Raw genomic sequence first — 40,667 nt, 5'->3', positions numbered from 1 at the left:
TGAGTACCATGACACTCGCCGCATAAGCACACAAACCAGTGTCTACCATTCGGGGGGAAGCCCCACTCGCTCATCTTCCCGTATGCCTTCCGGCACTTTGTACGTCACCCACCTGACCGAAGACGGAGTGGACCGGCGGTTCATCCAGCAGCAGGTCGGCCACGAGTGCGACAGCTCAACGGCGATCTACACCCACGTCAGCGACGACTTCATGAACACTGCCCTGCACAAGGCACTGGCCCCGGCGTTCTCCGGGGTCTGACGGAAGGACCTGACGATGACTGCCAAGCTCGACTACCGCTGGCACCTGCGCAAGGTGATGGCGGACCGCGGGATGTTCTCCACCACCGACCTCATCCCGCCGCTCGCCGAACGGGGCATCACCTTGTCCACGAGCCAGGTCTACCGGCTCACCGTCGAGCGCCCCGAGCGGCTGAGCCTGAAGATCCTCATGGCCCTGCTCGACATCCTGGACTGCAGCATGGACGACCTCATCGAGCCGATCGCCTCGGCCACCGCGGTGAAGAGGCCGAAGAAGGCCGCCGCCGCCGGCGCCGCGCCGCCGGCAGCGGACGGGCTCGGTGACCTGCGGCCCAAGCGAGCCCGGATCAGGGGCGTCGACCTGCCGTGACCACCACCGACCAGCCGGCCCGCGCGGTCACAGACCCTGTCGGCCTGATCACGGACCTGATCAGCCACGTCGAGAAGGACCTCGACCCTGCAGCCGTCCGGGCCGTGGTCATCGGCGTCGCCGGTGGCCGCGCGAAGTCGCGCCGGCTCGCCGAAGCCCTGGCAGCCGGGCCCAAGGTCCTGTCCGACGGCCGGTCTCCGGCGCCCCGGGCTATCGGTGACCTGCTGATCGCGCTCCGCAAGGCCGGAGCCACGACGATCTCGCCGCCGGTCTGCCGCGACTGCGGCAAGCACCTGCGGACCTTCCAGCGCCGAGGCCAGGACTGGTACTGCGGGGTCTGCGGCCAGGAGAGCGCCGAGTGCGCTGGCTGCGGAGCCACCCGTCGCCTCCACTCGCGTGACCGGGCCGGCCGACCGCGCTGTTCGATGTGTCCGGACGTCGACCCACGTGATCCGCTCGACGTCATCCACGAGGTGATCACCGCGATCAGTCCGGCCGCCGATCGGGAGGTCGTCGCCGGCGCGGTCCGCCGGTCCGCTCCCCGCCCCTCTTACCAGCAGAAACTGGCCTGGGCCCTGGAGGACAACCCCCGTCTGCTGACCGGCGAGGGGCACCTGGCTCCCCTTCGCGCGATCCCACAGTTCATCGACCTGCTGCACGCCGCCGATGTCGCCGGCATCATCCAGCCGGCCTGCCCTCGCTGCCAGCGCGTGGTCCGGATCGACAAGCCCCTCGAAGGACAGCGGGTCTGCCGCAACTGCATCGCCAAGTCCCGCATCGAGGAGTGCTCACGCTGCGGCGCCCGGCGCGAACCCGCCACGCGCGACGCCAAAGGCCAGCCGCTGTGTCCGAAGTGCCTGATCACGGACCCCGCCAACCTGGAGTCTTGCATCCTCTGCGGCAAGCGGCGCATGGTCAGCACCCGGACTCCCGACGGGCCGATCTGCCCCAACTGCCGCCCCCTACCCACACTGGTCTGCTCGATCTGCGGCCGCACCGCACCCTGCATGCTCTCGAAGCTGACCGGGCAGCCCCGCTGCGGCCGTTGCGACCAGCGAGAAGTGCACTGCACCGTCTGCGGACGCTTCCGGGACATCCACTCCGGCACCGTCGACGCCCCCGTCTGCGGCCCCTGCACGAAGCCGGACGCCGAACTCTGGCGCCCCTGCCCGACCTGCGGTGAGGCCGAACGGCTGACGACCCCCGGCCCCTGCCGCCGCTGCACGCTCAAGCAACGGCTCAACGACCTCCTCACCGACAAAACGGGCACCGTCCCGCCCAAGCTGCAGGCCCTCCACGACGCCCTGGCCAGCACCCAGCGGACGGCGACGCCATGAGCTGGCTCTCGAAGGGCATCGTCTCCACCGTCCTGTCCGACCTGGCCTCCGCCCGACGTCCCCTGACCCACGAGGCCCTGGACGAACTCCCCGACAGCAAGGTCGTCGAGCACATCCGCACCGTCCTCGTGGCCGCCGGCGCCCTTCCGGCCAGGGACGAGCAGATGGTCCGCCTCGAACGGCACGTGAAGGACCTCGTCGCCTCCCACACCACCCCCGAGGGGCGGCAGATCCTGCACCGCTACGCGACCTGGCACCTGATCCGCCGGCTTCGCCGCCGAAGCCGCGGCAACGACATCACACACACCCAGCTCAACGTCGTCCGTGTCCACCTGCGAGCCGCTGTCTATCTCCTGGACTGGCTCACGGACCAGGACCTGACCCTGGCCAGCTGCCGCCAGAGTGACCTCGACCGCTGGATGACCCGCGACGAGACCCAACTCCGAAGAGAAGCAGGCCACTTCGTGCGCTGGGCCCTCGCTCAGAAGATCGCCCGCGACCTGAGCTTCCCCGCTGTGAAGTGGAACGGCCCATCCCAGGCCATGGACGACGACGCCCGCTGGGCCACCGCCCGCCGTCTGCTGCACGATGACACTATCCGGACCGAAGACCGCCTGGCCGGCCTGTTGTTGCTCCTCTATGCCCAGTGGCCAGCGGCGATCTCCCGGCTGACCACCGGTCACATCGAGGAGACGGACGGGATCGTCCGCATCCGACTCGGCGACATCGCGGTCACCTTGCCCGGACCCATCGCCGATCTGGCCCTGAAGCAGGTCTCCGCTCGTCGCAGCCACGCGGTCCTCGCCCAGACCGGCTCCCCCTGGCTCTTCCCCGGCGGCCAGCCCGGCCGCCCGATCAGCGCCTGGGCCATGGGCGAGCGACTCCGCAAGCTCGGCATCCGGCTCGCTGAAACCCGCTCCACCGCCCTCTTCCAGCTCGCCACCGAGCTGCCCGCCGCGATCCTCGCCCGCACTCTCGGCATCCACATCAGCGTCGCCGTCAAGTGGCAGCGGGCCGCTGCCGGGGACTGGGGTGCTTACGCGGCCGAGGTCAGCCGCCGCCAGCCATGACGTCCATATCCAAGGCAAGGGAGCAACACAGATGCTGCTACGTAATGTTGAGCACGTCGACGTCGACGCCTACGTCCGGATGCGATGCGACCCTGTCATGATGGCCGAGCTGGGCGGCCCGCTGCCTCGCGAAGGCATGGAGGCGAAGGTCCACCGTGATGTTCAACGGGCGGCGGCAGGCACCGACTGGACCAAGATGATCGTGCCCGATGAGGCCGAGCCGGATGTGGTCGCGGGAACCGTGACCTTGTGGCCCCACGACGCAGACGGCGAGCGCATCTCCGAGATCGGCTGGATGGTACTGCCGGAGTTCCAGGGACGGGGACTCGGCAAGCAGGGCGTCCGCACGCTGCTGGAGCTGGCCCGCGACGACAGCAGGTGGGGGCTGATACACGCATTTCCGGCAACAACGAACGCCCCGTCCAACGGCATCTGCCGAACCCTCGGTTTCCGGCTCCTGGGCGAGCAAGACGTGACCTTCGCCGGTCGAGTCCTGCGAACCAACCACTGGGCTATCGACCCCCGCGTTGACCTGATCTAATAGCGGTCCGCAGCACCCACACGAAGCCCGAGGGCAGGGCATTCAGAGAGTTCCAATACCCGACTCCACCATTAAAGGTCTCACTGGAGAGGAAGCGGGAGGCCATCAAGACGATCCGCCTTCAAGTGGTGGACCGCAACGGTCGGCCCGCCCCGATGTCCTCCGCCACGGCCTACGAAGCCCGGTCGGTGGCCGTGCCGTTCGGCAACTGCACCGAGCCGAGCAACGTCAAAGCCGGCGGCAAGAGTTGTGCACTGCGATTCCAGTGCGCCGGGTGTGGATTCTACCGTCCCGACCCGTCCTACCTTCCCGCAATCGAGGAACACCTGCACGCACTGCGGTCCGACCGCGAGACCGCCCAGGCGATGGACGCCGCCCCGTTCGTCCTGCGCAACCTCGCCGATCAGATCAACGCCTTCACCGACGTCGCCGACACCATGCGCAACCGGCTGGAGGAGCTGCCAGTGGACCAGCGCGCCGAGATCGAGGAGGCCGGCAAGATCCTGCGCAAGGCCCGCCTTTCGGAAGGCCGGACGCTGCTGCCGCTCAGCGTGGTCCAACGCCGTGGCGATGCCCGGTGAGTCCGGGTCGAACCCCAGGGGATGTCCTGCGCGAGGCTCGACGCAGGGACAGTCGGGACAAGCGCGGGAAGGTTCTCTCCGCACTCAATGCCATGGTCGAGCGCGGTGAGTGCGTCACATTCACCGCGGTGGCCAAGGCCGCCGGGGTGTCGACATGGCTGGTCTATGCCGAGGGCGTCCGCGAGCACATCGAACGAGCCCGCAGCCGGCAAGCCGCCCGGAGCCACCGCGACAACCAGGCTGGGCTGACGGCCAGTCAGTCAAGCATGGCCACCGACCTGGAGCTCACGAGAGCCGACAACCAGCGACTGCGTGCCGAACTCGAAACGCTCCGAGAGACGGTCCGGCGCCAGCTCGGACAACAGCTCGACCAGCTGGGTGCCGCCGACCTTGCCGAGCGAATCGAGGACCTGACGCGGCAGAACCGTTCCCTGCGCGGCGAACTTGACGAGCTGAAGGGCTTGTACGCGGGGAGCCAGCGCCAGCTGGCCGAGACGGAGGACGATCTCAGCGCAGCCCGCGCCAGCCTTCGCCGCATGATCCGCAACGAGAACCGGCCGCTCTTTTGACGTTATGTCAGGGATGGGGAAGGGCGACGGCCGCCTGGCGGTGGGACCACCAGCCCCTGCCGCAGCAGCGTCCCGGGTGAGGGCGATGGGCCACCTCTGACGCCGACCGTCGGTACCGCAGGGCCTCCAGCGACTCCATGCTTCATGATGACCTGACAGCGTCAGAACAGGAGCATGATCATACTGTTGCTCCGATCGAGGGTTCCATGGTCTCTTTTGCGCAAGCCCTTCGATCGCCATGACTTCTCGGGGTATTTTCGCGGGTTCACCTTCCGGAATTTCCCCCTCCATAAAATTGGACCGCAAGAGAAATCTCAGATTCCCCTCAGATTTTCACACGAAGCATCGAACGTGCGTGTCTTGAGAGATAGGTTCCTTGTCACGGGCCGCCGCTCGATGGGAGGGGCGGCCGGGAGGGGAAGGAAATCGAGTTGCGCACTATAGCCGTAGGCGTGGCAGCCCTCGGGCTGATCCTCACGCCGCTGGCGGGCACTGCGTCCGCCGCGAGCGGTGAGGACCTGGCCGGCGAGCAGGCCGTGGTCCTGAAGGTGGATGCCGCGCAGGACAAGGCCGCAGCCATCAAGGCGCTGTCGGTCCACGAGCGGGACCTGCTGCAGCAGTCCGTGAAGCACATGACGCACAACACCGGCACCAAGGTGGTTCGTACGGGACAGGCCACCCGAGTGGGTGGCGCCGCAGGCGCCGCCTCTCCGAACGTGGTCCACCCCGACAGCGGTGGCTGCTGGAGCCAGTACTGGTACGACGACTGGTACGACTTCACGGTCAAGACCGGTTCGACCTGGATGGAGGCCGACTGGTGCAGCAACGGCTCCTCGATCACCAGCTACTACACGACCAACGTCGGTGCCCAGGGGGCGGGCACCAACTCGTACGAGGGCCTCAGCAACTCCGGCTCCCGCAACGTCGGCTGGGAGGTGCGCCAGTACCAGTCGTTCCACTTCAACTTCTGGGGGGTTGACGCGTACCCCTGCATGCAGATCCGCGGTGGGGCGACCGGCCTCTACTCCGAGCAGGAGAGCTGCAACGTCGGCTAGTACCGATCTCGCGGACGCAGTGCCATGATGGCTTGGAGAAGAGGATAGGAAAGGGGAGGACGTGTTCAGTACCGCGCAGTGGCCCGTTGTCTGGGTCGGTGTCCTGTTGATTTTCGCGAGCATTGGACTTGTCCTGAATCTGCGGATGCGCAGGAGTTCGCGTTCTGACCACACGCGCCGTCGCACCTACCTGGAATGGCTTCCGGGGCTGGTCGGCCTGCTTGCGGTCGTGGGAGAACCTCCCCGGATCCTGGGTGCGAGCCGCGGTGTCCTCACTGTTACTGACAATATCGGCCGCGTGATCATCGTGGGCATTCTCGTACTGCTTCTCTACGGGGGGATTGTCCTGATCCGTCGTGTCCTCAGGGCAGTTTCCAGGCTGCGGCGGACACCCCCCGCCTCGTGACCTGTTGATGCGTCACCAGGAAGGTCCCCGCCGGCGCGCAGGCGGGGACCTTCCGCGTTCCCTGGACAGCAACTCTCGAGACCGGGTTCGTCCTGTTCGGGTGGCGGGAGTGGACACGGAAACCAGTCCCGCTCCCCTCCCGACCACCCGCCCCCTCAGCGAGGGGCCGATCAGGTCCATGCGACCCATGCGCAGACTCACGATGCGCACGCGCCGGACACTACGAATGAGGTACGAGTGCAGGCTGGGTCGACGCCACGGTGGATCCTGCACTGTCAGCGGCGATGATCTTCGTAGGGTCAGCAGCAGACGGCCACCACGCGAAGTAGTAGCCGTCACGCACACTCGCGGTGACGTGCCGCCCATCGGACGTCTCAACCGTGACTGCGGCTCCCGAAGGCGACAGCCGGCCGTAGACGTACCGCGCCGCATCTGATCCTGAGGTCTTCCCCCCGTTTCCGGTCACCGCGAGCACCTGACCAGGATCAAGGGTCGGCGAATCGGTGTACCCCGCGATCCAGCTGTGCTTGCCGCTGACGCACACCGCGATGCGATCGGGCGAGCCGAGCAGAACGGCGGAGAAGGCTCCGCGTTGCTCGGCGAGAACCGGGGCCATGGCCGGCGGCTGCTCTGCCGGCGGATGCGGCAGCCGCTGGTTGCATGTCTGGCCCAACTCCTCCACCTGCGCGGCGGCGACAGCACTCGGGCTGGGGGTCCACGAAGCGTAGGCGGGGTCCGCGCCTGACAGCGTTCCGACGGCGACCCACCCGCACACGCCACTGGCGACCACCGCGGTCGCCGTGACCAAACGCCAGGAACGGCGCGTCGACCGAGCCCCGCTGAGGGAGGGCACCTGCTGGATCTCTCCCAGCAGGGCGCGCAGGCGAAGTTCCTTGCGGGCGTCGGAGAGCGCCCGGGCAGTCGGCAGTTGGTCTTGGATCATGACAACTCCTCAAGAGAAGGCTGGGCCAGCAGGGCAACGGGCGAGGGTGCGGCATCCTGGTCAAGTTGCCGTAGCCGCGCACGCGCGCGCGACAGGCGGGACCGCACCGTGCCCACCGCAACTCCGAGCGCGGCCGCCGCCGCCCCGTAGTCCAACTCGCCCAGCACGCACAGTTCCAGGACGTCCCGCTCCCTGCGAGGAAGCGCCCGCAGGTTCTCGCGCAGCCGGCGCATCCGGTGCTCGTCGTCCATCCGCTGGGCGACATCATCGGCAGGGTCCGGAACCTGCAGTAGGGCGGGAAGGCGCCGCAGCGCAGCTTGATGGCGGGTCAGCGACCGGTGATGCTTCTGCGTGCTGCGATGGGCGATGCCGAACAGCAGAGGCAGGGCGGAGCCGCTCTCCACGGACAGCCTCTGACGGCACCGCCAGGTCTCCATGAAGACGACGGAGACCAAGTCCTCAGCCGCCGACCAGGAGGCTGTCCGCCGAAAGCAGTACGTGTAGACCGCATCGGCGTGCCGGGTGAACAGGACACCGAAGGCATCGGCATCCCCATCGCGGGCTCGCGCCCAGAGCGTGTCGTCCGTCAACGAGTCGTCCTGCGTACCGTCCATGCCCTTATATACCCGCAGTCTCGAACGAGTTCCCGCTCTGGCGGTGTCTCTTGGCCCGATCCGCTCAGGTCGATATGCCTTACGTACCTAGCTGCGAGAGTAGCCACCTACCTGCAGGAGGAGTTGACAACCCTAGATAACGATGGATCCGCGCGCCGAGCACCGCATCTTCGCCAACCTGCGCGCCGTGGCCCGGGACCGCGCGGTGGTGCTGGTCACCCACCGGCTGAGCAACGTGGAGATCGCCGACCGGATCGTGGTGCTCGACCACGGCCGGGTGATCCAGCAGGGCAGCTTCGCCGAGCTGGTCGCCGACCGCGCAGGCAGGTTCCACGAGTTGTGGGAACTCCAGCACGACCGCAGCGGCCTGCCGGCGCAGCGGACCCCCGAGCACGACGCGCAGTCAGAGAAGTCAGAGAAGTCAGAGATGCCCGACTCGTGATCGATCCGGTGCCCGCGGCCCGCCCGCCGCCCGTCAGCCCAGCTCCGCCAGCAGCGCCGGGTTCACCCGCTCGACGATCGCCAGCACCGCCTCCCGGCCGGCGGCCGGCCACAGCAGCGCGCGGGCCGCCCGGTACTTGGCCGCCAGCCGCTCGCGCTGCTCGGCCGGCAGCGCAGCCAGCCGGTCGGGGTGCGAGTTGTGCGCGTTGTCCGAGATCTTCACCAGGGTGGCCAGCCGGTCCGCGGTGACCGCCCGCACCCGCTCCAGGTACTCCTCGCCCGCCACCTTCGTCACCGCCCGCACCGCGGCCACCACTTCGGCCGGTACCCCGGCGGCCAGCAGCTGGTCCGCCGTCACCGGGCTGTCCTCCAGCACGTCGTGCAGCCAGCCGGCCTGCTGCGCCCGCTCGCCGAACGGCGCCAGGCCGTCGGCCACCGCCCGCAGGTGCTCGACGTACGGCACGCCGAGCTTGTCCAGCTGCCCGGCGTGCGCCCGTGCCGCGAACCGCGCCACCTCGGCCGACGTCACCATGCCGCTCCCCCGTTCTCCCGCCGTGCCCGCCAGGCTACCGCCGGGCGCCGAACCGCCAGACCCGGCGCTGCGGCGGGACCAGCGCCCGTTCGTCAGCCGGGTCCGGGCCGGGCGCCGCCCAGCTCGGCCGCGGCGCGGCCGGTGGATCCGTCGGGGCGGTGTGGAAGAACTCCGCGTCCCGCACCCGGTCCAGCCGGGGCCGGGGCGCCGGGACCAGGTGCGGGATGTGCTTGGAGCAGTGGATGTAGGCCTCGTCCACGCTCAGGTGGACCCAGAACTCCACCCGCCGCCCGGGCGCCGTCTCCACCGGGAGCTGGGGGTGCGCCAGCCGCAGTGCGGCGTCCGGGCGCAGGTGGGCGGTGCCGTTGACGTGCAGGCCCAGGTGCTCGTGGGTGAAGTCCATGAAGAGCAGGCCCAGGTGGGGGTTCTCGGTGATGTTGCCGGCGCTGGCCAGCACGCCGTTGCCCTTGTACTCGGGGAAGGCCAGGGTGTGGTCGTCCAGCACCTGGACGAACCCGGGCGGCCCGGCCCGGAAGCTTGCGTCGCAGGCGCCGCCGGAGTCGGAGCTGGCCAGGAAGACCATCGACTGCCGGCCGATGAAGGTGCGCATCTGCGCGGTCAGCTGCGGGCGCACCTGGCGGCGGTAGAACTCGGCGGCCCGCTCCTCGGTGCCGTGCTCGCGCTGCAACTGGTGCTCGCCCGCCGAACCGAAGCGCTGGTGGGACTGAGGCTGGGTGGTCACAGGAGCTTCCTCAGGAGGTCGGTTCTTCGAGCGTGACGAACGGGTCGTGGTAGATCCGCTCCAGCGGCATCCCGGCCCGCATCAGCACCCGTCCGGCGGTGACGACCATCGGCCCGGGGCCGGCCAGGTAGGCGTCGTGCCGGTCCCAGGGGCCGGCCTCGGCGAGCACCCTGGGCAGGAAGCCGGGGCCGTCGTGCGCGTCCTGGTCGGCGATCGCGGCCCGCACGGTGAGCCACCGGTGCCGCTGGCCCAGCGCCAGCAGCTCGTCCAGTCCGTACATGTCGGCGGCGGTGCGGCTGCCGAGGAAGACGTCCATCCGCCGGCGCACCCCGTCCAGGGCCGCCTGCTCGATCAGCGCCCGGATCGGGGCCAGTCCGGTGCCGCCGGCCACGCAGACCACGTCCCGGGGCGAGCGCGGGTCGAGCACCATGTCGCCCTGGGCGCAGCCGAGCCGGACGGCGTCGCCGACGGCGGCCCGGCGCACCAGCGCGTTGCTGACCCGGCCACCGGTGACGGCGCGGACGTGGAAGGTCAGGGTGCCGTCGGGGCGCGGGGCGTTGGCGGGCGAGTAGTACCGCCAGACCCGGGGCGCCCAGGGGGTCTCCATGCTGACGTACTGTCCGCCGGTGAACGGGTACGGCTGGTCGGTGCGCACGGTGAACTCGGCCAGGTCCTGGCTGTGCCGGCGGTGGGCCACGATCCGGGCCGTCCAGCTGGCCGGGTGGACGGCGGCGTCGGCCTGGGCGGCCTGGTCCATCACCTCGGCGACGGTGGTGTAGGCCCGGGTCCAGGCGGCGGCGGTGTCCGCCGTCCAGGCGGGGCCGGCGAAGTGCGCCAGGGTGGCCAGCAGGCACTCGCCGACGGCGCCGTAATGGGCGGTCTCGGTGCCGAACTTGCGGTGGTCGCGGCCCAGGTGTGAGCAGAACGCGACCAGGTTGGCCGGATCGTCCACCAGCTCCACGACCATCAGCAGCGCCCGCAGCAGCCGGTCCTGTTGGGGATCCAGGTCCACCGGGAAGAGCTCGCGCACCTCGGGGTAGCGGTTGAACAGCGTGGCGTAGAAGTACCCGGCCAGTTGGTCCGCATAGGGCTCGAGAGCCGCCAGGCTGGCTCTGATCAGCTCCGGGTCCTCCGGCGGCGGCGGCGCCGAGCGCGGGGCGGCGGGCTGCATCGGCACCCTCGCCGCCGCTGCCTCCCCGGGCCCTGCGACGGGCGGGGCGACGGGCGGTACGGCTTGCCTGGCGCCCGCCGCCTGCTCGGTCGTCAGGACCTCGGCGGTGGAGCGTTTGGCACGGAACTTCACGGTATGGCTCTCCTGTCCAGCCCACCCCCGAGGACTGTCTGACCTGCGGCTTACCTGTCATAACGTGGCATGAATGGGTCAGATTCTGCCCATGAGTGGTGGACAGGATGCAAGCAGTGACCGGTGAAACTCTTGTGAAACGCTGAAAAGGCCACCGCCCGGACCGGAGCACGATGCCTACCCGGTCGGGGCGGTGGCGAGTTCCGCCGCTGGTCAGGTCCAGACCTGGACCCGCTCAGCGCCGGCGCAGCACCAACACCCCGTCAGTGAGCATCCCATGCTCGCCCTCGGGCCCGGCGGCCGGGCGCTCCACCGTCCCGGCCCGCTCGACCGCCACCTGGTCCGCGGACAGGCCGAGCTCGGCCAGGGTGTCCTGCGGGGTCGGGAACTCCATCTGGTGCCCGTGCTTGGACCACGGCGGCGCGGCGGCGTGGTCGACCACCAGCAGCACGCCGCCCGGCGCCAGCGCGGCGAACGCCCGGCGCAGCACCTCGGCCCGCGGGAAGTCCAGCGGCGACTGGAGGAACTGCGCGGAGACCAGGTCGAACCGGCCCTCGGGGAAACCCTTCGTCAGGTCCACCCGGTGGAAGCTGATCCGCTCCGCGGTGCCGGTCTCCGCGGCGTGCCCGGCGGCCCGGGCCAGGGCGGTGGCGGAGATGTCCGCCGCATCCACCTGCCAGCCGTGCCGGGCCAGCCAGACCGCGTCGGCGCCCTCACCGCAGCCCAGGTCGAGCGCGCGGCCGGGGGTGAGCGGCTCGGCGATCTCGGCGAAGACCGGGTTCACCTTCCCACTCCAGACCCGCTCGCGCTGCTGGTAGTGGCCCTCCCAGAACTCCTCGGTCTGCTGCTCGGTGGTCATCGCGGCTCCCGCCTCTCGTGCTCTCGGCTGTCTCCACGAGGCTGCGCCAGGACGGCCCCGGTGGCAAATACCGTTGCGGTTCCGGCAACGGCGGCGCGCCGCAGGGGGTGGACAGCCGGGCGGCGATGGGTCAGGCTTCAGCGCCATGACCGCACCCGTGCCCAGCAGGCCGCCGGCGGGCGGGCTCAGCGAGCTGGCCGCGGCCAACACCGCCACCGCCGAGGCGATCGGCCGGCTGCTGCGCGACGGTGCCGATCCCGCGCGGCCGATCCCGGGCGCAAGCTGGACGATCGGCGAGGGGGCCGCGCACCTGGCGCTGGCCAACCTGCTGATGGCGGAGCTCGCGGCCGGTGCCGAGCACCCGGTGTACGGGGACGGCACGCCCGGCGGCCTCGCGGCGGCCAACGAGGAGACGCTGGCCGCCTACCCGGAGCGCGATCCGGCGGTGCTGGCCGAGGTGATCGAGGAGCAGGCCCACGCCTTCGGCAGGGCGCTGGCCGCGCGCCCGGCCACGGACACGGTGCGTACCCCGATGGGCCCGATGGACCTGGCGGTCCTCGGCTCCTACCTGCTGACCCACCAGCTCGGGCACGGCTACGACCTGGCCCGCGCGCTGGGCCGGCCGCACATGATCGACCGTCAGCGGGTCGAGCTCTGCCTGCCGTTCCTGTTCCTGGCGATGCCCCGGGTGCTGGATCCACGGACCACGGCGGGCCTGCGGGCCGGCTTCACGGTCGGACTGCGGGGCGGTTCGCGGTTCGGGGTGGCGATAGCCGACCGGAAGGTGACGGTCAGCCAGGGCCCTCTGGCCGGCGCAGACTGCACCATCAGCTGCGAGCCGGTCACCTTCCTGCTGCTCGCCCTGGGCCGCCGCACCCCGCTGCAGGCGCTGGCCCGGCTGCAGACCCTGTCCTGGGGGCGCAAGCCATGGCTGGCGCCCCGGTTCCCGAGCTACTTCCCGGCTCCCTGAACCGGACGCCGACCGGCCAGTCCCGGGCCCCCGCCCGCGCTATCCCCGCCCGAACCGCCGCCCCGCCGCCAGCAGCTCCGGCACGCTCGCCAGCTTCACCCGCGGCCGCCCCAGCGCCGCCCCGCGGGCCCGCTCCACCCGGTCGATCGCCAGCAGCTCGCGCAGCCCCGTGGCCGCGGGCCGGCGCCGCCGCACCAGCCGGGCGAAGTCGGCCGCCGCGCCGACCGGCCCGGTGAGCAGGCCGGCCTCGGCGTCGTCCAGCAGCGCGTGCACCGTCTGCTCGGCGCAGGCGCGGTTGCTGCCTATCCCGCCCGCCGGGCCGCGCTTGGCCCAGCCGACCACGTACACGCCCGGGGCCACCCGCCCGTCCCGGTGCGCCAGGGTCCCGGCCGCCTCGTCGAACGGCAGCCCGGGCACCGGCGCCCCGCGGTACCCGATCGAGCGCACCACCAGCCCGGCCGGGAGCCGCTCGCCGCCGGCCAGCTCCACCCCGTCCCGGTGCAGCGCCACCGGCGGCGCGCCGAACCGCAGCACGATCCGCCGCCCGGCCGGCGGCGGCCGGTGCCAGTCCACCCGCTCGCGCGCCAGCCCGTCCAGCAGCGCGGCCTTGCCGCCCGCCGACTCCGCACCCGGCGCGTCCACCACCACAGAAACCCCCGCCAGCTGACGCAGCGCCAGGAACTCGGCCCTGGTGTACGCCGCGTGCTCCGGTCCGCGCCGCGCGAGCAGCACCACCTCCCGCACCTGCGAGTCGCGCAGCGCCGCCAGCGCGTGCTCGGCGATGTCGGTCGCGGCCAGTTGCCCGGGGTCGGTGACCAGGATCCGCGCCACGTCCAGCGCCACGTTCCCGTTGCCGATCAGCACCACCCGCTGCGCCGACAGGTCCACCGCGTCGGCCGGCACCGTGGGCTCGGCGTTGTACCAGCCCACGAAGGTGCTCACCGGCAGGGCGTGCTCCTCCCCCGGCACCCCCAGCTCGCGCTCGCGCCCGGCGCCCACGGCGTAGACCACCGCGTGGTGATGGGCGGCCAGCTCGTCGGAGGCCAGGTCCCGGCCGACCTCGACGTTGAGGTGCAGCCGCAGCCTCGGGTGGCGCCACAGCCGGCCGAAGCCGTCGCCGATCCGCTTGGTGGACGGGTGGTCGGGGGCCACCCCGTGCCGCAGCAGCCCGCCCGCCACCGGCAGCCGGTCGAGCACGGTGACCTGGGCCCCGGCCGACCGCAGCAGGGTCTGCACGGTGTACGCGGCGGCCGGCCCGGTGCCGACCACCGCGACCCGTAGCGTGCCGTGCTCACCCGCCAGGCTGCGCGGGAACTGCGGTTCACCCCACTCGTGGCCGGTCGGGTTCTCCTCGTAGTACTGCCGGTTGAGCTCCCCGTACCCCGCCAGCGTGCCGGCCAGCCGGTCCACCGGGTAGATCGCGTCCACCGGGCAGGCGTCCGCGCAGGCGCCGCAGTCGATGCAGGCGACCGGGTCGATGTGGAGCAGCTCGGCGGTGGCGAACCCGGGCTCCTCGGGGGTGGGGTGGATGCAGTTGACCGGGCAGACCGAGACGCAGGTGGCGTCGGTGCAGCAGGTCTGGGTGATCGCGTAGGCCACGGAGCGTCCTTGTGGGGTACGGGAAGGGCGGACGGAGCGTCAGAGCATGTTCAGCCGCTGGTAGACCGCCGACGAGGCGCGGGTCAGCAGGCCGGCCTCGCCCAGGAAGGCCATCAGGTGGGCGGAGCTGTTGCGCAGCATCGCCCTGCGGTGCGCGCTGGCCCGCACCTCGGCCAGCGCCCGCTCGGTGTCCAGGCCGGCAGCGGCGTAGACGCCCTTGTTGACCATGCTGGTGAGGATCACCGCCGCCGCGATCGCGACCCCGGTGGCACTGGTGCGCCGGCGCAGCGGGCCGGCGGCGCGCAGCCGCTCGCGGATCTCCTGGCGGGCGAACTTCATGTGGCGGGACTCCTCCACCACGTGGATCCGCGAGGTGGCCCGGACGATCGGCAGCACCTGCTCGCCGCGCATCCAGTCGCGCTGCATCACGTCCAGCACTTCCTCGGCCACCAGGATGCCGCCGTAGGCGAGTTCGCCGGAGGCCAGGCTCTTGAAGATCCGGCCGGCCTCGGCCACGGGCCGGTTCGGGCGGTAGGCGGGGGTGCCCATCTTCTCGCAGGCGCGGGCGAACATGATCGAGTGCCGGCACTCGTCGGCGATCTCGGTGAGGGCGAACCGGAACTCGGCGTTGCCGTGGTTCTTCAGGTACTGGTCCCGCAGGATCATCTGCTGCAGCACCATCTCGAACCAAATGCCGGTGCTCATGATCGAGCAGACCTCGTGCCGGGTCAGGGTGACCCGCTGCTCCTCGGTCATCTCCCGCCACAGCCGGGTGCCGTAGAGCGTGCTCCACTCCGGATTGAGCCCGTAGTGGGCCGGATCCAGCGGGGCGGCCCAGTCGACCTCCACCGCCGGGTCGTAGGAGAGCACCGCGGCCGAGTCGAGCAGCCGCTGCGACACGTCCTCGTCCGCCGTCGTGTGCCCGTGCCGCTGCCCGTCGCCGTGCAGGGCCGCCGTACCCGTCCTCGCCATGGTGCCACCTCCGTGCCGCGCTCCCACCGGGGTCTTATTGACGCACGGTACAATAAGACCGGAGGGCCGACCAGACCCTGTACGCCCTCTTCTTGACACACATTGGAAAAGTGTCGAGCCGGGCGGATGCGACGGGGATCTGACCCGCCATGACGGCCGCGCCGCCGCCCCGGAGCCTGACTTACCGTCACGACGCGCCCCGCTCCCGCACCCCCTGCGCGGTCGGCCATGACGACGACGCACGCCGCGAGCCCGCCGGCCGCCGGGGGCTGCCGGCCGGCAAGCATCCGGCGACGGCGCCCGCAGCCTGACTGTTCGTCAGACCGTTTTCAGCACCGGCTGGTCCGCCGGAGCCAGGGACTCCAGCCCGGCCCGCCGGACCACCCACGGCACCGCCGACCCGGTCAGCACGAAGACCGCGCCGAGCAGGAACCAGCCGGGCGCGCCCCAGCTGATGCAGAGCCAGCCGAGCAGCGCTGGCGCGGCCACCCCCGCGATCCCGCCGCCGAAGCCGAACACGCCGCTGTACTGCCCCTGAGCGTGGGCCGGCGCCAGCGCGTACCGCAGCTCGAAGGAGCCGGCCGCCTGCAGGATCTCGCCGAGCGTGTGCACCCCGACGCCCGCCAGCACCAGCACCGCCGCCGGCCCGCCGGGGAGCGCCCCGGTGACCGCCATCAGCGCCATCCCCGCCAGGAACGCCCAGCCGGAGCGGCGCCAGGCCCGGGCCGCGCTCGCACTGTCCGTGACGTGGCGGCCGATCCGCACCTGCAGCGCCACCACCAGCACCGTGCTCATCAGCCCGGTCGCCCCGACCACGAAGCGCGGGACGTGGGTGTGCCCGACGATCCACAGCGGCAGCGCGAACAGCACCACGTCGCCCTGCAGCGACATCGCGACCCGGCCCACCGGGACGCCGGAGAGCAGCCCCACCAGCCCGCCGATCCCCAGCCCGATGCCCACCTGGGCCACCGACAGGCCCACCACCCGGGTGTAGAACAGCGCCGCGCTCACCATGAACACGCTGCTGCCGAGCATGTTCACCCCGCTGGCCAGTGCCAGCGTCCGTCGCGGTCCGCGCTCCACCAGGATGCCGCGCTCCACCAGAGTCTCCGTCAGTCCCGTGTCTCCCACGTCTTCCCCCGTTCAACCGTCCGACCTGGGAGTATGGGGGCACGAACGATCTTGCGGGAAGTCGCGGGCCCCGCGGGGAAGATCACACCGGGGTCGGGAACGGCCGGGCGTTCCCGACCCGTTGTACTGGGTGTCGGGCCTCGGACATCGGCCGTTCGGGACTGAGCCAAACCGCCGGAAGAGCTGGCGAATCTCACCCGAGCTGCTCTGCCCGCAGCTGACGCGGCAAGATGAGCCCGTGACTGAGAACGAAGCGGATCTGCTGGCGTTGCTGCGCGAACTCGATGCGCGAAACCCAGGGGGCTCGGGCCTGGGGCCGTGGTGGTCTCGCGACGTTGTGCCGCGGCGGGTGCACCGGTGCAGAAAGTACGTGGTCGCCGGTGAGTTGGGCTTCCAGGCCGCCCGCGCTCGTCCGGAGGGTGTCGAGGTGGAGGCCCTGGGGGACGTTGTGGGTGGGTCGGTCTGATCGGCGACCGGTTCGCCCTGCGCGGGAGAACCGGGCAAGGCGGCAACTGACCGGACGTCAGGCTGCCGGCTGCTTCCTGCGGCCGGCCGGCCCCTAGCTGACGGAGTGGATGGTCAAGGCCGTACGCGACGCGGCCACCGCGGCGGGATGCGACCCGGACAGCGTGAAGATCTGCGTGGCGGCCCCGGCAGACGTGACCGAGGACGACTCGCCGCAGGCACTGGCGCACGCACAGGAGCGGTGCCGCTCGGTTCGGCGGTATGGTCGGCAACCACGTCGCGCAGGTCGCGAAGCTGCAGCAGCTACGCGACCTGGGCGTGAGCCAGTTGGTGGTCTACGCCCTGCACGACGCCGTGGAGTCGGCCATCGACGCCCACGGCACCAGTGTCATCACCGCAACGAGCTGACCCCGCTTCACTCGTTCGTCCGGCGGCCCAGTGCCGTGCCCGCCGGCCTCTGCCCCGTCCCCGCGCGAGACCCCGCGAACCGAGGTGGCCGTCCATGTCCCCAGCAACTCACCTGCCCACGGCGGCGCAGACCGCCCACCCCGACGGAAGAGTCGAACTCGCCGCCGGAGTCGCTCTCACCGACCCGCGCTTCACCAATGAGGACCTCGTACCGGTCCCGGTCGCGCGCAGACGCTGGACCACGTACAACTTCCTGGCGCTGTGGGTCGGCATGGCCCACAACATCCCCTCCTGGACCCTGGCCTCGGGGCTGGTGGCGCTCGGCATGGACTGGAAGCAGGCGGTGCTGACCATCGCCCTGGCCAACGTCATCGTGCTGGTCCCGATGCTGCTGAACGGACATGCCGGTACCAAGTACGGCATCCCCTTCCCGGTTCTCGCCCGCGCCTCGTTCGGCCTGCGCGGCGCCAACCTCCCCGCGCTGATCCGCGCCGCCGTCGCCTGCGCGTGGTTCGGGATCCAGAGCTGGATCGGCGGCGAGGGCATCTTCCTGCTCGCCGGCAAGCTCCTGGGCCACGGCTGGCAGACCGCCTCGGCGATCGGCGGCTTCCCCTGGACGCAGTGGCTCTCCTTCCTGCTCTTCTGCGCGCTGGAGATCGCCATCATCGTCCGTGGCATGGAGACGCTGCGCCGGTTCGAGAACTGGGCCGCGCCCTTCGTCATCGCCGGCGCGCTGGCCCTGCTCGCCTGGATCGCGGTCAAGGCCGGAGGCTTCGGCCCGCTGCTCGACCAGCCCTCCAAACTGGGCTGGGGCAGCGACTTCTGGAAGGTCTTCTTCCCGTCGCTGATGGGCATGATCGGCTTCTGGTCGACGCTGTCGCTCAACATCCCCGACTTCACCCGCTTCGGCGGCAGCCAGCAGGCCCAGATCCGCGGCCAGGCGCTCGGCCTGCCCACCACGATGACCCTCTTCGCCCTGCTCTCGGTCCTGGTCACCTCCGGTTCCCAAGCCGTCTACGGCACGCCGATCTGGGACCCGATCGCGCTCGCCGCCAAGATGGACAGCGTGGCGGGCACCCTCTTCGCGCTGCTGGTGGTGCTGGTCGCGACCCTGTCGGTGAACATCGCCGCCAACGTGGTCAGCCCCGCGTACGACCTCTCCAACCTGCTGCCGAGGATCATCAGCTTCCGGACCGGCGCGCTGATCGCCTGCGCGGTCGGCATCGTGATCTTCCCTTGGAAGCTCGTCGCCGACCCGCACATCTACATCTTCACCTGGCTCGGCGTGGTCGGCGGCCTGCTCGGCACAGTCGCCGGCATCCTCGTCGCCGACTACTGGATCATCCGCCGCACTCACCTGGAGCTCGACCAGCTCTACACCCCCGACGGCCGCTACTGGTACGCCGCGGGCTGGAACTGGAGGGCGGTGGCGGCCTTCGTGGTCGGCGGACTGCTCGCCGTCGGCGGCTCCTACGGCGGCCCCTTCCCGAGCGGCGGCGTGATCGGCTTCCTCCAGCCGCTCGCCGACTACGGCTGGGCGGTGGGCCTGGCCTCCTCGCTGGTGCTCTACGTCGCCCTCACCCGGCTGGCCCCGCCCGTGGAGAGGGCCGCACCGACCGCGTACGAGCCGGCCACGACCGAAAGCTGATGCCTGCCACCGCTACGGGCCGCCTGGTTCCTCCTCACCAGGCGGCCTCCGGGCCAATGCCCGCCGCGCCTCGCCTCGCCTGATGTGGTGCCCTCGTCGACCGGGTGCTCAGCGCGTCGGACGGTAGGTCGCGATGATCACACCGCTGCTGGTCGGCTGAGCACTGACCAGCTCCAGCTTCTTCAGGGTGGCGTCGTCGGCGAACAGCTTCCTGCGGCCCCCGCCGGCCACCACCGGGTGGATCAGCAGCACCAGTTCGTCCAGCAGGTCCTGCTCCAGGAGCGAACGCACCAGCGTGGGGCTGCCCGCGACGGTGATGTCCTTCCCCTCCCCCGCCCTGAGCTGCTCGATCGCGGCGGCCAGATCGCCGTTGACGAGCGTGCTGTTCGCCCAGTCGTCCACGCTGTCCAGCGTGGACGAGACGACGTACTTGGGCGAGTCGTTGATCCACTTGGCGAAGCCGGCGTCCTCACCGTCCGTCACCGTGGGCCAGTACCCGGCCCACTCGGTGAAGGTCACCCGGCCCAGCAGGATCGTGTCGGCCGTCTCCAGCGTCCTGCCCAGCGCTGCGCCCATCTCCTCGTCGAAAGCGAACTGCCACTCGTTCGGCGCCTGGGCGACACCGTCGAGCGACACGAACAGACCCGAAACGACCTTGCGCATGATTCCTCCGTGCTGAGTTCGGGGCCGCCTGCCCGGCCCTGGCCGGACAGGCTCCGGCCGGGGCGGCCGACCCCGTCGGTTGTGTCAGGAAGACTACGCAGGCACCGGGGAGGAGGGCTTGTACAGAAGCGACAGCGGCTCCCCGAGCTTCCTCTCCCGGGTGCTCGAACGACAGTCCGCGCGTTCCACCCGGCCTCGGTCGCGGGTTTCCACGCTCAGCCCTCGTCGCCGCCCGGGGTGCGGACCAGGAGGAACGCCGTGCGCCGACGCAGGGTGAAGCCGATGGACTCGTAGAGGCGGATGGCGTTGGTGTTCGACGCGGCCGCGTGAAGGAACGGGGTGTCCCCGCGTTCCCGGATCCCTGCCGCCACGGCGCGGACCAGGCGGGTGGCCAGCCCGCGGCCGCGGTGTTGCGGGTCGGTACAGACGGCGCTGATCTCCGTCCAGCCGGGCGGGCGCAGGCGTTCGCCGGCCATGGCGATGAGCCTTCCGCCCTCGCGCAGGCCCAGGTAGGTGCCGAGTTCGACGGTACGGGGCAGGAACGGGCCCGGCCGGGTGCGGGCGACCAGGTCGAGGACTTCGGGTACGTCGTCGGGACCGAGTCGGACGGCATCCGGCGCGGGTTCGGCCCGCAACGCGGTGTCGACCAGTTGCACGCCCTGCCCGGACTCCACGAGCTGCCACCCGGCCGGCGGTGCGGTCGCGCCGGTGACCGGGGTGACCGTGCCCGGTCCGACCAGGGTGGCGAGGTCGTCCCAGGCTCGGGGGTCGGCCGGGCCGACGAGCGCTGCCCAGGCGGGGTTGTCGAGGACGTGCGGTGTCGTCGGGCTCTGCGGCTGCGGTGGGTGAAGGCTGGTGGACACGGTGCCGTGGGTCTCCAATCCTGCTGGCCGGCCGTCAGGAGTTGCTGAGCGGCAGGCCCGGCGGGTTGACCTGCGAGGCGCTCACCGCCTCGTTGGACAGGTTCCAGGCGGCCAGCCACTTCGCGTACTGCCCGTTCTCGATCAGGTAGTTGATCGCGTCCGCGACCGGCTTGGCCAGCCCGCTGTCCTTCTTCGCGGTCGCGGCGATCAGCCCCTGAAGGGTCGCGCCCGCCCCGGAGAAGGTGCCCGCGTTGCGCACCGGGTTGCTGGTCCTGGCATCCTGGGTGACCTGGTAGGCGATACCGGGGTTGGGGCCGAAGTAGGCGTCGATCTTCCCGCCGCTCAGCGCCAGGTAGGTGCTGTTGGTGTCCGGGAAGTACTTGATGGTGAGCTGCTTGCCCGCCGCCTGGAGCTCGGCCTGCCACCCGAGGAGGATCTTCTCCTGGTTGGTGCCGGCGCCGACCGCGACGGTCTTGTCGGCCAGGGCCGTGTAGTCGCCGTTGAAGTTCCACGGGCTGCTCTTGAGGACTTCGAAGGCCAGGTTGTCCTGGCGGTAGGAGGCGAACTCGTACTTCTTCTTGCGCTCCTCGGTGTCGGTGATGTTCGAGAAGCCGACATCGGTCTTGCCGCTGTCGATGCCCACGAACAGGTTCTCCCAGGTCGCGTTGTTCACGACCGGCTTGAGTCCGAGGACCGCCGCCACCAGGCGGCCGAGGTCGGGCTCGGATCCGGTGAGGGTCCGCTGGTCGCTGCCGACGTAGGCAAGCGGCGCGAAACCGGCCGGCAGTGCTCCGACGCCGATCACCAACTGGCCGGACTTGACCACCGAGGCGGGCAGTTCGGCGCGGATGGATGCGACCTCGGAGACCGTGATGCCGGTCTGCGTCGCGGCGCCGTTGGACAGCGCGCCCACCGTGACGGTGCCGCCTGGGGCGTCGCCGGAGGCGGCGGTGGTCGAGGTGCTGCTGCTTCCGCAGGCGGCGAGGCCGACGGTGAGGGTGGCGAAGGCAGTGCCGGCGGACAGGCTGCGGACGAGTCTGCTGCGGAGCTTGGACATGTTCGTTCCTTGGTCTGTGGGTGCCCGGTCTGTGGGTGTGCCCGAACGGGCGGTGGATCAGGTGGCGCCGGCGGGTTTCGCCGACGTCGCAGGGATCAGAGGACCCTGCTCAGGAACTCCCTGGTGCGCGGATGCCGCGGGTCGTCCAACACCTGGTCGGGCGGGCCCTGCTCGACGATCCGGCCGCCGTCGATGAAGACGATGCGGTCGGCGACCTCGCGGGCGAAGCCGATCTCGTGGGTGACGATGACGAGGGTGCTGCCACTGGTCGCCAGGTCCCTGATGACAGCCAGCACCTCGCCGACAAGTTCCGGGTCCAGCGCGGAGGTTGGTTCGTCGAAGAGGATGACGCCCGGCCGCAGCGCGAGGGCACGGGCGATGGCCACCCGCTGCTGCTGCCCGCCGGACAGCTGCCGGGGATAGGCGCCGGTCCGGTCGGCCAGCCCCACCCGTGCGAGCAGGGTGTGCGCAAGCTCCTGCGCCTGCGGCTTGCGCAGCAGCCCGGTCGCCACCGGGGCGGCAGCCACGTTGTCCAGGACGGTCAGGTGCGGGAAGAGGTTGAAGTTCTGGAAGACGAAGCCGATCCGGCTGCGCTGGGCGAGGATCACCCGCTCGCTCAGTTCCTTCAGGCGTTCCCCGTGCCGGCGCACGCCGATCAGTTCGCCGTTGAGACTGACATGGCCGATCTCGGGCTTCTCCAGGTGGTTGATCACCCGGAGCAGGGTGGACTTGCCGGAGCCGGACGGCCCGATGACGGCCGTGACCTCACCGGCCGCCACCGTCAGGTCGATCCCGTCGAGGACGCGGTGGGCGCCGTACCACTTGTGCACGTCGCGCACCTCGACCGCGGCGGGCCGCCCGTTCGGAGTCTGGGTGCTCATATCGCCGTCTCCCTCCGGACACGCGCCCGCAGGGCGAACAGGCCGACACGCAACCGCTGCAACGGGGTGGGCGGGAGAGTGCGCAGCGCGCCGCGCGAGTAGTGGCGCTCCAGGTAGAACTGGATGACCGAGATCACGCTGGTGAGGATCACGTACCAGACGGTGGCGACCAGCAGCAGCGGGACGATGTCGCCCGGATAGGTGCTGCCCATGCTCTGGACGGAGCCGAAGAGGTCGAGCAGCGAGACGTAGAAGACCAGGGAGGTGCTCTTCACCAGGCCGATGAGCTGGTTGACATAGGAGGGGATGACGGCCCGCAGCGCCTGCGGGAAGACGATCCGGGCGAACTGGTAGCGCCTGGGCAGTCCGAGGGCGGCCGCCGCTTCGTGCTGGCCCTGGTCGACGGAGAGGATGCCGGCCCGCACCACCTCGGCGGCGTAGGCGGCCTCGTTGAGGCTGAGCCCGACGACCGCCACCACGAGGTCCGTGGCCAGCTTCGACTCGTCGAAGTGCAGGAAGGCGGCCCCGAAGGGCACGCCGAGGCTCAACGTGCGGTAGAGCGCACTGAAGTTGTAGAGGAAGAGCAGGACCACGATCAGTGGCACCGAGCGGAACAGCCAGATGTAGAGCCAGCTGATCGCCCTGAGCACCGGGCTGCGGGAGAGCCTTGCGAGCGCGAGCAGGACGCCGCCCAGCAGCCCCAGCACGGCGCTGTAGGCCGTCACCTCCAGGGTGATGAACAGGCCGTCGGTGATCACTGGACGCACGAACCAGTACTGGAAGCGGGCCCACTGGTAGAACGGGTTGGTCACCAGCCCGTGCGCGATCTGGGCGCCCAGCACCACCACGATCGCGCTGGTGATCCAGCGGCCAGGGTGCCGCAGCGGGAGGACTCGCTGCGCCGAGACCGGGCGGGCGGCCCGCTCGGGGTCGACCGCCCCTTCGACGGCGTCGGCCGGCGCGGGGGTGGGAGGTCGGGGTAGCTCCGTCGCAGGCGGATACGTCGTGCCCGGTGGCACGGCGGGGAGCAGGGACTCACTCATTCAGGGACTCCAGCGAATGCCTTTGCCGCGCCCGCGCCGGGAATTGGCCGCACAGCGGGGCGAGGACCACCCGGGGCGTGCCGGAGCATGCCCCGTCACGGGCGGTGTGGACGAGGGGAGCAGGCCGAAAGGACGTGCGTCAGGGAAGACGGCCGTCGGGAAAGGCGTGCGTCAGGGAAGAGCGCCGTCGGGAAAGGCGTGCGTCAGGGAAGACGGCCGTCGGGAACGGCGTGCGTCAGGGAAGGCGTCAGGCGGGAAGTGTCAGGCCTGACAGCGGGCACTGCTGCAGACGGGACACAGTGCGCTGCTGACCCGAAGAAGGTCGATGTGGCGGCTCAGGAACGCCGCGACGCGGCCGTGGCGGCGCCATGCGGTCATCCCCGGACCTGCGTACATCGCCGTCACCGTCGCCATTCCGCCCCTAGCGGGGGCCTCGCGCTTACCGATCGTCGTTCGGTCCGGTCGTCACCTGGGGCACCCCAGCCGCGTGGGAGGGTTGCCGTGCCGCAGGCCATGGCTTTTCGCTGACACTCATGACCGTTCTGGTGGGCAAAAGTTAGGCGCACTCCGCGAGGAGTGTCAACGTCTGCCCAGGGGCTGGGATCAGGTGGGCCGGCGCGGTCGCCCAGCGCCGCGGCACGGCGTCCATTTCCTGCGGAACCATCAACTTGCCTTAGTAGCAATGATATTCGACCAGAGTTCGGCCCGCGGAAATACCGGCGGCGCCGTCCGTGCTGATCCTTGCAGGATTGTGCCGGACACGGATGGCGGGTTACGGTTCACCCAGGTCATGAGTGTCAGCGTCAAGCCCTGGCTCGCTGCACGGCAACCCTCCCACGCGGCGGGGTGCTCCAGGTGACGACCCGGCGGAGCCGAAAGCGGCGCCGCAAGCGCGAGTTCGAGCCGGTGCGGCCGATCGGGACGGAGGTGACGACAGTGCGGAACACCCTCGAGCGGCCTGCGGCCCTCACGCTGAAGGTCGTCACGGTGAAGGCGCGGTGTCGGGTCGCCACCACGTACTCGCGGCGCCACATCGATCTGCAGCGCGTCGCCACCGCGCTGTGTCCGGCGAACGCGAACGCCCCCGTGCGGCTCGCCCGCGCACCGCGCAACGCCGCCTAGCCGGCTCTCGCCGGACCCGGACCCCGAACCCGAACACCGAACCGCCCCGGTCCCGTTACCGCAGGGGCCGCCGTTCGGCGTGCCGCGTCGCCCCGGCCGAGACACCCATCCGAAGGAAGCGGTACACCCGTGTCTGACGCCCGTTCACCCCTTCACCTGGCCGTCGCCCTGGACGGCGCCGGCTGGCATCCCGCGGCCTGGCGCGAGCCCGACGCCCGGCCCGACGAACTGTTCACCGCGCGGTACTGGACCGATCTGGCCACCGAGGCCGAGCGGGGCCTGCTGGACCTGGTGACCATCGAGGACTCGCTGGGCCTGCAGTCCTCCCGTCCCTTCGAGCCGGACGAACAGACCGACCAGGTGCGCGGCCGGCTGGACGCGGTCCTCGTCGCCGCCCGGATCGCGCCGCTGACCCGGCACATCGGACTGGTCCCGGTCGCGGTGGTCACCCACACCGAGCCGTTCCACCTCTCCAAAGCGATCGCCACCCTCGACCACGTGAGCACCGGACGCGCCGGGGTCCAGGTCAGGGTCTGCGGCCGCGCCGACGAGGCCGCGCACTTCGGCCGCCGTTCGCTGCCGCCACTGCGACTCGAGGACCTCGACTCACCGGCGGGACGGGACCTGCTCCGCGACCTCTTCGCCGAGGCCGGCGACTACGTCGAGGTCCTGCGCCGGCTGTGGGACAGCTGGGAGGACGACGCCGAGATCCGCGACGTCGCCAGCGGCCGCTTCGTCGATCGCGCCAAGCTTCACTACATCGACTTCGAGGGCGCCAGGTTCAGCGTTCGGGGGCCGTCGATCACCCCGCGTCCGCCGCAGGGCCAGCCCGTGGTCGCCGCGTTGGCGCACCGGGACGAACCCTTCCGGCTGGTCGGCAGCTCGGCCGACCTCGGCTTCGTCACCCCGCACGACGGCGGGCAGGCCCGGGCGATCGTCTCCGAGATCCGCGACGCCCAGGCCGCCGCAGGCCGAACCGATGCGACGGTGCACGTCTTCGGCGACCTGGTGGTCTTCCTCGACGACGCTCCCGGCGCCGCTGCCGGCCGCAAGGCCCGCCTCGACGAGCGCGCCGGCTTCGAGTACACCGGCGACGCACTCGTCTTCACCGGGACGTCGGTGGAACTCGCCGACCTCCTGCAGGAGTGGCAACTGGCCGGACTCACGGGATTCCGACTGCGGCCGGGCGCCCTCCCGTACGACCTGGAACAGATCACCCGCCGCCTGGTACCCGAGTTGCAGCGCCGCGGCGCCTTCCGCACCGCGTACCAGGCGCGCTCCCTGCGCGGACTGCTCGGCCTGCCGCGCCCCGCCAACCGCTACGCCTCGATCTGACGGAAGGACCGCACGAGCCATGAGCAAGCCTGTCAAGCAGATCCATCTCGCCGCGCACTTCCCCGGCGTGAACAACACCACCGTGTGGAGTGACCCGGCCGCCGGCAGCCAGATCGACTTCAGCTCCTTCGTCCACCTCGCCCGCACGGCCGAGCGGGCGAAGTTCGACTTCCTCTTCCTCGCCGAAGGGCTGCGCCTGCGCGGACACGGTCGTACCGCTGCTCCAGGAGCGGGGCGTGTTCCGCACCGAGTACGAGGGCGAGACGCTGCGCGACCACCTCGGACTCGGCGAAGCGCGCCGGGCCCGGACCCACGCGGCGGAGGCATCGTGAAGCTCCTGGCCATCACCTTGATCGTGCATGCCCCGGATCCGGTGACCGGTGTACCCCTGCACGCCGAGGCCGGCGGCCTCACCGACGCCCAGCACCGGGACAGCCTGGAGCTGTTCCAGTCCGACATCGCCCCCACGCTGCGCCGCGAGATCCCCGACCCGCCATGGGCCTGGGGCCCGGTGGTGGCGACGGCCACGACCGCCACCCGCTGACAAGGATCTCGCCATGGCCAACACGCCGCTCACGGTTCTCGACCTGGTTCCGATCTCCTCCGGCTCCACCGCGCCCCAGGCTCTGCGCAACAGTGTCGACCTGGCCCGGCAGGCCGAACAACTGGGCTACACCCGCTACTGGTTCGCCGAGCACCACCTCAACCCCGGGGTGGCGGGCACCTCCCCGGCCGTCGTCCTCGCCCTCACTGCGGCCGCGACCTCGACGATCCGCCTCGGGGCCGGCGCGGTCCAGCTCGGGCACCGCACCGCCCTGTCCACGGTCGAGGAGTTCGGGCTGCTCGACGCCCTGCACCCCGGCCGGTTCGACCTCGGCCTGGGCCGCTCCGGGGGGCGGTCCGCGCCGAGCAGCCGACAGGCAGCCCTGGTGGGCGCGACGCCCGTCACCGACGGCCGCACCCCGAACGGCCTGCGGATCCCGGCGCGGTTCTCCTTCGAGCACCTGCTGCGCTCCCCGCAGTTCGCCCTGCACAAGAAGCTGCTCCAGCAGCCGGGCGCCGAATCCCAGCCCTACGACGAGCAGATAGCCGACATCCTGGCCCTACTGGCGGGCACCTACGTCTCCGCCGACGGGGTCGAGGCGCACGTCGTGCCCGGGGAAGGCGCCGATATCCAGGTCTGGATCCTGGGCAGCAGCGCCGGGATCAGTGCCGAGGTCGCCGGCGCGAACGGCCTGCGCTTCGCCGCGAACTACCACGTCAGCCCGGCCACGGTGCTGGAAGCCGCCGAGAGCTACCGCGCGGCCTTCACCCCCTCCACCGAGCTGGACCGGCCCCATGTCAGCGTCTCCGCGGACGTCGTCGTCGCCGGGGACGAGTCCGCCGCACGAGAACTGGCCACCGGCTACGGCCTGTGGGTGCGCAGCATCCGCAGCGGCGAGGGCGCGATCCAGTTCCCCACGCCAGACGAGGCACGTGCCCACGTCTGGACCGAGGAGGACCGGACGCTGGTCGCGGACCGCACCGAGACCCAGTTCGTCGGCTCACCACGGCAGGTCGCCGACCAGTTGGAGACGCTCCGGGACGCGACCGGCGCGGACGAACTGATCATCACCACCATCACCCACCAGCACCGGGACCGGGTACGCTCCTACGCGCTGCTGGCTGAGGAATGGGCCCGGCGATGACCACGACCCGTCCGCAGCGCCGCAGTGGCCACCGCCCGGGGCCGGACCATGTCCTGACGCCGGCCCAGTCCCCCGGTCCGTCCCTGCGGCCGGAGGACCTTCGGCGGGTGTTCGGCACGTTCCCGACGGGAGTCACCGCCCTCGCCGCCCTCGCCGACGGCACGCCGGTCGGACTCGCCGCCAGCTCGTTCACCTCCGTCTCCCTGGACCCGGCGCTGGTCTCGGTCTGCGTGGCGCACACGTCCACCACCTGGCCCCTGCTGCGCGACCGCGCCCGGATCGGCGTCAGCGTGCTCGGCGCCCACCAGGAGAGCGCCTGCCGCCAGCTCGCCGCGCGCAGCGGCGACCGCTTCGCGGGCCTCGACTGGAGGGCCACCCCCGAGGGCGCCGTCCTGCTCACGGGCGCGAGCGCCTGGTTCGACTGCAGCATCGACCGCCTCGTCCGGGCGGGCGACCACGACATCGTCCTGCTCCGGATCCACGAGCTGGGCGCCGACCATACGGTGGCACCGCTGGTCTTCCACGCCGGCCGGTTCCACCGCCTCGCCCCCGAGGACCCGGCATAACCGTCCAGTACCACGCCGCCGGCGCGCCCACGGCCACCGGAACCTTCGAGCGGACGGTCACCATGCCGGCCACGGAACGCCCCGGCGAAGAACACGGGCGGTGCGGCTCTGACAGCCCGGAGCGGAGTTGGGAGGTGCAACGGTACTGGGCCAGAATGAGGCCCATGAACGAGAACACCCCCGACGCGCCCACCTCCGCCATCGAGAGGCGCGACCAGCTCCTTCAGGCGATGCGACAGGACGGCGGCGCCTGGGACTGGGTGCGCGCCCGCGCGAGCTATGTGGTCGAGCCCGACCCGCGCACCGTGCGGCGGGACCTGGAGCAGCTGCGCAAGTCGGGTGCGATCTACCGCGACCGGGAGACAGGCAAGTACCAGGCCGGGTGACAGGCGCGGCCCGAAAAACCCCTGGACCGGGCGACCCGTCTCGTCCATGATCCCGACGTGACCACCTACCTCGAGTCCGAGCGCCTGACCCTGCGCCCCTTCACCGCCGCCGACGCGGACCTGCTGATCGAGTTGGACAGCGACCCGGCGGTGATGCGCTACCTGACCGGGGGCGCTGCGACCCCGCCGGAGGAGGTCCGCGACCGCGCCATCCCCAGCATCCTCGCCGGCTACGAGCGCTGGGATCACGACCTCGGCCTGTTCGCCGCGTACGAGAAGGACGGCGGCGCGTTCGTCGGCTGGTTCTGCCTGCGTCCGCTGCGCGGCGGCCCGCGTGAGGAGGCCGAACTCGGCTACCGCCTGCGCCAGGCCGCCTGGGGCCGGGGCTACGCCACCGAGGTCTCGCAGGCACTGCTGGCGAAGGGGTTCGGTGATCTCGGCATCCGCATGGTCTGGGCCGAGACGATGACCGTGAACCGCCCCTCGCGCAACGTCATGGAGAAGCTCGGGATGACGCTCGTGGAGAGCCTCCCCACGCCGGACGACATGATGGCGGTCGAGGGTTCCGAGCACGGGGGTGTGCGGTACGAGATCACGAAGGAACAGTGGGAGCTGCGGCAGGCGTAGGCGGCGCGAGGCGCGGCGCCCGTGGATGTGAAGTCCTCAGTCCGCGCGGCAGGTTCGCCGGGTCGGCGCGGACGGGCCCTGCGCGATGGTAAACGCCCGATCGCTCTGTCGCCGCCTGCTGACATGATCGTCCGAACAGCGCGGACGAGAGGGCAGGCATGGACCTGGCGATAGAACATGCGGCGCGGCAGATCGCGGCGGAGGTCGTCGCGCAGGCACCGGAGGGCTGGACGCAGTGCGTGCTGCGGGGGCACGCGAGCCGGTCCAGCCGCAGTCTGACCGGGCGCGGGTACGTGGTTCCTCTCATCGGGCCGCCGGCGACCGTAATCCCGCCCCCGGCCTCGGGCGCGGCCTCCAACGCCTCCTCGGCCACCCCGAAGTCGATCGTCAAGTCCTCGAAGCCTCTGACCAGCAGGAATGAGGTGTGTCGAGGTCCTCGTTCCTGCCACTGTCGGAGGAGATCGCCGAGGCTGCGCCGCCTCGCCGAGATTTTCTGACGGACTGTAAGGGCCGCCGCCGAGCCGCTGACATCCGCGCAGTACCGGGCCCGGTGGCCGCCCGTGAAGCTGGCCTCATGCACCTCGACCTCGCCACTGCTCAGCGGCTCTGCGCCGCCGCCATCGGGGCCGCGGCCGAGCGCGGCCTGCGGGTCAGCGCCGCGGTGGTGGACGCCGGCGGCAACCTGCTCGCCTTCGCCAGGATGGACGGGGCCGAGATCGCCGGCACCGTACTGGCCCCCGACAAGGCCTACACCGCCGTCGCCAACCGCGCCGCGACCCACGAACTCGCCATCGCCGCTGCCCCCGGCGGCCCGCTGTGCGGCCTGCACGCCGCCGCCCAGGGACGGTTCGTGATCTTCGGAGGCGGGCTCCCGCTGCGCGGCCCGGACGGGACGGTGATCGGGGGGCTCGGGGTCAGCGGGGCGGCCGACCCGGCGGATGATGTCGCGTGCGCCGAGGCGGCGGTCCGCTCATCCAGCTGTTCCTGACTCCGCTGTGGGCCCTGCTTCTCGGCACGAGCCTCCTCGTCCTGTCTGCATGTGCCCCGGCAGACGCTCCCTGCTGGCGGCAGTCGTCGTGGGCTCAGATGGTGAGGCGGGTGAGGCCGAGGGCGGGCAGGTAGGCGACGACGCCACGGTAGGTGACGGCGCCACGGTAGGCGACGGTGTCGCGGACGGATGAGGGAGGGCGGGGCTCGACGGTACCGGCGACGCCGGGAGCGGGCTACCCCCGGGCGCCTTCACCGAGGGGCCGGGGAGGTTGCCCACCGCCTCGACGGCTCCGCCCAGGGCGAGCAGCAGCGCGGCCAGCACCGCGAGGAGGACGGAGGCGCGCAGCGCTCGGGGCGCGGTGGAACGCGAGTCGGCATCCATGCTCAGTCCACGTATTCCTGGGCGACCTGGACGTACTCGAAGCCCTTGACGTCGGTGGCAATCTGCATCTGACCGGTCTTGGACGAGGCGATCAGGCTGTTGAGCAGGCCGGAGATCGCTCCGCTCAGCGCCGACTCGGTGTCCGAACCGTCGGCGATGAACAACGCCTTGGTGGCCACCCGTTCCAGCACGGTGCGCTGGGCGTCGCCGAAGCCGTAGGCGATCACGTGCGGGTGGCGCGGCCAACTCCGGTCGACCAGCGCGCGGAAGGAGTTCTGCCACAGCGCGTCGGTCGGACCGCCGTCGGTCAGGAAGAAGATCGTCGGCCGCAGCACGCTGTAGTGCTGCGCCCGCAGGGTGCTGACGTCCTGTTCGATGCACTGCCGCAACCGCTCGAAGGTCTTGCCGTACTCCGTGCGTCCGCCGCAGATCACCTCGGGCATGGTCGGCACCTGCTCCATGTCCGACATCGGGATCACCACGTGCACGTCGGTGGAGAAGGCGACCACGCTGACCCGGGCGAACTCCGAGACGCGCGGATTGGTCGCCAGGTTGTAGTGCAGACGCGAGAGGGTCGCGTTGAGCACTGCCTCGTGCGGCTTCATCGACGAGGACGCGTCGATCACCACGTAGGTGGGCAGGCAGAGTGACATGGGGCACCTCTGAGCTAGTGGTTGGCGGCGACGATGATGACGAGCAAGATCGCGGCTAGGACGATCACGAAGATCCACGCGGCGTGCGAGGCAGCCGCAGGCTTCTGCGTGGCCCCGGTCGTCCCGGTGTCGGCGGGCTGCGGGCTCACCGGCACTTCGGACGGCACGGACCGCACGGGCAGTACGGGCGGAGCGGCCAGCACGGGAGGCAGCTCGGGCAGCGGGCTGCGCGTCGGTCGCGGCGCGGCCCTGAGGTAGGGGCCGTTGTTCAGCGCCTGGTTCAACTGGGCTGCTGCGGGCCGTCGTTCCCGATCGGTCGCGAGCAGCATGTCCAGCAGCACCTCGCAGACGGCCGGCTGGGCCTGCCGCAGGGACTCGGCGACGGTGTGGAAGGCGCGCGCATCGCGGTGGCCGGTCAGGCACTTGGCGACGAGCAGGCCGAGCCGGTAGCGGTCGGTGTACTGGTCCGCGTCGGTGCCCGGCGGCGTGAGCGGGTCGGCCCAGTTCGGCTGGTGGAGGTCGGGCATCTTCTTCGGCTGACAGCCGTCGACGTCGATCAGGTAGACGGAACGCCGCTCCGGGCTCCAGAAGGCGTTGGAGAACGACCAGTCCGAGTAGACCAGCTCCAGGGCTTCCAGGATCGCCGCCAGCTGTGTCAGTCGGCGACAGGCGGCCAGCCGGCCCTCGAGGCCGGGGCCCGGCAGTCCGACGCCCCGGATCGACTCGTCGGACTTCGCCAGCCAGTCGATCTCGACGAACCGGCGCTCGCTGAACTTGCCGCGCCGCAGCTCGGCACGGTACTGCTCGGGCGCCATCGGGATCACGCATCCGACGGCCGGGTTGTCGGGCCCGTGGATCCGGGCCGCTGGCCAGCAGGTCTCGGCGTACAGGGCGGCCCGGTCCGCCTGCGGCAGCTTGTCCGGAGCCGAGATCAACAGGTCGATCCGGCGGGCGTCCTCCGGGTGCAGGTCCGACCGGTAGAGCTTGGCCAGCCAGCCCGGATGGTCCGTCAGCGGCCTTACGGCGACGGCCTGGCCGTTGTGTTCGGAGATCGGCTCGGCCAGCGGTCCGAGATCGCCGAGAGCCACGGCCCGCGGCAGCGCCCAGCCGCGCGGATCCTCCGCGGGGCCGCCGTTGCCGCTGGCGCCGCTGCCGCTGGCGCTGATGCCGTTGGCGCTGGTGCTGTTGCCGCCGTCTCGGTCTGCGCCACCGACGGTGCGGACGGAGTCGGTCATGCCCCGCCGCCGTTCCACACCACGACGGCGGTGCGGTCGTCGAGGCACTGCGGCGCGTCGAAGCCGACGTCAGCGGTGAACCGGGTGGCCGGCACCGGCGAGTGCCAGGCGTTCGCGAAGTACTCGTTGACGTTTCCCGCCCGGTCCGCCCACGCGTCGCCGATACCGTCCGTAACCAGGGCGAGGGCGGCACCGGGCACCAGGGTGACGTACCCGTCCGCGGCCAGCTCCGGCGTGTCCGGCAGTCGCCCGGCGACCTCGTTCGAGACCACCGCGGCCGCGCGGTCCTTGGCCTCGCCGGCGGAGAACTGCCACAGCGCGGCGCGCGGGTCGAGCGTCCAGGCCGAACTGTCGCCGAGCCACCCGACCCATGCCTGCGCCACGCCGTTCGCGTCCGGCTCGGCGATCACCGCGGTGATCAGCACGGTGGCCACCTGCGAGGTGCTGACGCGGCGTCCGGCCGCATGCGCGGCGACTGAGTTCGCGATCTGCCCGTACAACCCCTTGACGTCGATCCGGTCGAAGCCCACGGCCTCGATCTGCTCGCGCAGCAGCGTGACGGCCTGGCTGGAGGCGGTGGTGGCCCCGGCATCCGACCAGACGGCGCTTGACAGTCCGTCGGCCACGGCCACGATCGCGTACCGGCTGTCCCGGCTGCGCCCGATGCGGTAGGAGTCCTGTCGCGGCTCGGCCGGCTGGCTGCACCGGTGGCCCGGCCCGACGACGGAGGCGGCACGGATGGTGAGGGCACCGACGGTGGCTTCGTCGGCGGCGATCCCGTTCTGTACCGTGCGCTCCGGCAGCAGCCAGGGGTAACCCTGCGCGCGGGCGCCGTCGCCGAAGCGCGGAACGCTCAGGTCGGTCGGCCGCTCGCGCAGGAACGGCCGGGGCCGCGCAGGCTGGGCCGCCGGCCCGGCCGGTGCTGCGACGTAGCGGCAGACCGGAACCGTCAACTCGGTCCGGGGCTCGCGGTCGTGCTCGCGCTCGCGCCACTCCCGCTGCCGCTCCGGCTGTCGGGCGAGCGTCGCGGCGGCCTCGGACCCCAGCGCGGCCGCCGCGCCGGCCAGCCCTACTGCCGCGAGGGCCAGCCCATCCACCAGCCAGCCGTGGTGCCGGTGCACCGTGCTGACCTCGATGAAGGCCCCGATCACGACGGCTGCGAGCAATGCCGCCCGCGCCCAGCCGCTCATCAGGCCGTCCGGCCGGCTGTCGCCCCAGCTCACGGCCGTTCCTCGCGATCGCGGGACCGCGGTCCGAAGGCGAAGTGCTGGCTGCCGTTCTGCACGGCGAACACCTCGCCCGAACCGCTGACGGAGTTGACCTGGACGGCGGTGTCCGACTGCTGCCCGCTCCGCAGGGCGGCCAGGGCCATGACGTCCTGGGCGAGAGCCGGGTTCCGGTCGAGCAGTTGGAACAGGGCCTGGGTCCAGAACTGCACCTCCGCCGCGTCGACCGCTCCCCTCGTGGCGGTCGACCGTCGCTCCAGCTCGGCGGAGAGTTCCTTGCGGCGGGTGTGGGAGCGCGCGATGACGCCGCTCATCAGCCGCTTCGCCTCCTGCCAGAGATCGGTTCCCATCGCGGACACCAGAGCGGTGGCACCGCTCGCGGCCAGCTCGGCGAGTTCCTCGTTCATCGGCGCGTCAACTCCGTTCGATGTAGCGGATGTGCTGCTCGCCGCGGCCGACGGCGAAGACCGTGCCGTTCCCCGTGGCCCGGACGAGTTGCTCCGCGGTCCGTGCCGGGGCCGGCGCAGGCCGCTCACCGGTGCCGGAAGCAGGACCTGATTCGCCGTCAGGGCTGGTGCCGCCGGGCGGACCGACGGGGCTGCCCGGGTACCAGAGCCAGGCCCGTGCGGCGTACTCCTTGACCCGGACCTCGGCTGCCGTGAAGGCGCCGGTGTCGAGCCCCTCGTAGCCGTGCCCCACGGTCTCCTCGTAGACGTGCTGCGAGAGGATCGCGGCCACCGGGGTGCCGTCCGGACCGGCCAGGGCCGCCTGCCGCAGCGGGTCCGAGTCGAGCAGCCGGGCGAGCGCCTCGAATGGGGTGCCCGAGACGCTGCCGTCCGGATCGATCCGGACCTCCCCCGCGTGCACCGCGACCCGCACCCGCATCCGGGTCTGCGGGCCGGCGCGCCCGTTGTGCTCGCGGATCCGCGCGCCCAGCTCCGGCAGCAGCGGGACCAGCAGCCCGGCCTTGGGCAGCCCGGTCGGCGCGACGAGCCGGCAGCCGTCACCGGTGTCGGTGTACTCGAACTCCCGCGCGTCCAGCCCCGCGGCACCGAGGGCGGCAGACAGCGCGTACCGCAGCGCGCTGCGGATCTCCTGCAGCCGCTGCTGACCGCGGCCCGCGGAACCCGCGATGTCGCACGCCAACAGGGCTCGGTACTCGTAGCTCGGGTTCACATTCGCTCCGCGATCACGACGGGGTCCGACAAACCGGGCACCGGTTCGCCGCCTGCACCAAAGTTCCGGTGCCAATCAGATGATTGACGCGATCGTAGGGGAGGGGTCCTCGGGTAGAACGGCTACTAATAGGGCTTGTCCGGCTGCGGCCGGACGAGGAGGGAGGGGTGCCCGATGAGCAACACACGGATGCACAGGGCCGAGCCGTACTGGCCGCCGGCCGGGCTGCTCGGCCGGGTCGGCGAGGCCGACCGCCAGGTCCTGCTGGGACTCGGCCACCGCGTGGTCTACCCGGCCGGTCAGATCACCATCCGCGAGGCGGACACCTCGGACTTCGCGCTGCTCCTGATCGGCGGCGCGGTGAAGGTCACCGCACACGCGCAGGACGGCCGCGAGGCGCTGCTGGCCGTGCGGATGGCCGGGGACCTGGTCGGGGAGCTCGCCGGGATCGACAGCCAGCCGCGCATCGGCACCGTGACTGCCTGCGGCCGGGTGCTGGCCCGGTACATCCTGCGCTCCGAACTGCTGCACTGCACCAAGCAGCACCCGGCCATCGGACTCGCGCTCAGCGCGAGCGTGGTGGCCAAACTACGCACCGCGACCGGCCGGATCGTCGACTTCGCCGGGTGCGACGTGCTCGGGCGGCTGGCCAGGATCCTGCACCACCTGGCCGTCACCTACGGGCGCCCCGGCAGCAACGAGGTCCATCTGCCGCTGTCGCAGCCGGAGATGGCCACGCTGGTCGGCGCGGCGGAGTCCTCGATCCACAAGGCCCTGCGGGCGCTGCGCGAGTCGGGCGCCGTCGTCACGGGCTACCGCAGGATCACCATCCTCGACCTGGACCACCTCGCCGGTATCGCCGGTTCGGGCGGGTCGGCGGTGATCCCGCCAAACAGCTAAAAGCGCCGGGTTCACCCGACGGGTCGGCGCGAGCATGGCCAACTGCCAGGACCCGAGCGTGGGAGAGGGTGGAGTCAGCTGATGCCCGAGAGCTTCGGTGCGCCGGAGAGTTCCGAGCGGATCCGGGTCGGCGACGTGTCCGGAACGATGATCGTCGGCAGCCACAACACCGTGAACAACCTGAACATCACGGCCCAGTACGGTTCGAAGGTCACCCTGCACGCGGGACCGCTGCCGAAGCCGGTCAAGCGTGACCTGATCTCCCACCTGCCGCGATCCGGCGCCGAGCCGCTGATCGGCCGGGACCACGATCTCCAGTTGCTGCAACAGGTTCTCCAGACCCGTCAGTTGGTCCAGCTCTGGGGAGACCCCGGGGTCGGCAAGAGCGCGCTGCTGCGCCACCTCGCCCACACGGCGCCGGGCGGGCCCGAGGGCGCGGCCTACATCGAAGCAGGCGGCCGGACGGCCGACGACCTCGCGCAGGCGATCTTCGACATCAGTTTCGACGCCCCGAACTACAAGCCGTCGCTGGAGGTGCTGAAGGAGCACCTGAAAACCCTGCGGCTTCGGATCTACCTGGACGACGCCGGACTCGACGAGAAGGACCTGCACCGGCTCTTCGACATGGCCGAGCACTCCTCGTTCGTCTTCACCTCGCAGAAGCACTGCGCGGTCAACGGCGTGCACGCGGTCCGACTCGACGGCCTGACCGCTCCCGCAGGGGCGAAGCTGGTACAGGCCGTGCTGGCCCGGGGACTGCTGGCCGACGAAACGCGGACCGTCCAGGCGCTGTGCGACGCCGTCCAGGGCAACCCGCTGCGGCTGCGGCGCATCGCCCTGTCGGCCTCGACCGGCAAGGGCCTGCCGAGCATCGCCGATCTGCCTGAACTGCTCCCCGCGCTGCTCAACCGGCTCCAGCCGGCCGAGCGCGACCTGCTGCACCTGCTCGGCTCGCTGTCCGGCGCGGAGTTGGCTGCCCGTCAGCTCGATGCCCTGCTCGGCCGACCGGACTGCGACACCATCGCCGGCGGCCTGGTGCGCCACGGCCTGCTGGTCGCCTCGGAAACCGGCTACGGGTGTCCGCCGGACGTGGCCGAGTGCGTGCTGAAGAGCCGGGGGACGCAGTACCCCGCCAAGCTGCTCTGCCAGGCGCTCACGGCCTGGGTCGAGGCGCGCGAGACGACTCCGGACGAGGTCGCGGCCCTCTTCCAGGCCTTGGACGTCGCGGTGGTGCGCGCGGAGCGGAGCGGGCAGCCCGAGCTCGGCGTGGCCTTGGCCCGGGCCGCCTCGCCCAAGCTGGCGCTGTCCCGGCAGTTCGACGCCTGGGGCAGCCTGCTCGGAGCCGGCTGGGCCGCCGCCAGGAGCGCGGGCGACAGTGCGGGCGAGGCATTCTTCCTGGGCGAGGCGCGCACGCGCCGCCGCGCGATCGGGCGGGCTGCGCTGACGACGGCGCTGGTACTGGAGGCCGACGTGCTCTGGCACGAACTCGCCGCCCTGCACGCGCATTCGGCGGCAGCCCACCAGGCCGCCACCGCGGCAGCGAGCCACGCGGCGGCAACCCATGCGGCCGCAACAGCCGCAGCGAGCCATGCGACGGCGACCCACGCGGCCGCAACCGCGATCACGCCGCCGGTCCACACCTTCGTCGCGCCGCACAGCGTCGCCACCCTGCCGCCCGTCCCGCATCTGCCCGCCGTGCCCGTTGCCCCGCACGCACCCGTGCTGAAGCCGGTGATCAACCTCTCCCAGGCCGGCCCACATCCCACCGCCGCCGCGCACCTGAGCGGCGCTCATGCCGCTGCCTCCGCACCGACACCGCCCCGGATCGACCTCTCGCAGGCGCACACGACCGCCGGTCACCCGGCCCACGCGGTGGGAGCGCACACGACCGCCGGTCACCCGGCCCACGCGGTGGGAGCGCACACCGCCGCCGGGCACTCGGCGCACACTGCGGGCATGCACGCGGGCGCGGCGGGCACGGGGCACACGGCGCACCTGTCGGCGCACGCCGCAGGCACCGCCGCGACGGGCACGGGCCACACAGCGCTCACCACCGCAGGTGCGGCAGGCGCCAAGGGCGGAATCTCGGCACTGGCCATCAGCTGTACGTTCGGCGTCGTCGTCGTGGTGGGCGTGGGCGCCGCGGTCTACGCGAACGACCAGCCGAAGGCCGTCGATCCCGTGTGCGCGACCGTCGCGTCGAGCCTGGCGACATCAGGCGAGCAGATGAGCGCCGACCACGCCTCCGTGACCACCGCGCTCGACTCCTACAACGCTGCCATGGCCGCCTACAACTCGGGTCAGACGTCCACTCCCCCGGACAAGAGCGCGCTGAATTCCGGCGTCGATTCCGTCATCACCGACCTGAACTCCTTCGAGTCCGCGTTGCGGGAGGGCATCTCACAGGCCCAGGACGCCTCGGTGAAATCGGACTTGAACCGCATGCTGGTCCCCACGCAGCAGTTGGAGAGCCTCTATCAGTCGTACAAGAATAATTCTGAAAGTGCCGGGTTCACCGCCCCGAGCCAGGGATCGGCGCTGGTCTCGGCCATGAACAGCCTGCAGACCGACTGCGGAGGCTGATCTCCGCATGCCCGATCTCCGCGTGACCGATCTCCGCGTGACCGACCAAGAGAGGCCGACCATGCCTGCCGACCCCACCCCCGACACCATCCACACCGGGGACGTCTCCGGCACCTTCATCGTGGGCGACAACAACAGCGTGACCACCACGACGCACCGCCCCGAGCAGCCCCAGCCCCGCCAGCAGAACTCGGCACAGGACCAGGCAGCCGTCTTCGCGGTGGAACACGGCACCATGCACGTCACCTACAACACCGCCGAGGCCGCCCCTGACGCAGAGCGCTGAGAAACGCCGGGTGCCCCGACCGAACCATCGGCCGGGGCACCCGCCTTGATATCCGCTCAGTCCGTGCCGGCGACCAGCAGCTCCAGGTCCTGGGCGTTCAGGGTCGCCGTCTTGAGCAGTTCCCTGATCAGGTTGACACTGAGCATCGAGCCGACCGGCTCGCCGATCTCATCGCGCGTCAGTCCGCGCACGCCCCGGCGACACAGCCGCTCACGCACGTCCTCAACCGCGTTGGCGACCGACTTGTGGGTCCAGGACTTGGTCGCGTAGGGCGAGGAATTGACCAGCCGGGCGGTGTCCTCCCACGCCAGCGGCATCGGGAAGGCGTCCTGGCCCTCCAGGTAGCGCCGGGCCAGCGCGGTGAGCACCAGGCGCTCCTGCGCGGAGAGTTCGTAGACCGTCTCGGGGCCCACGGTCTCCGCGCCGCTCGTGGCACGGGGATGCCGGTCGTCCCCGTCCACGACGCGGACCTCCACCAGGTGGGAACGCCGCTTGGACGAGTTGATCACCAGCGGGGTGTACCCGCGCTCGACGATCCGCCGGTGACCGGTGAGCATCAGCTTGCCGTCGGGCAGTTCGATCGGCAGGTTGCCGGTGTTGACCAGCCACCAGTTGTCGTCCGTGCCCGTGCAGGTGAAGACGCCGTGCCGACGGCTGACGGTCGGGTCGTCGACGCCGACCGGAACGTGCACGTCCTCGCGGTCGCGCCCGAACAGCAGCGTGTACCGGCGCGGCGGCACCGCGTACCCGCCCTCCGGTCCGAGGACGAAGATCGTCCCCGGCGGCGCCGAGGGCACCCGGTCGGATGGACTGCCCGGCGGCAGCATCTGGGGTGGGAACGCTCCGTACGCCATCTCATCTACCTCCGCCTCGGCTCGCGCCAGCCTACGAGCGCAGGGCGGGGACCGGTCCCCGCAGGACATTCGGCGCCAGTTTCAAGCGCCGCCAACTCGTTTGCGTGACATGCACTTGCCCGATAGCCTGCCCGCCGTGAGCGCGATCAGCCGGGAAACTGTTGATGATCGATAGCACGGTCGCCGAACCACTCGGTCCGGACGATCCGCAGGAGATCGGCAGCTTCACCATCATCGGCCTGCTGGGCACCGGCGGCATGGGCGAGGTCTACCTGGGGACTTCGGACCGGGGCTACGCCGCCGTCAAGCGCGTCCGGAAGCGGCTGGTCTCCAGCGAGCGCTTCGAGCGGGAGGTCGGCATCCTCTACCGGGTGCCGTTCGGAGTCGCACCGCGGATGCTGGCCAGCGACAGCACCGCCGAACGCCCCTGGTTCGCCACCGAGTACGTCCCCGGCCTCACGGTGGACGAGGCGGTCCGGCTGCGCGGCCCGCTGCCCGCCGAGGCGCTGTGGCTGCTGCTGGCCGAGACCGCCGCCCGCCTGCTGGCCGTGCACACAGCCGGGATCGCACACCGTGACATCAAGCCCGGCAACGTCATGCTGGTGCGCGACGGTGTGCAGCTGATCGACTTCGGCATAGCGCGCGCGGCGGACCAGGCGAGGCTCACCAAGAGCGGCGGCAGTTACGGCACGCAGGGCTTCTCGGCGCCGGAGCAGCAGGCCGGGGCCGAGAACGTGCACACACCCGCGGACGTCTACTCGCTCGGGGCGCTCCTGCTCTACGCCGCGTCGGGTCGCACCCCCGGCGTCGTCCCTGACGTGGAACCGTTGCGCGCCGTGGACAACGATCTCGCCTCCCTCGTCGAGCCCTGCCTCGCCGGCGACTGCGATGCCCGCCCCACCGCAGACCGGATCGTCGCGGCAGCCCGTGCGCACCTGCCCGTTCCGCTTCCGCCCTGGCCCGCTGACGTCATGTCACGCATCGCGTCCCGCCATGCGTTCGCCCTCACGCCGGTCAGCAAGCTGGAGACCGTCCCGCCGCCGGACCTGCGGGCGGATCCGAACCCCGAAGCCGTTCCCGTCCCGCCCGCCCCACGCCGCCGCAGGCGCAAGCAACTGCTCCTGTTGACAACTGCTGCGGTGATCGCCGTCGGCGCCTTCGCGGCCTTCGTCCTCAGCCCGTCCCCGCCCCGCCAGAACAGCACCGTTCAGTCCGTGAGCAGCGCGCCGGCCACCGTCGAACCCACGGCCGGGCCGACGCAGAGCTCCTCCGCGAGCCCTTCGGCCTCCCCCACCACCACCAAGCCAACTCCCCCGACCCTGTTGCCCATTCGT

Annotated in this window: 45 protein-coding genes, 2 pseudogenes and 2 riboswitches; of the genes and pseudogenes, 27 read left to right on the top strand and 20 right to left on the bottom strand. The window is 71.3% G+C overall.

The annotated features are described in order from the left end of the window. The first annotated feature begins 82 nt into the window (after positions 1–82). The 9 genes from C7C46_RS01965 to C7C46_RS01930 all read left to right on the top strand — a co-directional run bounded on the left by C7C46_RS01965 (position 83) and on the right by C7C46_RS01930 (position 6,190). Positions 83–262: a tyrosine-type recombinase/integrase gene (locus C7C46_RS01965; RefSeq protein WP_342775358.1), complete on the top strand. Its 180-nt coding sequence runs from the start codon at positions 83–85 to the stop codon at positions 260–262. Between the two features lie 15 nt (positions 263–277). Beyond that, the gene (locus C7C46_RS01960; RefSeq protein ID WP_110664926.1) at positions 278–631 is read left to right on the top strand and encodes a helix-turn-helix domain-containing protein; all 354 of its coding nucleotides are present in this window, start codon (positions 278–280) and stop codon (positions 629–631) included. Then, the gene (locus tag C7C46_RS35790) at positions 628–1,968 is read left to right on the top strand and encodes a hypothetical protein (protein WP_220040541.1); all 1,341 of its coding nucleotides are present in this window, start codon (positions 628–630) and stop codon (positions 1,966–1,968) included. The genes C7C46_RS01960 and C7C46_RS35790 overlap by 4 nt, the downstream gene beginning before the upstream one ends. Further along, positions 1,965–3,038, top strand: a complete 1,074-nt coding sequence (locus C7C46_RS35785; protein WP_220040540.1) for a hypothetical protein — start codon at positions 1,965–1,967, stop codon at positions 3,036–3,038. Before C7C46_RS35790 ends, C7C46_RS35785 begins: the two co-directional genes overlap by 4 nt. 31 nt (positions 3,039–3,069) lie before the next feature. Then, the gene (locus C7C46_RS01950; protein WP_110664924.1) at positions 3,070–3,579 is read left to right on the top strand and encodes a GNAT family N-acetyltransferase; all 510 of its coding nucleotides are present in this window, start codon (positions 3,070–3,072) and stop codon (positions 3,577–3,579) included. A gap of 188 nt (positions 3,580–3,767) precedes the next feature. Further along, a complete protein-coding gene (locus tag C7C46_RS01945) occupies positions 3,768–4,160 on the top strand; it encodes a hypothetical protein (RefSeq protein WP_146258959.1) in 393 nt (130 codons plus the stop codon). After that, on the top strand, positions 4,157–4,729 hold the full coding sequence (locus C7C46_RS01940) for a DUF6262 family protein (protein ID WP_181442142.1): 573 nt from the start codon (positions 4,157–4,159) through the stop codon (positions 4,727–4,729). The genes C7C46_RS01945 and C7C46_RS01940 overlap by 4 nt, the downstream gene beginning before the upstream one ends. Before the next feature lie 452 nt (positions 4,730–5,181). Further along, a complete protein-coding gene (locus tag C7C46_RS01935; RefSeq protein ID WP_110664919.1) occupies positions 5,182–5,784 on the top strand; it encodes a hypothetical protein in 603 nt (200 codons plus the stop codon). A gap of 61 nt (positions 5,785–5,845) precedes the next feature. Beyond that, positions 5,846–6,190, top strand: a complete 345-nt coding sequence (locus C7C46_RS01930; RefSeq protein WP_110664917.1) for a hypothetical protein — start codon at positions 5,846–5,848, stop codon at positions 6,188–6,190. A 220-nt stretch (positions 6,191–6,410) separates the two neighbouring features. Here C7C46_RS01930 and C7C46_RS01925 read toward each other — a convergent pair whose 3' ends face one another. Both C7C46_RS01925 and C7C46_RS01920 read right to left on the bottom strand, forming a co-directional pair. Then, on the bottom strand, positions 6,411–7,133 hold the full coding sequence (locus tag C7C46_RS01925; RefSeq protein WP_110664915.1) for a hypothetical protein: 723 nt from the start codon (positions 7,131–7,133) through the stop codon (positions 6,411–6,413). Continuing rightward, on the bottom strand, positions 7,130–7,747 hold the full coding sequence (locus C7C46_RS01920) for an RNA polymerase sigma factor (RefSeq protein WP_110664913.1): 618 nt from the start codon (positions 7,745–7,747) through the stop codon (positions 7,130–7,132). Before C7C46_RS01920 ends, C7C46_RS01925 begins: the two co-directional genes overlap by 4 nt. Before the next feature lie 142 nt (positions 7,748–7,889). Here C7C46_RS01920 and C7C46_RS01915 point away from each other — a divergent pair. Next, positions 7,890–8,189: pseudogene (locus C7C46_RS01915) on the top strand (ABC transporter); the annotation flags it as partial. A gap of 33 nt (positions 8,190–8,222) precedes the next feature. Here the strand turns inward: C7C46_RS01915 and C7C46_RS01910 are convergent. The 4 genes from C7C46_RS01910 to C7C46_RS01895 all read right to left on the bottom strand — a co-directional run bounded on the left by C7C46_RS01910 (position 8,223) and on the right by C7C46_RS01895 (position 11,624). Then, positions 8,223–8,720 carry an HD domain-containing protein gene (locus C7C46_RS01910; protein ID WP_110664911.1) on the bottom strand — a complete coding sequence of 166 codons (498 nt, stop codon included), beginning with the start codon at positions 8,718–8,720 and terminating at the stop codon, positions 8,223–8,225. A 34-nt stretch (positions 8,721–8,754) separates the two neighbouring features. Then, positions 8,755–9,462 (bottom strand): pyridoxamine 5'-phosphate oxidase family protein, encoded by a 708-nt coding sequence (locus tag C7C46_RS01905; protein WP_110664909.1) that lies wholly within the window; start codon positions 9,460–9,462, stop codon positions 8,755–8,757. A gap of 10 nt (positions 9,463–9,472) precedes the next feature. Beyond that, a complete protein-coding gene (locus tag C7C46_RS01900) occupies positions 9,473–10,765 on the bottom strand; it encodes a globin domain-containing protein (RefSeq protein WP_110664907.1) in 1,293 nt (430 codons plus the stop codon). Between the two features lie 235 nt (positions 10,766–11,000). Continuing rightward, positions 11,001–11,624, bottom strand: coding sequence for a class I SAM-dependent methyltransferase (locus tag C7C46_RS01895; protein ID WP_110664905.1), 624 nt, complete (start codon positions 11,622–11,624; stop codon positions 11,001–11,003). A gap of 145 nt (positions 11,625–11,769) precedes the next feature. Here C7C46_RS01895 and C7C46_RS01890 point away from each other — a divergent pair, with 145 nt between their 5' ends. Further along, a complete protein-coding gene (locus tag C7C46_RS01890; protein WP_110664903.1) occupies positions 11,770–12,594 on the top strand; it encodes a maleylpyruvate isomerase family mycothiol-dependent enzyme in 825 nt (274 codons plus the stop codon). Between the two features lie 39 nt (positions 12,595–12,633). On the opposite strand, the gene C7C46_RS01885 is transcribed toward C7C46_RS01890, so the two are convergent. From C7C46_RS01885 to C7C46_RS01875, 3 genes are all read right to left on the bottom strand, one after another. Further along, complete coding sequence (locus tag C7C46_RS01885; protein ID WP_110664901.1) at positions 12,634–14,193, bottom strand: FAD-dependent oxidoreductase; 1,560 nt, start codon at positions 14,191–14,193, stop codon at positions 12,634–12,636. Between the two features lie 39 nt (positions 14,194–14,232). Next, positions 14,233–15,165 carry an AurF N-oxygenase family protein gene (locus C7C46_RS01880; protein ID WP_110664899.1) on the bottom strand — a complete coding sequence of 311 codons (933 nt, stop codon included), beginning with the start codon at positions 15,163–15,165 and terminating at the stop codon, positions 14,233–14,235. 318 nt (positions 15,166–15,483) lie between these two features. Continuing rightward, positions 15,484–16,266: an MFS transporter gene (locus C7C46_RS01875; RefSeq protein ID WP_220040539.1), complete on the bottom strand. Its 783-nt coding sequence runs from the start codon at positions 16,264–16,266 to the stop codon at positions 15,484–15,486. 268 nt (positions 16,267–16,534) lie between these two features. On the opposite strand from C7C46_RS01875, the gene C7C46_RS01870 reads away from it, so the two are divergent. The 3 genes from C7C46_RS01870 (at position 16,535) to C7C46_RS01860 (ending at position 18,817) form a co-directional block, all read left to right on the top strand. Then, the gene (locus C7C46_RS01870) at positions 16,535–16,762 is read left to right on the top strand and encodes a hypothetical protein (RefSeq protein ID WP_110664897.1); all 228 of its coding nucleotides are present in this window, start codon (positions 16,535–16,537) and stop codon (positions 16,760–16,762) included. 260 nt (positions 16,763–17,022) lie between these two features. Then, positions 17,023–17,169: a hypothetical protein gene (locus C7C46_RS37660; RefSeq protein ID WP_181442141.1), complete on the top strand. Its 147-nt coding sequence runs from the start codon at positions 17,023–17,025 to the stop codon at positions 17,167–17,169. A gap of 94 nt (positions 17,170–17,263) precedes the next feature. Further along, the gene (locus C7C46_RS01860) at positions 17,264–18,817 is read left to right on the top strand and encodes an NCS1 family nucleobase:cation symporter-1 (protein ID WP_110664895.1); all 1,554 of its coding nucleotides are present in this window, start codon (positions 17,264–17,266) and stop codon (positions 18,815–18,817) included. 108 nt (positions 18,818–18,925) lie between these two features. Here C7C46_RS01860 and C7C46_RS01855 read toward each other — a convergent pair whose 3' ends face one another. From C7C46_RS01855 to C7C46_RS01835, 5 genes are all read right to left on the bottom strand, one after another. After that, on the bottom strand, positions 18,926–19,480 hold the full coding sequence (locus tag C7C46_RS01855; protein WP_110664893.1) for a dihydrofolate reductase family protein: 555 nt from the start codon (positions 19,478–19,480) through the stop codon (positions 18,926–18,928). 215 nt (positions 19,481–19,695) lie between these two features. Next, complete coding sequence (locus tag C7C46_RS01850) at positions 19,696–20,343, bottom strand: GNAT family N-acetyltransferase (RefSeq protein WP_110664928.1); 648 nt, start codon at positions 20,341–20,343, stop codon at positions 19,696–19,698. A gap of 34 nt (positions 20,344–20,377) precedes the next feature. Next, positions 20,378–21,400, bottom strand: coding sequence for a transporter substrate-binding domain-containing protein (locus tag C7C46_RS01845; protein ID WP_110664891.1), 1,023 nt, complete (start codon positions 21,398–21,400; stop codon positions 20,378–20,380). A 95-nt stretch (positions 21,401–21,495) separates the two neighbouring features. Next, complete coding sequence (locus C7C46_RS01840; RefSeq protein WP_110664889.1) at positions 21,496–22,281, bottom strand: amino acid ABC transporter ATP-binding protein; 786 nt, start codon at positions 22,279–22,281, stop codon at positions 21,496–21,498. After that, on the bottom strand, positions 22,278–23,324 hold the full coding sequence (locus C7C46_RS01835; protein ID WP_110664887.1) for an amino acid ABC transporter permease: 1,047 nt from the start codon (positions 23,322–23,324) through the stop codon (positions 22,278–22,280). Before C7C46_RS01835 ends, C7C46_RS01840 begins: the two co-directional genes overlap by 4 nt. A 430-nt stretch (positions 23,325–23,754) precedes the next feature. Next, positions 23,755–23,863: riboswitch (SAM riboswitch) on the bottom strand. 247 nt (positions 23,864–24,110) lie between these two features. Continuing rightward, positions 24,111–24,223: riboswitch (SAM riboswitch) on the top strand. Between the two features lie 37 nt (positions 24,224–24,260). On the opposite strand from C7C46_RS01835, the gene C7C46_RS01830 reads away from it, so the two are divergent. The 9 genes and pseudogenes from C7C46_RS01830 to C7C46_RS01795 all read left to right on the top strand — a co-directional run bounded on the left by C7C46_RS01830 (position 24,261) and on the right by C7C46_RS01795 (position 30,036). Further along, positions 24,261–24,446, top strand: coding sequence for a putative leader peptide (locus tag C7C46_RS01830; protein ID WP_110664885.1), 186 nt, complete (start codon positions 24,261–24,263; stop codon positions 24,444–24,446). Positions 24,447–24,575: 129 nt separating this feature from the next. Beyond that, positions 24,576–25,781, top strand: a complete 1,206-nt coding sequence (locus C7C46_RS01825) for an LLM class flavin-dependent oxidoreductase (RefSeq protein ID WP_110664883.1) — start codon at positions 24,576–24,578, stop codon at positions 25,779–25,781. A gap of 19 nt (positions 25,782–25,800) precedes the next feature. Further along, positions 25,801–25,992 (top strand): annotated as a pseudogene (locus C7C46_RS01820) (F420-dependent methylene-tetrahydromethanopterin reductase); the annotation flags it as partial. 117 nt (positions 25,993–26,109) lie between these two features. Next, the gene (locus C7C46_RS34680) at positions 26,110–26,325 is read left to right on the top strand and encodes a hypothetical protein (RefSeq protein WP_181442143.1); all 216 of its coding nucleotides are present in this window, start codon (positions 26,110–26,112) and stop codon (positions 26,323–26,325) included. 13 nt (positions 26,326–26,338) lie between these two features. Further along, positions 26,339–27,469: an LLM class flavin-dependent oxidoreductase gene (locus C7C46_RS01815; protein WP_110664880.1), complete on the top strand. Its 1,131-nt coding sequence runs from the start codon at positions 26,339–26,341 to the stop codon at positions 27,467–27,469. Further along, positions 27,466–28,035 carry a flavin reductase family protein gene (locus tag C7C46_RS01810; protein WP_110664878.1) on the top strand — a complete coding sequence of 190 codons (570 nt, stop codon included), beginning with the start codon at positions 27,466–27,468 and terminating at the stop codon, positions 28,033–28,035. The genes C7C46_RS01815 and C7C46_RS01810 overlap by 4 nt, the downstream gene beginning before the upstream one ends. A gap of 164 nt (positions 28,036–28,199) precedes the next feature. Continuing rightward, positions 28,200–28,421 carry a hypothetical protein gene (locus C7C46_RS01805; RefSeq protein WP_110664876.1) on the top strand — a complete coding sequence of 74 codons (222 nt, stop codon included), beginning with the start codon at positions 28,200–28,202 and terminating at the stop codon, positions 28,419–28,421. A gap of 57 nt (positions 28,422–28,478) precedes the next feature. After that, entirely contained in the window at positions 28,479–29,048 is a 570-nt protein-coding gene (locus C7C46_RS01800) for a GNAT family N-acetyltransferase (RefSeq protein ID WP_110664874.1), read from the top strand. 574 nt (positions 29,049–29,622) lie between these two features. Further along, entirely contained in the window at positions 29,623–30,036 is a 414-nt protein-coding gene (locus tag C7C46_RS01795) for a GlcG/HbpS family heme-binding protein (protein ID WP_110664872.1), read from the top strand. A gap of 386 nt (positions 30,037–30,422) precedes the next feature. On the opposite strand, the gene C7C46_RS01790 is transcribed toward C7C46_RS01795, so the two are convergent. From C7C46_RS01790 to C7C46_RS01765, 5 genes are read right to left on the bottom strand one after another with little or no spacing between them, the layout of a single operon-like run. Beyond that, complete coding sequence (locus C7C46_RS01790; protein ID WP_110664870.1) at positions 30,423–31,073, bottom strand: vWA domain-containing protein; 651 nt, start codon at positions 31,071–31,073, stop codon at positions 30,423–30,425. 14 nt (positions 31,074–31,087) lie between these two features. Beyond that, on the bottom strand, positions 31,088–32,308 hold the full coding sequence (locus C7C46_RS01785; protein ID WP_181442140.1) for a hypothetical protein: 1,221 nt from the start codon (positions 32,306–32,308) through the stop codon (positions 31,088–31,090). Beyond that, on the bottom strand, positions 32,305–33,531 hold the full coding sequence (locus C7C46_RS01775) for a protein phosphatase 2C domain-containing protein (RefSeq protein ID WP_110664865.1): 1,227 nt from the start codon (positions 33,529–33,531) through the stop codon (positions 32,305–32,307). The genes C7C46_RS01785 and C7C46_RS01775 overlap by 4 nt, the downstream gene beginning before the upstream one ends. Next, positions 33,528–33,941 (bottom strand): hypothetical protein, encoded by a 414-nt coding sequence (locus tag C7C46_RS01770; protein WP_110664863.1) that lies wholly within the window; start codon positions 33,939–33,941, stop codon positions 33,528–33,530. Before C7C46_RS01770 ends, C7C46_RS01775 begins: the two co-directional genes overlap by 4 nt. Positions 33,942–33,948: 7 nt before the next feature. Then, positions 33,949–34,710: a hypothetical protein gene (locus C7C46_RS01765; protein ID WP_110664861.1), complete on the bottom strand. Its 762-nt coding sequence runs from the start codon at positions 34,708–34,710 to the stop codon at positions 33,949–33,951. A gap of 174 nt (positions 34,711–34,884) precedes the next feature. Between C7C46_RS01765 and C7C46_RS01760 the strand changes: the two genes are divergently transcribed. The 3 genes from C7C46_RS01760 to C7C46_RS01750 all read left to right on the top strand — a co-directional run bounded on the left by C7C46_RS01760 (position 34,885) and on the right by C7C46_RS01750 (position 38,479). After that, the gene (locus tag C7C46_RS01760) at positions 34,885–35,610 is read left to right on the top strand and encodes a Crp/Fnr family transcriptional regulator (RefSeq protein ID WP_110664859.1); all 726 of its coding nucleotides are present in this window, start codon (positions 34,885–34,887) and stop codon (positions 35,608–35,610) included. 81 nt (positions 35,611–35,691) lie between these two features. Beyond that, entirely contained in the window at positions 35,692–38,193 is a 2,502-nt protein-coding gene (locus tag C7C46_RS01755) for an ATP-binding protein (RefSeq protein WP_110664857.1), read from the top strand. A 61-nt stretch (positions 38,194–38,254) separates the two neighbouring features. Beyond that, entirely contained in the window at positions 38,255–38,479 is a 225-nt protein-coding gene (locus C7C46_RS01750; protein ID WP_110664855.1) for a hypothetical protein, read from the top strand. A 56-nt stretch (positions 38,480–38,535) separates the two neighbouring features. Here C7C46_RS01750 and C7C46_RS01745 read toward each other — a convergent pair whose 3' ends face one another. Then, positions 38,536–39,333, bottom strand: a complete 798-nt coding sequence (locus tag C7C46_RS01745; RefSeq protein ID WP_245984023.1) for an FHA domain-containing protein — start codon at positions 39,331–39,333, stop codon at positions 38,536–38,538. A 164-nt stretch (positions 39,334–39,497) separates the two neighbouring features. On the opposite strand from C7C46_RS01745, the gene C7C46_RS01740 reads away from it, so the two are divergent. Next, positions 39,498–40,667 (top strand): serine/threonine-protein kinase (locus tag C7C46_RS01740; protein ID WP_110664851.1); only part of this gene is annotated, 1,170 nt, incomplete at its 3' end.

It is taken from the genome of Streptomyces tateyamensis (genome assembly GCF_003205575.1).
Classification (GTDB): domain Bacteria; phylum Actinomycetota; class Actinomycetes; order Streptomycetales; family Streptomycetaceae; genus Kitasatospora; species Kitasatospora tateyamensis.
The sequence above is the reverse complement of the archived record's forward strand: the minus strand, read 5'-3'. Positions and strand labels throughout refer to the sequence as shown.

What these genes read in the sequence shown, in the direction of transcription:
- C7C46_RS01965 (WP_342775358.1), top strand. Translation starts at nt 83, where the DNA reads ATGCCTTCCGGCACTTTGTACGTCACCCACCTGACCGAAGACGGAGTG.
- C7C46_RS01960 (WP_110664926.1), top strand. Translation starts at nt 278, where the DNA reads ATGACTGCCAAGCTCGACTACCGCTGGCACCTGCGCAAGGTGATGGCG.
- C7C46_RS35785 (WP_220040540.1), top strand. Translation starts at nt 1,965, where the DNA reads ATGAGCTGGCTCTCGAAGGGCATCGTCTCCACCGTCCTGTCCGACCTG.
- C7C46_RS01950 (WP_110664924.1), top strand. Translation starts at nt 3,070, where the DNA reads ATGCTGCTACGTAATGTTGAGCACGTCGACGTCGACGCCTACGTCCGG.
- C7C46_RS01925 (WP_110664915.1), bottom strand. Translation starts at nt 7,133, where the DNA reads ATGATCCAAGACCAACTGCCGACTGCCCGGGCGCTCTCCGACGCCCGC.
- C7C46_RS01920 (WP_110664913.1), bottom strand. Translation starts at nt 7,747, where the DNA reads ATGGACGGTACGCAGGACGACTCGTTGACGGACGACACGCTCTGGGCG.
- C7C46_RS01910 (WP_110664911.1), bottom strand. Translation starts at nt 8,720, where the DNA reads ATGGTGACGTCGGCCGAGGTGGCGCGGTTCGCGGCACGGGCGCACGCC.
- C7C46_RS01895 (WP_110664905.1), bottom strand. Translation starts at nt 11,624, where the DNA reads ATGACCACCGAGCAGCAGACCGAGGAGTTCTGGGAGGGCCACTACCAG.
- C7C46_RS01890 (WP_110664903.1), top strand. Translation starts at nt 11,770, where the DNA reads ATGACCGCACCCGTGCCCAGCAGGCCGCCGGCGGGCGGGCTCAGCGAG.
- C7C46_RS01880 (WP_110664899.1), bottom strand. Translation starts at nt 15,165, where the DNA reads ATGGCGAGGACGGGTACGGCGGCCCTGCACGGCGACGGGCAGCGGCAC.
- C7C46_RS37660 (WP_181442141.1), top strand. Translation starts at nt 17,023, where the DNA reads ATGGTCGGCAACCACGTCGCGCAGGTCGCGAAGCTGCAGCAGCTACGC.
- C7C46_RS01860 (WP_110664895.1), top strand. Translation starts at nt 17,264, where the DNA reads ATGTCCCCAGCAACTCACCTGCCCACGGCGGCGCAGACCGCCCACCCC.
- C7C46_RS01855 (WP_110664893.1), bottom strand. Translation starts at nt 19,480, where the DNA reads ATGCGCAAGGTCGTTTCGGGTCTGTTCGTGTCGCTCGACGGTGTCGCC.
- C7C46_RS01845 (WP_110664891.1), bottom strand. Translation starts at nt 21,400, where the DNA reads ATGTCCAAGCTCCGCAGCAGACTCGTCCGCAGCCTGTCCGCCGGCACT.
- C7C46_RS01840 (WP_110664889.1), bottom strand. Translation starts at nt 22,281, where the DNA reads ATGAGCACCCAGACTCCGAACGGGCGGCCCGCCGCGGTCGAGGTGCGC.
- C7C46_RS01835 (WP_110664887.1), bottom strand. Translation starts at nt 23,324, where the DNA reads ATGAGTGAGTCCCTGCTCCCCGCCGTGCCACCGGGCACGACGTATCCG.
- C7C46_RS01815 (WP_110664880.1), top strand. Translation starts at nt 26,339, where the DNA reads ATGGCCAACACGCCGCTCACGGTTCTCGACCTGGTTCCGATCTCCTCC.
- C7C46_RS01810 (WP_110664878.1), top strand. Translation starts at nt 27,466, where the DNA reads ATGACCACGACCCGTCCGCAGCGCCGCAGTGGCCACCGCCCGGGGCCG.
- C7C46_RS01805 (WP_110664876.1), top strand. Translation starts at nt 28,200, where the DNA reads ATGAACGAGAACACCCCCGACGCGCCCACCTCCGCCATCGAGAGGCGC.
- C7C46_RS01795 (WP_110664872.1), top strand. Translation starts at nt 29,623, where the DNA reads ATGCACCTCGACCTCGCCACTGCTCAGCGGCTCTGCGCCGCCGCCATC.
- C7C46_RS01790 (WP_110664870.1), bottom strand. Translation starts at nt 31,073, where the DNA reads ATGTCACTCTGCCTGCCCACCTACGTGGTGATCGACGCGTCCTCGTCG.
- C7C46_RS01785 (WP_181442140.1), bottom strand. Translation starts at nt 32,308, where the DNA reads ATGACCGACTCCGTCCGCACCGTCGGTGGCGCAGACCGAGACGGCGGC.
- C7C46_RS01770 (WP_110664863.1), bottom strand. Translation starts at nt 33,941, where the DNA reads ATGAACGAGGAACTCGCCGAGCTGGCCGCGAGCGGTGCCACCGCTCTG.
- C7C46_RS01760 (WP_110664859.1), top strand. Translation starts at nt 34,885, where the DNA reads ATGAGCAACACACGGATGCACAGGGCCGAGCCGTACTGGCCGCCGGCC.
- C7C46_RS01755 (WP_110664857.1), top strand. Translation starts at nt 35,692, where the DNA reads ATGCCCGAGAGCTTCGGTGCGCCGGAGAGTTCCGAGCGGATCCGGGTC.
- C7C46_RS01750 (WP_110664855.1), top strand. Translation starts at nt 38,255, where the DNA reads ATGCCTGCCGACCCCACCCCCGACACCATCCACACCGGGGACGTCTCC.
- C7C46_RS01745 (WP_245984023.1), bottom strand. Translation starts at nt 39,333, where the DNA reads ATGGCGTACGGAGCGTTCCCACCCCAGATGCTGCCGCCGGGCAGTCCA.